The sequence below is a fragment of the Leclercia sp. LTM14 genome (assembly GCF_023736175.1).
GTDB classification, from domain to species: Bacteria; Pseudomonadota; Gammaproteobacteria; order Enterobacterales; family Enterobacteriaceae; genus Enterobacter; species Enterobacter barmai.
The window spans coordinates 173015-230159 of record NZ_JAIKTT010000006.1 but is presented as its reverse complement, the minus strand read 5'-3'; the positions used below and the strand labels follow the sequence as shown (position 1 = coordinate 230159).

Genomic DNA, 57145 nt, shown 5'->3' with positions numbered 1-57145 from the left:
CAACGGCGGCATTCGTCTCGATACGTACCACACCGAATATGACAGCGCCAGCGTCTGCGGCGGCACCGGTCGCGGGGCGGTCGCCTGCCCGGCCGGGACCCCGAAAGGTTCCCCGGTGACTACCGTGGATACGGCCACCTCGGGCAATCTGGTGAACTGGAAAGCCGGGGCGCTTTATCATCTGACCGAGCACGGCAACATCTACGTGAACTACGCCATCTCTCAGCAGCCGCCGGGTGGTAATAACTTCGCCCTGGCGCAGGGTGGCACCGGCAGCAGCGCCAACCGCACCGACTTTAAGCCGCAGAAGGCCAAAACCAGCGAGCTGGGCACCAAGTGGGAAGTGCTGGATAAACGTCTCCTGCTGACCGCGGCGGTGTTCCGCACCGACATCGAAAACGAAGTTGAGCAGAACGATGACGGCACTTACTCGCAGTACGGTAAAAAGCGCGTCGAGGGTTATGAACTGTCGGCAGCGGGTAACATCACCCCGGCCTGGCAGGTGATCGGCGGTTATACCCAGCAGCGCGCCAGCGTGCGCACCGGCAACAACGTGGCGCAGGATGGCACCTCTTCCCTGCCGTATACCCCGGAACACGCCTTCACGCTGTGGAGCCAGTACCAGGCAACGGATGACATCTCCGTTGGCGCAGGTGCCCGCTATATTGGCAGCATGCACCGCGGCTCTGACGGCGCGGTGGGTACCCCGTCGTTTACCGAAGGTTACTGGGTGGCCGATGCCAAACTGGGCTATCGCGTCAACCGCAACCTCGATATGCAGCTCAACGTCTACAACCTGTTTGATGAGGACTATGTCGCCTCCATCAACAAGAGCGGCTACCGCTACCATCCGGGCGAACCGCGTACCTTTATGTTAACGGCGAACATGCACTTCTGATCATTCGTGGGGGGGTGCCCCCCACGTTTCAGTGCACTTCTGTTAGCGCGTGGGGCGTTAGCCCCACGCTACGGAGAATCTTTATGATGTATCACATTCCGGGCGTGCTGAACGCCGATGAGGTAGCGCAGTTCCGCGCCCAGCTGGAGCAAGCCCCGTGGATCGACGGGCGCGCCACGGTGGGCAACCAGGGCGCACAGGTAAAAACAACCAGCAGGTCGACACCCAAAGCCCGCTGTACGCCACCTTGCAGGCCAGCGTGTTGCAGGCGGTGAATCAGCACCCGCTCTTTTTTGCCGCCGCCCTGCCGCGCCAGATCTCCAGCCCGCTGTTTAACCGCTACCAGCAGCAGGAGACCTACGGCTTTCACGTTGACGGTGCCGTGCGTAGCCACCCGCAAATCGGCTGGATGCGGACCGATCTCTCCGCCACCCTCTTTTTAAGCGACCCCGACAGCTACGAGGGCGGCGAGCTCGTGGTGAACGACACCTACGGCCAGCACAGCGTGAAGCTCCCGGCGGGGGATCTGGTGCTCTATCCCTCCAGCAGCCTGCACTGCGTGACCCCGGTGACCGCAGGTGTGCGGGTGGCCTCCTTTATGTGGATCCAGTCGATGATCCGTGACGACAAAAAGCGCGCCATGCTGTTCGACCTCGACCGCAACATCCAGACCCTGCGCGCCCGCCACGGCGAAAGTGACGAAGTGCTCTCCCTGCTGAATCTCTATCACAACCTGCTGCGCGAATGGTCTGAAATCTAGGCACCTGCCTTGATTGTACGTTTTTTGACCCCATAGTTACTGTACAGCGCAATAACCTGTCAGGAGGGGTTTATGGCTTCCGGTTGGGCGAATGATGACGCCGTTAACGAACAGATCAACAGTACCATTGAAGACGCAGTGGCCCGGGCGCGGGGCGAAATTCCGCGAGGCGAGAGCCTGAAATTCTGCGAAGAGTGTGAGGAGCCGATCCCCGAAGCGCGGCGTAAAGCCGTGCCCGGCGTGCGGCTGTGCATCGCCTGTCAGCAGGAGAAAGATTCACATAATGCATCCCACGCAGGATATAATCGCAGAGGATCCAAAGACAGCCAGCTGCGATGACTGGCATGACGGCTGCGGGGCCACGCAAGCGATTACTTGCTTGCGCACGAATTTTAGCCCCTGGTTTGTCGAAACGTGCCCTCATCGCCTCTTCTGTAAAGCGCAACGGCAAGAAACGTAAATCCATTCATTGAATTTATTAATATTCAATAACTTATTTGTCATTCAAATTTTTCGAAGGATGACGTCAATTCTCTTCGATTTTATCTCTCGCAAAAAAGCGTGATACTTATCACATCGACGGAACAACGTCCCCTTAACAGAATAACCTGCGAGATATTAACCATGAAAACCATCAAATATGCTGTTGCTGCTCTTGCCCTGACCACGCTGTCTTTCGGTGCTTTCGCTGCGGAATCTGTGACTGCGGCCCAGGCAAGCGGCATGAACAAAATCGGTGTGGTCAGTGCGGAAGGCGCGACCACCCTGGACGGTCTGGAAGCACGCCTGGCGGCGAAAGCAGAAGCAGCTGGCGCGACTGGTTACACCATTACCTCCGCTAACACTAACAACAAACTGAGCGGCACTGCGGTTATCTACAAATAACCTGACCCTTATCTCTGCCCCGCTCGCCGGTCCGCTGGCGGGCTGCTCCAACCCTCATTGACCCTTTGTTGTTTTTTGGCCCGTCCATCGCTGGACGGGCTTTTTTTATTTAAAAACTCTGGTTAACCCGCGCCAGCCCGGCATCGACCGTCTCCACCTGGCCGCTGGCCAGCAGGCAGCAGGCCATCTGCAGCTTCAGGGAGTGCGGCACCGCTTCGCGCCCGGCAAGGCAACTCTCTATCCAGCGCGCGGTGGTTTCGGCATCTTTCGCCTGCGGCAGAGAGACATTACTGTTCTCTTCCCCACGCTCCAGCACCACCCGGGTACCCGCCGCATCAATCAGCGTTTGCTGCGGGCAGCGCTGCGGGTTGGCATACACTTCGCCTTCCGTGCCGTGCATCAGCAGCCCTCTGCCACCGATATCGGCAAAGAAGGTCGCCACGCGGGTGACATATTCCGGGTGCGAGACGCTGGAAAGGCGCAGCGCGGCATCTTCGGCAAAGGGCGTCGCCAGCTTCGCCAGGGTGTGGGCGCTGTTCCGCACCCCCATGCGCCAGCGCATCGCCAGCTGTTTTTCCAGCGGCGGACAGAGGGTGCTCACCGGAATATAGACCGGGTGATGCCCGTCCAGCTTCGCCTGCGCCTGGCCGCCGTGACGGGTCGGCTCAATGCCCAGCAGGGTGAAGATGGTTTCGCTCAGCACGCGGGTCGGATCTTCGCTCACGCCGTGCACCACCACCGGGAACCCGAGCTTGTGCAGCAGGATCGCCAGCAGCGGCGTCAGGTTGGCCTGCTTGCGCGCGCCGTTGTAGCTGGGGATCACTACCGGCATCGGCTTAGCAACCGGGGGCGTCAGGCGCAGGGTTTGCGCCTGCATGGCTTCATAAAAGCCGCGCATCTCGGCTTCGCCTTCGCCCTTAATGCGCAGCGCGATCAAAATGCCGCCCATCTCCAGGTCCGGCACCTCGCCGTTCAGCATCCGGGTGTAAAGACCCCGGGCGGTATCCTGATCCAGGTCGCGGGCGTGATTTTTGCCTCGCCCAACCTCTTTGATAATTTTGCGATAATCCACGACAACTCTCCTTGCGACATCTTATTAACACTATAGCGTCGATAAGGTGACGGCGGACAGACATTTCTCTTATCGATTTTGCGCCCCCTTTCCCCTCCATCTCAAGCCATCATTCTGTAATTAAAGAAAAAATAATAATACAACCCCAATTCAAATCATTAGTGGCCAGGGCAGTAGTTAATAGCCAACCAAAACTTACGTAAATTAGCGCCAATAAAGTTTCGCCCCTTTATTTATCAATTAATCACAACGGATGTTATTAACACCGGCATTTATTCAGGAATTATTATGCGTAAAATCCTTACCGGCACTTTTATTGCCACTGCGTTATGTTGTTCTGTCTCTGCCTGGGCTGCAAACAGCGGCGAGGGGCAAATTAACTTCACCGGCGAAATCATCGATTCCGCCTGTCAGGTGGTCAACGGCGTCAGCAGCCCGCTGGATGTTTCCCTGGGCAAAGTGTCGCAAACGGCCTTTACCGGCTCGGGCTCCACCACGTCGGCCACCCGTTTCGACATTCAGCTGAAAGACTGCCCGGAAACCATCACCAGCGCCGCCATCACCTTCGGCGGCTCTGCTGACAGCACCAATGCCAACGTACTGGCCGTCACGCCGGGTACCGGCGCGGCGACCGGTGTCGGTATCCAGCTGCTGGACAAAACCGAGAATCCACTGAGCTTATACAGCCCGTCCACCAGCTACACGCTGCAGTCGGGCACTACCACCAACGACCTGGTCTTTGGCGCACGCTATATCCAGACCGGCAGCACCATCACCGCTGGCCCGGCTAATGCCGTCTCCACCTTTACCGTTATGTACAACTAATAAGGCGGCGCCTGGTTATGCGACCGGGCGCCGTTCTTTTTGATTCAGAGTCCCGTCATGCGTAAATCTGTTTTGATCGCCTCCCTGTTATTAATGACAACCGCCGCGCACGCCGGGGTCATTATTGAAGGGACCCGCTTAATTTATCAGGGAGATAAAAAAGAAGCGTCGCTGGGAATTTCTAACCCCGATAACCTCGACTACCTGGTGCAATCCTGGGTAGAGAGCCAGGATCACGCCCGGGAAAAAGCGCCGTTCCTGATCACACCGCCGCTGTTCCGTCTGGATGGCCACCAGGACAATGTCCTGCGCGTGGTGCATACCGGCGGCAATCTGCCCACCGATCGCGAATCGCTCTACTGGCTGAACATCAAATCGATTCCGTCCACCGCGCATCACGAGAACACCAACACCCTGCAAATTGCCATCAAAACGCGCATTAAGCTGATCTACCGCCCGGAGGGGATCGCCGGTAAACCGGACGAGGTGGCGGATAAACTGCGTTGGCATAAACAGGGCAACAATCTCATCGTCAGCAACCCGACGCCGTTTTACATGAATTTCCAGGAGATCACGCTGGGCGGCAAAAAAGTCGACAACATCAGCTGGGTCGCCCCCGACAGCGACGCGCATTTCGCCGTGCCGGGTGGGATCAGCGCTACCCGCGTCAGCTGGAAAATCATCAACGACTATGGCGCGGTGAGCCACGCCTGGTCTGCCAGCCTCCAGTAACTGCCGGAACCGCCATGCCCTGGGACTATACAACCAAAGCGCCACGTAACCATGCCCGCACCCTGCGCATTGCGCTGGGCTGTGCGGCGCTGGGCCTTGGCGTGCAGCAGGTGCTGGCGGAGGACTACTTCAACCCGGCAATGCTTGATATCGACGCCCCCGACCAGGGCAAACCCGACCTCTCGCTGTACGAGTCGGGCCCGGGCATCGCGCCGGGGGAGTATCAGGTGGATGTCTATGTGAATAACAACAAAATCGCCAACAAGAAAATCACCTTTGAGCTGCAAAAATCGGCAAAAGGAGAGAGCATCCTCCAGCCCTGCCTGTCCGTGGAGAACCTCAAAAGCCTGGGTATCCAGAGCGATAAATTCAGCGTCACAAAGGGTGATGACTGTGTCGATCTCTCTGGGTTACCAGACGCCAGCGCCACCTTCCGACCCGGCCAGCAGCAGCTGCTGCTGAGCATCCCGCAGGCGGCCATCATCCCGGTTCCGCACGGGTATGTGCCGCCGGAAGAGATGGACAACGGCATCAACGCGTTTCTGCTGAACTACAGCTACTCCGCCGGGGATACCCACAGCCGGGGGGATGACGGAAGTCATCAGCGCAACGAATACCTGAACCTGCGTCCGGGGGTGAATCTGGGTGCCTGGCGTTTTCGCAACTACACCACCTGGAGCCAGACCCGGGACGATGACTCGACGCAGCACGATTTCTCCTCGGTGTACAGCTATGCCCAGCGCAACATCCTGTCGCTGGGCAGCGTCGTCACCTTCGGGCAAAGCTCGACCCCGTCGGACGTGTTTGACAGCCTGTCGTTCACCGGGGCGCAGATCGCCTCGGATGACGATATGCTGCCGGACAGCATGAAAGGCTTCGCGCCGCGCATTCGTGGCGTGGCGCACAGCAATGCCCAGGTGGTGGTTCGCCAGAACGGGTATGTGATCTATCAGAACTATGTCGCCCCGGGGGCGTTCGAGATTAACGATCTCTACCCCACCGGGGGCAGCGGAGATCTGAACGTCACCGTGAAAGAGACCGACGGCAGCGAGCAGCACTTTGTGGTGCCTTACGCCTCGGTGCCGGTGTTGCAGCGTGAAGGACGATTCAAATACAGCCTGACCGGCGGACGCTATCGCAGCTATGACGACAGCGTGGAGAAAACGCCGTTCCTGCAGGGCACCGGGATCTACGGCCTGCCGTACGATATCACCCTCTATGGCGGCATGCAGACCAGTCAGTATTACGATGCCCTGGCGCTCGGCACCGGGAAAAACATCGGCGACCTCGGGGCGTTTTCGGTGGATGTGACCGCAGCGAAATCGCGCATGCAGGGGGAAAAATCCACCCAGGGCCGCGCCTGGCGGGTGCGTTACAGCAAAGACTTCGCCACCACCGGCACCCACTTTTCGCTGGCCGGTTATCGCTATAACAGCGACGGATACGCCACGATGTCGGATGTGATGAACTCTTACACCAAAGATGACGACTGGACGCCCCCCGACGGGCGCCGCGACCGTCAGGAGGCTACTGTCGATCAGTCGCTGGGCGGTTCGCTGGGCTCGCTGACCCTGAGTCTGGTGAAAGAAAACTACTGGCACAGCGACCAGAGCATGACCTCGCTTAGCGTGGGCTACAACGGCAGCTGGAACGGCATCAGCTACGGCCTCAACTACGGCCTGAGCAAAAATACCCAGGATAACGAGGACGATGATGAGCAGAAAAACGAACAGACCATCGGCCTGAACGTCTCGGTGCCGCTGGATCACTGGCTGAAAAATACCTGGGTGAACTACACCCTCAACAACAGCAAACATGACACTACCCAGAGCGTCGGCCTGAGCGGCACCGCCCTTGCCGGCAACAATCTCAGCTGGGGCGTGCAGCAGGGCCACAGCCACGACTCGGGTTACAGCAGCAACCTGAACACCGATTACAAAGCGACCTACGGCGAGATGACGGCCGGGTATTCCCAGGATAACCAGCAGCACCAGCTCAATGTCGGGGTGCAGGGCAGCGTGATTGCCCATGCTCACGGCGTCACCTTCGGCCAGCCGATGGGCGATACCGTCGCGCTGGTCGAGGCGCCCGGCGCCAGCGGAACTGGGATCGACAACCAGACCGGGGTCAAAACCGACTATCGCGGCTACGCCATCGTGCCCTACGTCACGCCCTACCATCACAACACCGTCACCCTGGATACCGAAAGCCTGCCTTCAGGGGCGGACGTCGGTCAGGCAACGAAAGTGATTACCCCGACCCGGGGGGCGGTGGTGCGCGCCAGCTTTGATACCCGCGTTGGCAGCCGGGTGCTGCTGACCCTCACCCGGTCCGACGGGCATCCGGTGCCGTTTGGCGCCACCGCCGCCCCGGCCCATGAGAATGGCGAGTTTATTGTTGGCGACGGCGGACAGGTCTACCTGACCGGGATGCATGAGCGCGGCACGGTCAACGTCAGCTGGGGCAGAGGCGCCAGCGCCCACTGCTCCGCCCACTATCAGTTGCCGTCCCACTCAAGCGATCCGGTGATCAACGCCACCGCGCAATGCGTCTGAACGGCGAGGAGAGAAGATGAAACCACTGCGATTTAGCGGCGTGCTGGCCCTGTTTGCCGCCCTGTGGCTGTTTATGCCCCAGGCGAAAGCGGCCTGTACCACGGCGGATCTGCCCTGGAACGGTACGCCGGGCACGCTGACGGTGTCTGACACCCTGACCGTCGGTAGCGTCATTCCCGGCTCTGCCCGCTCGCATACGGTGAAAGGCAGTTGCGACGCTGCCGACAGCGGAAAACCCATTACCGCCTGCCATCTCGGTGAAGGGGAAGAGGTGCCGGGCATGCCGGGGGTGTACCGCACCGGCGTGGAGGGGATTGGTATTGAACTGCTGAACAGCGCCGGGCAGCCGGTGCGCGGCCGCGCCGCCCACTGCGACAGCAGAAGTACGCCGCTGGGCTACGTCAGCAATGATGGCTCCGGCAGCTTTAATGTGCCGCTGACCCTGCAACTGGTTAAAACGGCGAACACCAGCAGCCAGCAGACGATGACCATACGCAACGGCATCTGGTCGCTTGGGATCTATCCCGATGAACAGCTGGGGCATCTGAATGCCGTGCGCTATGGCGGTAATCTGGCGCTGAAGGCGACAACCTGCTCGGTGGATCAATCCAGCCTGATCGTTAATCTGGGGGATTTCCCGGTAACCCAGTTCACCCGGGTAGGAAGTTACACCGGCTGGAAAACGTTCAGCCTGAACGCCACCTGTAACGCAGTAGAGACGATGACCGCTCAAATCACCAGCCCCAACGGGGCGACAAACATTGACCCGGGTGACGATGTGCTGAACCTCGTCCCGGGCAGCGACAGCGCCACCGGCGTGGGCGTAAGACTGTTGGTGGGCGGCGCGGGGATGCGCTACGACTACCCGGTCCCGTTTGGCAGCCAGACGGTGCCGGGCCAGCCGTTCAGCCTGCCCTTCCAGGCACAGTATTACCAGCTCAGCGATACGGTGACGGCAGGCAAAGCCAACGTCGTCGCCACCATCGACATTGAATACCGATGAAGAGGACTCCGATGAAATACGTCGCCCTTTTAGTCCTGCTTGCCAGCGCCTGCGCGCAGGCCACCGATGTGTCTCTCAGCATCCAGGGCAATATTTACGACACCGCCTGTCAGTTGGACAGCACCAGCCAGAACAAGGTGGTTGACCTGGGTCAGGCCATCGCCAGTGATTTTAAGGCCATCGGTGATGTCGGAGAGTGGAAGAATTTTGATATTACCCTGTCGAACTGCCCGCCAAACCTGGCGCTGGCGACCATCAGCGTCGACGGGCAGCGTGATCAACACCACCCGTTCAAGTTTGCCAACACCGGTACGGCAACAGGACTGGCGCTGGAGCTGGCAGATCGCACCGACTCCATCATTCTGGCCCCGCAAGCGAGATTTAATGCGGTGATCGACCCGGTCACCCACAGCGCTGATTTTCCGATGGCGGCGCGCTATTACACCTCGCAAACCCCCGTCACCGCCGGACAGTTCACCAGCGTGGTGCTGATTACCTTCACTTACCAGTAGGACCGCGCCTCTTAGCATGGACGCTTTTCTTCCGCCCGGCGGCCAGTTTTGCCGGGCGTTTTTTTACCTCAGGCACTTCTGGCTGCTCGATAGGGAAGACTGGCAGAGCGTTCAACAGCCGCTTGCCGTAGTTTTTGGTCAGCAGACGTTTATCGTAGATCACCACTTCGCCCCAGCAGCTGTGGCTGCGGATCAGACGCCCGACCTGCTGGATCAGGTTGAACGACGCCGCGGGCAGGCTCTGCACCTCAAACGGGAAGCGGTTCAGGCTTTTCAGCCACTCGCCCTCGGTGAGCACCACCGGGCTGTCGATAGGCGGAAAGGCAATCTTGTGAATATGGACCTGGGTCAGGTAATCCCCTTTCAGATCCAGCCCTTCGGCAAAGGACTGGAGCCCCACCAGCACGCTGCGCTCCCCGGCCTCAATGCGCTTGCGGTGTAGCTCCACCAGCCGGTAGCGGGGCTGATCCCCCTGCACCAGCAGGAGCAGGCGCAGGTCGGTAACAAAGGTTAAAAACAGATTCATCGCCCGGGCGCTGGCGAACAGCACCAGCATGCCGGGGTACTTTTTGCTCTCCAGCTGTTCGCGGAAGTAGGCCGCCATCTCGGCCAGGTGCTGCTCTTCGTTGTCGATCAGCGGCTCATACTGCATGCGCGGAATGACGATTTTGCCCTGCTCGCAGTGGTTGAACGGCGAATCAAGCGCCACAAAGCGATCCCCCGCTTTCTCCTTCAGGCCGCTCATCTCCTGCAACCGCGAGAAACTGTTCAGGGAGCGCAGCGTGGCGGAGGTGACCACCACGTGCGGGACGCTGCGCCAGAGCAGCTTTTCCAGCTGATCGCTGACGCGGATCCCCGCGCAGTGGAAGAAGAGGTGCACCTGCCCCTCTCTGACTTCCCGCGTCACCCACTTGGTGACCGGGGCGCCGGAGGCCTGGGCCATCGACGCCAGCCGCCACAGCTTGCTCTGCCCTTCAAACATGCCCAGGGCGCGGTTCATCTGCAGCAGCACCCGGTGGACACGCACCACGTCGTGAGTGCCGGTTTTCTCACTCAGATCGTTTAAAAACAGCTCCGCCAGCCCGCGCAGTTTTTCGATAAGCTGCGCCAGTTCGCGGCAAAGAGACATGATTTCATCCGGCAGTTCACCCATCTCAAAGCGGTGCTCTGCCTCCTGACCGGCAGGAAGATAGAGATTGAGGATGTTATTCAGCGAGGCGATGTGGGTGTAAATCGTTTCGCAGTGCTCGCTGAGGCGCTCCGGGATCGCCAGCGGCGGAATGGTCTTCGGGCGGAACTGATCCATGCAGGTCGCCACCAGCTTGCAGAACAGATCCAGCTGCAGGCGGAACCACGGGGCGGTGATTTCGGCGCTCATCTCCAGCGCATCGCGGGCGACGTCCGGCAGGTGATGGCCTTCATCCAGCACCAGCAGCAGGTTTTTCGGGTCCGGCAGGACGGCTTCGCTCTCCATCGCCGCCATCACCAGGGCGTGGTTGGCGACCACCACTTCGGCCTCCTGGATCTCCCGGCGGGCGACAAAGAACGGGCATTCGCGATAGTAGTGGCAGTTGCGGTTCAGGCAGCTGGCCTTGTCGGTGCTGAGCCTGCGCCACAGATCGTCGCTGATGGCCTGATCGGTGTGATCCCGAAGGCCATCCCATTTGTAACCGTCCAGATCGGTTTTCAGCTTCGCGCACTGCTCCTGCTCGGCCTTGTTGTTGGGGGTCAGCTCGTCATCGAGAAACGCCAGCAGATCCTGCTGGGTGGGTTCGGTGCTGGCCAGCGCCGCTAAGTTGCGCGGGCAGACATAGCGCCCGCGCCCGAAGGCCGCGGTAAAGCGCAGCTCGGGGATAATTTTGCGCAGCAGGGGCAGGTCTTTGCTGTAGATCTGATCCTGCAGGGCGACGTTGGCGGTGCTCACCACCAGCGTCTTTTGCTCTTCCCGGGCAATGGCGATGCCGGGGATCAGGTAGGAGAGGGTTTTACCGACCCCGGTCGGGGCTTCAATTGCCAGATGTCGACCCTCGTCACCGGCGAGTGTTTTTGCCACATCGGCAATCATCTGCCGTTGCGGAGCGCGGGGAATAAAGTCGGGGATCTGCTGTTGCAGCGCCTTATACCAGGCGGCAATTTGCGCTTTCAGCGCGGCGGTTAAAGCCATGATGAACCTGAAATACTGTATAAACAGCCACTATTGTGGCACTTTCTTAAGCGAGCCGCAAAAGAAAAGCCCGGCTTTACGACCGGGCTTCCAGATTACTGCGCGCTGGCAGGTTTGCGCGGACGGCGTCGGCGCTGGCCTTCACCTGCCGGTTTCGCATCACCGTCGCGACGCGGTGGCTTGCTGGCCGCTTTCGGCGCGCCGCCTTCGCTACGGCGTGGCTGCTGACCGCGACCGCCGCCGCCCTGCCCGCGTCCACCGCCCTGACCACGACCGCCCTGGCGTCCGTTCTGGATTGGCTCGGCTTTGATCGACGGGTCCACGTCGTAGCCGTCGAGGGCAATACGCGGGATCTCTTTTTTCAGCAGGCGTTCGATGTCGCGCAGCAGTTTGAGTTCATCGACACAGACCAGCGACAGCGCTTCGCCCGTGGCCGCCGCGCGACCGGTACGGCCGATACGGTGGACGTAATCTTCCGGGACGTTCGGCAGCTCGTAGTTCACCACGTGCGGCAGCTCTTCGATATCCAGGCCGCGGGCGGCGATGTCGGTTGCCACCAGCACACGGATGTCGCCGGATTTAAAGTCGGCCAGCGCGCGGGTACGTGCCCCCTGGCTCTTGTTGCCGTGGATGGCCGCGCTGCGGATCCCGTCTTTGTTCAGCTGTTCTGCGAGGTGGTTCGCACCGTGTTTGGTACGGGTGAAGACCAGCACCTGCTGCCAGTTGCCTTCGCCAATCATCTGGGAAAGCAGCTCGCGCTTGCGCTTTTTGTCCACCATGTGCACATGCTGGGTCACCTGCTCGGAGGCGGTGTTGCGACGCGCCACTTCCACTTCCAGCGGGTTGTGCAGCAGTTTTTCGGCCAGGCCTTTGATCTCATCGGAGAAGGTGGCAGAGAAAAGCAGGTTCTGGCGGCGGGCAGGCAGTTTTGCCAGCACGCGGCGAATATCGTGGATAAAGCCCATGTCGAGCATGCGGTCGGCTTCATCGAGGACCAGGATCTCCACGCTGTCGAGCTTCACGGCGTTCTGGTGTTCGAGGTCGAGCAGACGGCCCGGGGTCGCCACCAGCACGTCCACGCCGCTGCGCAGTTTCATCATCTGCGGGTTGATGCTCACCCCACCGAACACCACCAGCGAGCGGATGTTGAGATAGCGGCTGTACTCACGCACGTTCTCACCCACCTGGGCGGCCAGTTCACGGGTCGGGGTCAGGATGAGGGCGCGCACCGGGCGACGGCCTTTGGCGTGCGGCTCTTTCTGGATCAGGCGTTGCAGCAGCGGCAGGGTGAAGCCGGCGGTTTTACCGGTTCCGGTCTGGGCGCTGGCCATCAGATCGCGACCGGCCAGCACGGCAGGAATGGCCTGCTGCTGAATAGGGGTAGGTTCGCGGTAGCCCTGCTCTTCTACAGCGCGCAGAATTTCCGGGTCCAGGCCAAGGGTATCAAAAGACATAACAACTCCGAACCGCCCCGACCATTTTCAGGTGTAGTTTTCAGGGAGATAGTGACAAATAGAAGGACAAAAACCACGGTGTCGCGAAGCAGCGGAGTGTAGCAGCTTTTGTGACATGGCGCATAAATTATCCCGTCGGAGGCGATTTCCCCAGGCAACAAAACTGGACAAGGTCAAAAAACAGTCATAATATTAATCAATCGATTGATTAATTTTGTGTGCCGCTATGAATCCGATCCCGTCCACCACCAAAGGCGAGCAGGCCAAAAGCCAGTTAATCGCCGCAGCGCTGGCGCAGTTTGGCGAATATGGGCTGCATGCCACCACCCGCGATATCGCCGCCCAGGCCGGGCAGAATATCGCCGCCATTACCTACTATTTTGGATCGAAAGAGGATCTCTACCTCGCCTGCGCCCAGTGGATCGCCGACTTCATTGGCACTCACTTTCGCCCGCACGTCGAGGAGGCCACCGCGCTGCTGGCAGAGCCTTCACCGGATCGCGCCGCCATTCGCGGGCTGATCCTTAACGCCTGCAACAACATGATTCAGCTGCTGACCCATGACGATACGCTGAACCTGAGCAAGTTTATCTCACGGGAGCAGCTCTCCCCTTCTGCCGCCTATCAGCTGGTGCATGCTCAGGTTATCGCCCCGATGCACACCCACCTGACCCGGCTGGTGGCGGCCTATACCGGCCGCGATGCGCAGGATACGCAGACCATTTTGCACACCCATGCCCTGCTGGGGGAAGTGCTCGCCTTTCGTCTCGGGCGGGAGACCATTCTGTTACGCACCGGCTGGACCGAATTTGATGAGGATAAAGCGCTGCAGATTAGTCAGGTCATCACCTGTCATGTGGATTTGATCCTGCAGGGCTTAACGCAAAGGAGCCTGGAGTCATGAAGAAACCTGTCGCCATTATTGTGGCCGTGGTGGTTGTGCTGGCAGCCGGTATCGGCGGCTGGCTGTGGTATCAGAGCCAGCAGGATAAAACGCTGACCCTGTACGGGAACGTCGATATCCGCACCGTGAATATGAGCTTCCGGGTTGGCGGACGGCTGGCGGATCTGAGCGTGGATGAAGGCGATGCCATCACCGCCGGGCAGACGCTCGGCGAGCTGGATAAAGCTCCGTACCAGAACGCTCTGCTGCAGGCCAAAGCGGGCGTAGCCGTGGCCCAGGCGCAGTACGACTTAATGCAGGCGGGCTACCGTGACGAAGAGGTGGCCCAGGCCGCCGCCGCCGTTAAGCAGGCGCAGGCCGCCTATGACTACGCGCAGAACTTCTTCAATCGCCAGCAGGGGCTGTGGAAAAGCCGCACCGTATCGGCCAACGATCTGGAGAACGCCCGCTCCTCGCGGGATCAGGCTCTGGCGACCCTGAAATCTTCTCAGGACAAGCTGCGTCAGTATCGCTCCGGTAACCGCGAGCAGGATATCGCCCAGGCCAAAGCCAGCCTCGAACAGGCTCAGGCCCAGCTGGCACAGGCCGAGCTGGATCTGCACGACACCACGCTGGTCGCCCCGGCCAACGGCACGCTGATGACCCGCGCCGTGGAGCCCGGCAGCATGCTCAACGCAGGCAGCACGGTGCTGACCCTGTCGCTCACCCGCCCGGTGTGGGTGCGGGCCTATGTGAACGAAGCCAGCCTCGGAGAGGCTAAACCGGGGCGCGAGGTGCTGCTCTATACCGACGGTCGCCCGGACAAGCCGTATCGCGGGAAAATCGGCTTTGTCTCCCCCACCGCCGAATTTACGCCAAAAACCGTTGAAACCCCGGACCTGCGCACCGACCTGGTCTATCGCCTGCGCATTGTCGTCACCGATGCCGACGACGCCCTGCGCCAGGGGATGCCGGTGACCGTCAGCTTCGACAACGGGCAAACCCATGAGTGATGCGGTGATCCAGCTTACCGGCCTGGTGAAACGCTTTGCCGGGATGGACAAACCCGCCGTTGCGCCCCTCGACTGCACGCTGCAGAAGGGCTACGTCACCGGGCTGGTGGGCCCGGACGGCGCGGGCAAAACCACCCTGATGCGCATGCTGGCCGGACTGCTGAAGCCCGACGAAGGTAGCGCCAGCGTGCTGGGGCTGGATCCGGTCCAGGACGATCGCGCCCTGCACGCCATGCTGGGCTATATGCCGCAGAAGTTCGGCCTGTATGAAGATCTGACGGTGATGGAGAACCTGACCCTCTACGCCGACCTGCGCAGCGTCACCGGTGAAACGCGGGAGAAAACCTTTCAGCGCCTGCTTGAGTTTACCTCGCTGGGCCCCTTCACCGGGCGGCTGGCAGGCAAGCTCTCCGGCGGCATGAAGCAGAAGCTGGGGCTGGCCTGCACCCTGGTGGGGGAACCGAAGGTGCTGCTGCTGGACGAACCCGGCGTCGGCGTCGACCCCATCTCCCGCCGCGAGCTGTGGCAGATGGTGCACGAGCTGGCGGGCGACGGGATGTTGATCCTCTGGAGCACCTCCTATCTCGACGAAGCGGAGCAGTGCCGGGACGTGCTGCTGATGAACGAAGGGGAGCTGCTCTATCAGGGCGACCCTACCAGACTCACACAGAGCATGACCGGGCGCAGCGTGCTGCTGCACTCCCCTCATGAGAACAACCGACGCCTGCTGCAGCGGGTGCTGAAGCTGCCCCAGGTGAGCGACGGCATGATCCAAGGGAAATCGGTGCGGGTGATCCTCAAAAAAGAGGCCAGCACTGACGATCTGCGCCATAACGCGGATCTGCCGGATCTGGCTATCGAAGAGACCGCCCCGCGCTTCGAAGATGCCTTTATCGATCTGCTCGGCGGCGCAGGCACCGCCGAATCGCCGCTGGGGGCCATTCTGCATACCGTGGAGGGCACGCCCGGCGAGACGGTGATTGAGGCGAAATCCCTGACCAAAAAGTTCGGTGATTTTGCCGCCACCGATGATGTGAACTTTGCGGTGAAACGCGGCGAAATTTTCGGCCTGCTGGGCCCCAACGGCGCGGGCAAATCCACCACCTTTAAAATGATGTGCGGCCTGCTGGTGCCTACTGCCGGTAAAGCGCTGGTGCTGGACATGGATTTGAAGGTCAGCTCCGGCAAGGCGCGCCAGCATCTGGGCTATATGGCGCAAAAATTCTCCCTCTACGGCAACCTGACCGTGGAGCAGAACCTGCGCTTTTTCTCCGGCGTCTACGGGCTGCGCGGGCGGGCGCAGAGTGAAAAAATCAGCCGCATGAGCGAGGCCTTTGGCCTGCGCCAGGTGGCCAGCCAGGCCACCGACGCGCTGCCACTCGGGTTCAAGCAGCGGCTGGCGCTGGCCTGCTCCCTGATGCATGAGCCGGACATTCTGTTTCTCGACGAACCCACCTCCGGCGTCGATCCCCTCACCCGCCGGGAGTTCTGGCTGCATATCAACAGCATGGTGGAAAAAGGGGTCACAGTGATGGTCACCACCCACTTTATGGATGAGGCGGAGTACTGTGACCGGATTGGGCTGGTCTATCGCGGCAAGCTGATTGCCCACGGCACGCCGGACGATCTTAAGGCTCAGGTGGCGGACGAGCAGCAGCCCGACCCCACCATGGAACAGGCGTTTATTACGCTCATCAACGACTGGGATAAGGAGCACGGCCATGTCTGATACCGCCCTCTCCTGGCGTCGGGTCCGCGCCCTGTGCATCAAAGAGACGCGGCAGATCGTCCGCGACCCCAGCAGCTGGCTGATTGCTGTGGTGATCCCCCTGCTGCTGCTGTTTATCTTTGGCTACGGGATTAACCTCGACTCCAGCAAGCTGCGGGTGGGTATTCTGCTGGAGCAGCACAGCGAAGAGGCGCTCGACTTTACCCATACTCTGACCGGCTCGCCCTATATCGACGCCACCATCAGCGACGATCGCCAGCAGTTAACCCAGATGATGCAGGCCGGGCGCATTCGCGGCCTGATTGTCATCCCGGTGGATTTCGCGGCCCGCATGGCGCAGGCGAACGAAACCGCTCCCATCCAGGTAATCACCGACGGCAGCGAGCCCAACACCGCCAACTTTGTGCAGGGCTATACGGAAGGGATCTGGCAGCTGTGGCAGATGCAGCGGGCGGAAGATCGCGGCGAAAAATTCGAGCCATTAATCGACGTCCAGACCCGGTACTGGTTTAACCCGGCGGCCATCAGCCAGCACTTTATTATCCCCGGCGCGGTGACCATTATCATGACGGTGATCGGCGCTATTCTGACCTCGCTGGTGATCGCCCGCGAGTGGGAGCGCGGCACCATGGAGGCGCTGCTCTCCACCGAAGTGACGCGCACCGAGCTGCTGCTATGCAAGCTGATCCCCTATTACTTCCTCGGGATGCTGGCGATGCTGCTCTGCATGCTAGTGTCAGTCTTTATTCTCGGCGTACCTTATCGCGGCTCGCTGCTCATACTGTTCGTCATCACCAGCCTGTTTTTACTCAGCACCCTGGGGATGGGGCTGCTTATCTCCACCATCACCCGCAACCAGTTTAATGCCGCCCAGGTGGCGCTGAACGCCGCGTTTCTGCCGTCGATTATGCTGTCCGGGTTTATTTTCCAGATCGACAGTATGCCGGCGGTGATCCGCGCGGTGACCTACATCATCCCGGCGCGCTATTTCGTCAGCACCCTGCAAAGCCTGTTCCTGGCGGGCAATATCCCGGTGGTGTTGATTGTGAACCTGCTGTTTTTGATAGCGTCAGCGGTGATGTTTATTGGGCTGACGTGGATGAAAACCAAACGGCGGCTGGATTAGCCGTCCTGCATTGGTTGTGCCCGGTGGCGCTGCGCTTACCGGGCCTACGGGGCCTGTTGATTTTGTGGCGTTTTGAGGAGCTATTATGTTTCACCGTTTATGGACATTGATCCGCAAAGAGCTGCAGTCGCTGCTGCGCGAACCGCAGACCCGGGCGATTTTGATTCTGCCGGTGCTGATCCAGGTGCTGCTGTTTCCGTGGGCGGCGACGCTGGAGGTGACGAACGCCACCATCGCCATCTATAACGAAGATAACGGCAAACATTCGGTGGAGCTGACCCAGCGCTTTGCCCGCGCCAAAGCCTTTACCCATGTGCTGCTCCTCAAGAGCCCGCAGGAGATCCAGCCCACCATCGACACGCAAAAGGCGCTGCTGCTGGTGCGCTTCCCGGCCGATTTCTCGCGCAATCTCGACACCCTGCAGACGGCGCCGATGCAGCTGATCCTCGACGGGCGTAACTCCAACAGCGCGCAGATTGCCGCCAACTACCTGCAACAGGTGGTGAAGGATTATCAGCAGGAGCTGATGGAGGGCAAACCGAAACCGAATAACAGCGAGCTGGTAGTGCGCAACTGGTATAACCCGAACCTTGATTACAAATGGTTTGTGGTGCCATCGCTGATCGCCATGATCACCACCATCGGGGTGATGATCGTCACCTCGCTGTCGGTGGCCCGCGAGCGCGAACAGGGCACCTTCGATCAGCTGCTGGTCTCCCCGCTGTCCACCTGGCAAATCTTCGTCGGCAAGGCGGTTCCGGCTCTGATTGTCGCTACCTTCCAGGCAAGCATAGTGCTGGCGATTGGCATCTGGGCCTATCACATTCCCTTTGCCGGATCGCTGCTGCTGTTCTACTTCACGATGGTGATCTACGGGCTGTCGCTGGTGGGGTTTGGGCTGCTGATCTCGGCGCTCTGCTCGACCCAGCAGCAGGCGTTTATCGGGGTGTTCGTCTTTATGATGCCCGCCATTTTGCTCTCGGGCTATGTCTCGCCGGTAGAGAACATGCCGGTGTGGCTGCAGAATTTAACCTGGGTGAACCCGATCCGGCACTTTACCGATATCACCAAGCAGATCTATCTGAAGGATGCGAGTCTGGATATTGTGTGGGGGAGTTTGTGGCCGCTACTGGTGATAGCGGCCGTGACGGGCTCAGTGGCGTACGCGATGTTTAGACGCAATATCGCGTAGCTTTTTGTCTTTCGCTAACAGGGAAACGACCGCCGGTCCTGCGAGGATAGCCAGGCCAGCCAGGGCCAGCAGCAGGTTGTTTTGCAGCACGCGGGAGAGCAGCCACAGCACAATCAGTGCCGCTCCGAAATACCAGGTGGTGGTGAGCTCTTCGAGCACATCCGCCACTTCGCGCCAGCGCTCCTCATGGTGACGCTGTAAAAAGAGCATCAACAGGACGGTCACGCCGTACAGCACGCATAATCCTAAGCCGACCCGCACCAGGGTCCCGCTCATCCAGGCCATTACCAGTACGGCCACGACCAATAAATGCAACATAATCTGCCAGCAACTCAGGCCGGTTGCGACGCGTATGCGTTGTTGCCACTTCATGGCACTCTCCTGAAGGATTTTACTCTGCATGTTCAGACTATCGCACTTTACGGAAAATTCCGTAACACAGCACCTTTTTGTGACGACGACTACACTTTATTTTCATCAGGATAGTGACGCGGGAAGGAGTGTATGGCCCAACAAACCCGGCATTTTTCGCTTAAAGTGTTAACGATCAACATTCATAAAGGATTCGCGGCGTTTAACCGCCGTTTCATTCTGCCCGAACTGCGTGACGCCGTGCGCACCGTCAGCGCGGATATTGTCTGCCTGCAGGAAGTGATGGGCGCGCACGAAGTGCATCCCCTGCATGTGGAAAACTGGCCCGATACCAGCCACTACGAATTTCTCGCTGACACCATGTGGAGCGATTATGCCTACGGGCGCAACGCCGTCTATCCCGAGGGGCATCACGGCAATGCCGTTCTCTCCCGCTACCCGATCGAACACTATGAAAATCATGATGTGTCGGTGGGCGAGAGCGAAAAGCGCGGGCTGCTCTACTGCCGGATTGGCATACCCGAGCTGAACAGGCCGCTGCACGTGGCTTCGGTTCACCTTGGCCTGCGCGAAGCGCATCGCCAGGCGCAGCTGCAGATGATGTCCGAGTGGGTCAACGGCCTGCCCGAAGGGGAGCCGGTGGTGGTGGCGGGCGATTTTAACGACTGGCGCCAGCGCGCCAACCATCCGCTAAAAGCGGAGGCCGGGCTGGAGGAGATCTTCACCCTCGCCCACGGCAGGCCTGCCCGCACCTTCCCGGTGAGGTTCCCGCTGCTGCGTCTGGACAGGATCTATGTCAAAAACGCTCATGCCAGCAGCCCCACCGCGCTGGCCCTGAGCAACTGGCGTCACCTTTCCGACCATGCGCCGTTAAGTGCGGAGATTCATCTATGAAATGTTCATGGCAAAGCGGCAACCGGATAAAGCTGCTGGAGAATGGCGATCAATATTACCCGGCGGTATTTGCCGCCATTGAGCAAGCCCAGAGCCGGGTGCTGCTGGAAACCTTTATCTGGTTTGAAGACAACGTAGGGCGAAAGCTGCATGCGGTTCTTCTGCGCGCCGCCCAGCGCGGGGTGCATATCGAAGTGCTGCTCGACGGCTACGGCTCTCCCGACCTCAGCGACGAGTTCGTCGGGGAACTGACCTCGGCAGGGGTGGTATTCCGCTACTACGATCCGCGCCCGCCACTTTTTGGTATGCGCACCAACGTCTTCCGTCGCATGCACCGTAAAATTGTGGTGGTGGATGAGCAGGTGGCGTTTGTCGGCGGGATTAACTACTCCGCAGAACATATGTCGGACTATGGTCCGGAGGCCAAGCAGGATTATGCCGTCCAGGTCGAAGGGCCGGTGGTGCAGGATATTTTGCAATTTGTCGTGGAAAATCTCCCCGGCAAAGCGGCGGTTCGTCGCTGGTGGAAACGGCGTCACCGCGCGGAAGAGAACACCAAACCGGGCGAAGCCCAGGCGCTGTTTATCTGGCGCGATAACGAAGAGCACCGGGACGATATTGAGCGCCACTATCTGAAGATGCTGGCCAACGCCCGGCGCGAAGTGATCATCGCCAACGCCTACTTCTTCCCGGGCTATCGCCTGCTGCACGCCATGCGCAACGCGGCGCGGCGCGGCGTGCGGGTCAGGCTGATTGTGCAGGGCGAGCCGGATATGCCGATTGTCACGGTGGGCGCGCGTCTGCTCTACAACTATCTGGTGAAAGGTGGCGTCGAGATTTACGAATATCGCCGCCGTCCCCTGCACGGCAAAGTGGCGCTGATGGACGATCACTGGGTGACCGTCGGCTCCAGCAACCTTGATCCCCTCAGCCTGTCGCTGAATCTGGAGGCCAACCTGATCATTCACGATCGCGAATTTAACCAGACCCTGCGCGACAACCTCACCGCCATCATCGCCGAAGACTGCGTGCGGGTGGATGAGTCGATGGTGCCGAAACGCACCTGGTGGAATCTGGGCAAGAGCGTGGTGGTGTTCCACTTCCTGCGCCACTTCCCGGCGCTGGTCGGCTGGTTGCCGGCCCATACGCCGAAGCTGGCGCAGGTGCCGCCGCCGGTACAGCCTGAGATGGAGACGCAGGATCGCGTCGAGGCAGGCAATACGGGGGTAAAACCCTGATGAGCAAAAAACATTCGCGCTGGCATCTGGCAAAGAAGATCCTCACCTGGGTGTTCTTCATTGCCGTTGCGGTGCTGCTGGTGGTTTACGCCAAAAAGGTCGACTGGGCCGAAGTATGGAAGGTTATCCGCGACTACGACCGCCTGTCGCTGATGGGCGCAGTGGCTTTGGTGGTGCTGAGCTTCCTGCTGTATGGCTGTTACGATCTGCTGGGGCGGGTCTACTGCGGGCATAAGCTGGCAAAGCGTCAGGTCATGCTGGTGTCGTTTATCTGCTACGCCTTTAACCTGACCCTGAGTACCTGGGTTGGCGGCATCGGCATGCGCTACCGGCTTTACTCCCGCCTGGGGCTGCCCAGCGGCACCATCACCCGCATTTTCTCCCTGAGTATCACCACCAACTGGCTGGGCTACATCCTGCTGGGCGGGGTGATCTTCACCGCGGGCGTGGTGCAGTTGCCCGATCACTGGTATATCGATCAGTCGACGCTGCGCATTCTCGGCATCGTGCTGCTGCTGGTAATCGCTTTCTACCTGTGGGCCTGCGCCTTCGCTAAGCGGCGTCATATGACCATCAAGGGGCAGAAGCTGGTGCTTCCTTCATGGCGTTTCGCGCTGGCGCAGATGGGGATTTCCGCCGCCAACTGGATGGCGATGGGGGCGATTATCTGGCTGTTGATGGGCGAAGACGTGAACTACTTCTTCGTGCTGGGGGTGCTGCTGGTGAGCAGTATCGCCGGGGTGATTGTTCATATCCCGGCCGGGATCGGCGTGCTGGAAGCGGTGTTTATTGCCCTTTTAGCGGGGGAGCACGTTTCTCACGGCACCATCATCGCCGCCCTGCTGGCCTACCGCATGCTCTATTACTTCCTGCCGCTGGGGCTGGCAACGGTCTGTTATCTGGTGCTGGAGAGCCGGGCGAAGAAATTACGCGCCAAAAACGAGAGAGAGATGGTGAAGTAAGTGCGGGCTATGCCGGGTGGCGCTGCGCTTACCCGGCCTACGGGTTCTGTAGGCCCGGCAAGCAACGCGCCGCCGGGCACCACAATCAACGACGGTTGCCGAAAATACGCAGCAGCATCAGGAACAGGTTGATGAAGTCCAGATAGAGGGTTAACGCTCCAAGAATCGAGTACTTGCGCAGGTTTGAACTGTCGCGCACGTCGATCTGCTCACCGATGTTTTTCAGCTTTTGCGTGTCATACGCCGTCAGGCCGACAAAGACAATCACCCCGATATAGGTCACCGCCCACATCAGCGCTTCACTCTTCAGCCAGAAATTCACCAGCGACGCCAGCACAATCCCAATCAGCGCCATAAACAGCATATTGCCAAACCCGCTCAGGTCGCGTTTGGTGGTGTAGCCGTAAAGACTCATCGCGCCGAACATCCCGCCCGCGACCACAAAAGTGCTGGCAATCGAGGAGTAGGTGTAGACGATGAAGATACTGGAGAGCGTCAGGCCGGTCAGGGCCGAATAGAGCATAAACAGCGTGGTGGCTATCCCTGCGCTGAGCTTATGCACCAGCCCCGAGAGGACAAACACCAGCGCCAGCTGGGCGATAATCAGGCCAAAAAAGGTGATCTTGCTGGAGAAGACAAACATCATCACCGCAGGGGTGTTCGCGGAAAACCATGCGACAAACGCGGTGAGCAGCAAACCGCAGGTCATCCAGCCGTAGACCTGGGCCATGTAGGTTTGCAGCCCGGTACGGCTCTGCTGAACGATGGAATCGGAACGGGGAAATCTGTCCATAACGCACTCCTTTTTAAGTGGACACACAGTTAAAGCCTAACACATCCCGGCAATCCGGCTACCAGCGGCTGGCGGCTTCCTTGTCGCTGTCGCGGGACTCGACCCAGCGATCGCCCTCTGGGGTGGCTTCGCGCTTCCAGAACGGGGCGCGGGTTTTCAGATAATCCATAATGAACTCGCCCGCCGCAAAGGCGCTGCCGCGATGGGCGCTGGTCACGCCGACAAAGACGATCTCTTCGCCCGGCCACATCTCGCCGATGCGGTGGATCACGGTGACGCGGCCGAGCGGCCAGCGCTCGCGCGCCTGGTCGACGATCTCCGCCAGCGCCTTTTCGGTCATGCCGGGATAGTGCTCAAGGGTCAGCGCCTTCACGCTGTCGCCCAGATTGTGGTTGCGCACTTTGCCGGTGAAGGTGACCACCGCCCCGTCTTCGTCACGCTCCGCCAGCCAGCTGTATTCGCTGCCGACATTAAAACGCGCCGGTTCGACAACAATTTTGGTCTCTGCCATCTTAGCCCCCGGTAACCGGTGGAAAGAAGGCCACCTCATCGCCAGGCTTCACCGGATGGGTGAACTCCACCAGCGTCTGGTTTACCGCCGCCAGCAGTTTTTCTGCGTCCAGCGCCAGCGCCCAGCGGTCGCTTTGCGCCGCCAGATGCGCCCGCAGCGCTTCTACGGTATCGACCTGAATATCCAGCGTCAGGCTGTCGGTGTTCACCAGCTCACGCACCTGCGCAAAAAACAGTACTTTAATCATTCTCTTGTGCCCTGAAATCACCCGATTTACCGCCGCTTTTCGCCAGCAGGCGAACCGGGCCGATAACCATATCCTTCTGCACCGCTTTGCACATGTCGTAGATGGTCAGCGCCGCCACGGAGGCCGCGGTTAAGGCTTCCATCTCCACCCCGGTTTTCCCGGTCAGGCGGCACAGCGACTCAATGCGCACGCGGTTATGCTCCTGCTCTGCCCGCAGGTTGACCTCCACTTTGCTGAGCATCAGCGGATGGCACAGCGGGATCAGTTCCCAGGTGCGTTTTGCCGCCTGGATCCCGGCGATGCGCGCGGTGGCGAAGACATCCCCTTTGTGGTGGCTGCCGTCAACGATCATGGCCAGGGTTTCCGGGAGCATGGTGACGAACGCTTCCGCGCGCGCTTCGCGCACGGTCTCGGCCTTGGCGGAGACATCCACCATATGCGCTTCGCCAGCGGCGTTAATGTGGGTCAGTTGCGACATAGCTTACTTCTTCAGATGAGGATGGAAATTACAGGGACGCGTGCGGGCATCCAGCTGCGGGGCGATGATGTTTTCCCAGGCGGTGCGGCACGCTTTGGTTGAACCCGGCATGGCAAAAATCACCGTGTTGTTGGCGATCCCCGCGACGGCGCGCGACTGCAGGGTTGAGGTGCCGATCTCTTCAAAAGAGAGCATGCGGAACACTTCGCCAAAGCCTTCGATTTCGCGATCGAACAGCGGGAGCAGCGCTTCCGGGGCCTGATCGCCCGGGGTAAAACCGGTCCCGCCGGTGATCAGCACTACCTGGACGTCGTCACTGGCTACCCAGCGCGACACTTCCGCGCGAATGGCGTAGCGGTTCTCTTTCACGATCGCCTTGTCGACAATGTGATGCCCCGCCTCGTGGGCCGCATCGCGCAGCCAGTGCCCGGAGGTGTCATCCTCTTCGCCGCGGCGTTCGGAAACGGTAAGAATAGCAATACGCGTCGGGATAAATTCAGCGCTTACCTGACTCATCTTCTGGTTCCTTGTAGCGATTACCCGCCAATATATGACAGGTTCTGGGTGATCCCGGTGTTGCCCTGATGCAGGAAGTGGGTCTGTTTTTTGTGCATCAGCGCGTCAGAAATGCGGCCTTCCAGCGCCGCCTGCTGCGCGTCATCGGCCAGCAGATCGCGCAGATCGACGCCGCCGTCGCCAAACAGGCACAGGTGCAGTTTACCTACCGACGAGACGCGCAGGCGGTTACAGCTGGCGCAGAAGTCTTTTTCATACGGCATGATAAGCCCGATCTCCCCTTCGTAGTCGGGGTGGCAGAAGACCTGCGCCGGGCCGTCGCTGCGCTGGCGAAGCTGGTGGATCCAGCCGCGCTTGAGCAGTTCATCGCGCAGCACCATGCCGGAGATGTGGTGGCGGGAGAAGAGATCGCTGCCCTCACCCGTCTCCATCAGCTCGATAAAGCGCAGTTGAATGCGGCGGGGTTTGATCCACGCCAGGAAGGTGTCCAGCTGATGATGGTTCACATCGCGCATCAGCACGGTGTTGACCTTCACCTTCTCGAAGCCAGCAGCAAATGCCGCATCGATGCCGTCCATCACCTGGTGGAATTTATCCTGGCCGGTGATGGCATGAAACTGACGGGCATCGAGGCTGTCGACGCTGACGTTAATCGCCGTCAGGCCCGCATCGCGCCATTCGGCGACGTCGCGCGCCAGACGATAGCCATTGGTGGTGACCGCTATCTGGCGGATGGCGTCATTTTCACGCACCGCCGCGATGATATCGGTGAAGTCCCGGCGCAGCGAGGGTTCGCCGCCGGTAAGACGGACCTTCTCGGTTCCCATGGCGGCAAACGCGCGCGTGACGCGGCGCACTTCATCCACGGAGAGAAAGCCGTTATTGGTGACGCCGCCGGGTTTGTAGCCATCCGGCAGGCAGTAGGTGCAACGGAAGTTGCACACATCGGTAATCGACAAACGCAGGTAAAAAACTTACGCGCGAATGAATCGGTAAGTTGTGAAGCCATGTACACCTTTCCTGATACGGGAGGCACAGTCATTTCTTCCTGTACCCTGGTGGCGAAACCGCCACGGCCAGGGCACCATATCTGTCGACACAGGTGCCAGGGCTAGAGTGTATGTTTTCAGTAATGAAAACGTGGTTATGCCGATATTAGCTTGTTAAACAGAGTTTCGCTATCGTCGGCTTTCGCTATATAAACTTGTATATAGCGAGCTAATCATGCAATTTCGAATTAGAATACTCAATTATCATATTTTTGCATTGATATACGTCATTTTGAGCCGGTCGCAGCATCGTCATTTAGGAGTAGTTGAGTTACTGTTTACGCGTTGGTCTTATTAAGGAATTTTTATGCGCAATCGCACTTTTGCGGATCTTGACCGGGTGGTCGCTCTCGGCGGAGGCCACGGACTGGGCCGGGTCATGTCCTCGTTGTCGTCGCTTGGCTCCCGCCTGACCGGGATCGTCACCACTACCGATAACGGCGGCTCAACCGGACGCATCCGGCGCTCCGAAGGCGGTATCGCCTGGGGGGATATGCGCAACTGTCTGAATCAGCTTATCACCGAACAGAGCGTGGCTTCGGCGATGTTTGAGTATCGTTTTGGCGGAAATGGCGAACTTTCCGGGCATAACCTCGGAAACCTGATGTTAAAGGCGCTGGATCACCTCAGCGTGCGGCCTCTGGAGGCGATCAATTTAATTCGCAACCTGCTTAAAGTGGATGCGTTTCTTATCCCAATGTCCGAACTTCCGGTCGATCTGATGGCAATCGACTGCAACGACCATGAAGTGTATGGCGAGGTGAATATCGATCAGCTTCCCACGCCGCCAAAAGAGCTGATGCTTTATCCCTCCGTTCCGGCGACCCGCGAAGCGGTGGAGGCAATTGGCGAAGCGGATTTGATCCTTATCGGCCCCGGCAGTTTTTACACCAGCCTGATGCCGCTGCTGCTGATTAAAGAGCTGGCACAGGCAATGCGGCGCACGCCCGCCCCGGTGGTCTATATCGGCAATCTGGGCCGCGAGCTCAGCCCGGCTGCCGCGGGGCTTTCGCTGGCCGACAAGCTGGCGCTGATGGAGCAGTACGTGGGGAAAAAGATTATCGATGCGGTGGTGGTCGGGCCGAAAGAGGATGTCTCAGGTATGGAAGGCCGGGTGGTGGTGCAAGAGCCGCTTGAGGCCAGCGATATTAAGTATCGCCATGACCGGCATCTGCTGCGCGTGGCGCTGGAGAAGGCGGTACAGGCGTTGGGTTGAGTGCGGTTTGTATTGCCCCTCACCCTAACCCTCTCCCCATAGGGGAGAGGGAACGATTACACCTTCTCCCCTGTGGGGTGAGGGGTCGTATTTACGATGCGGCGATGAATAAATCCCGCAGCTGATGCAGTTGGTCGCGGATCTGCGCGGCCTCCTCGAACTCGAGGTTCTGGGCGTGCTGCATCATCTGCCCTTCCAGCTCGTGAATTTTCTGCTGCAGCGCTTTCGGCGTCAGCGCCACGGTATCGGCCTCAACCGGCGAGCGCGACTTGCCGCGGCCCTTGGTTTTGGTCTTAGCGATGTTCTGGCCGAGCTGCAGGATATCCACTACTTTCTTGTTCAGCCCCTGCGGGGTAATGCCGTGCTCTTCGTTGTAGCGCTGCTGTTTCTCGCGACGGCGTTCGGTTTCACTAATCGCTTTGGCCATCGACGGGGTGATCTTATCCCCGTACAGAATCGCTTTGCCGTTGACGTTTCGCGCCGCACGGCCAATGGTCTGGATGAGCGATCGCTCGGAGCGCAGGAAGCCCTCTTTATCGGCGTCCAGAATCGCCACCAGCGACACTTCCGGCATATCCAGCCCTTCACGCAGCAGGTTGATCCCTACCAGCACGTCGAACTCGCCCAGGCGCAGATCGCGGATGATCTCCATACGCTCCACGGTGTCGATATCCGAGTGCAGATAGCGCACCTTCTCGCCGTGCTCTTCGAGGTATTCGGTCAGGTCTTCCGCCATGCGCTTGGTCAGGGTGGTGACCAGCACGCGCTCGTTGATGGCCGCCCTGGCGCGGATCTCAGACAACAGATCGTCCACCTGGGTAGCAACCGGACGCACTTCGATAATCGGATCCAGCAGGCCGGTCGGACGCACCACCTGATCCACCACTTCGTCGCCCGATTTCTCCAGCTCGTAGTTGCCCGGCGTTGCCGACACGTAGATGGTTTGCGGGGCCAGCGCCTCGAACTCTTCAAACTTCATTGGGCGGTTATCCAGCGCCGACGGCAGGCGGAAGCCGTACTCCACCAGCGTCTCTTTACGCGCCCGGTCGCCGCGATACATCCCGCCAATCTGCGGAATGGTGACGTGGGATTCGTCCACCACCAGCAGACCATCCGCCGGCAGGTAATCAAACAGGGTTGGCGGCGCTTCGCCCGGCCCGCGACCGGAGAGATAGCGGGAGTAGTTTTCGATACCGGAGCAGTAGCCCAGCTCGTTCATCATCTCGAGATCGAACTGGGTACGCTGGCTGATACGCTGCTCTTCCAGCAGCTTATTGCTCTCCAGCAGCGTTTTACGGCGATCCGCCAGCTCAACCTTGATGTCCTCCATCGCCTGCACGATGCGCTCGCGCGGGGTGACGTAGTGGGTTTTCGGATAGACGGTGAAGCGCTGAATGGTGGATTCAACATGCCCGGTCAGCGGGTCGAACAGCGACAGCCGCTCCACCTCTTCATCGAAAAGCTCCACGCGCAGCGCAAAGTCGTCCGACTCCGCCGGGAAGATGTCGATCACTTCGCCGCGCACGCGGAAGGTGCCGCGCTGGAACGCCTGATCGTTACGGGTGTACTGCAGCTCGGCCAGGCGGCGCAGGATGGCGCGCTGATCGATGATCATCCCCACGGTCAGGTGCAGCATCATCTTCAGATAGAGATCCGGATCGCCCAGGCCGTAGATCGCCGACACCGAGGCAACCACCACCACGTCACGGCGCTCAAGCAGCGCTTTGGTGGCGGAGAGACGCATCTGCTCGATGTGTTCGTTCACCGAGGCATCTTTTTCGATAAAGGTATCGGAGCTCGGAACGTAGGCTTCCGGCTGGTAATAGTCGTAGTAAGAGACGAAGTACTCCACCGCATTATCGGGGAAGAACTCCTTCATCTCGCCGTAGAGCTGCGCCGCCAGGGTTTTATTAGGTGCCAGCACCATGGTCGGGCGCTGCAGATCGGCGATCACGTTGGCGACGGTGAAGGTTTTACCCGACCCGGTCACCCCCAGCAGCGTCTGGTGCGCAAGCCCATCCTCCAGCCCCTCTTTCAGACGGCGAATCGCTTCAGGCTGATCGCCGGAAGGACGGAAAGCGGAATTCAGTTTGAACGGTTTACTCATGAACGGCGACCTGATGATGGTTGATACGGCAGGTGAGTAATTTTACTCTGGATGGCTATTTTTGCCAGTAAATTATACTGGATATAAAGCCAGTGGCAACCACGTTGTTTTGTGCCACTCAGGTCAGGAATCAAACAAAGCTGAACAAAATTTAGGCTGCGACGGGATAAAATTCCATCAATGCAGGGTTATCCCCAGAACTTTTTAATTTTTAACATTTGTCAAGGCGAGACGCCGGACTTTAGCGCATTACGTTGACAGTTTAATGACAGAGATTGATTTTATTTAACGCTTTGATTCAATTTCAAATTTTCAAAAAGACGCGTTTCGCATCAATTCAGGCGCAGGCCGCGTATTCTCTCGCTTACCTTGTGTTTTCTAACTCTAATGCACATGGTTATCCACAGGAATAGTGGATAACTGCTTCCAGGCCATACGGAGCGTGACTCAGCTAATTCCCGGTTTTTGCCCACAGCGCGACGGTAAAAATTTTTATCGCCCAATTTTGGCGATCTGATGCCGAAAATCAGATAACGAATTGATGAGAGATTGCTCACATTTCGTTCAAATGGTGGCTGCACCAGGCGCACCCTTCGTGGCACCGACGTAGTGCAGGTTCCCTCCCCGCTGAGGCTGCTTTCTGAGTGGATTCCGAAAAAGAGATGTTTAATCGCCTTTTTACGGGCGGTGGCAAGAGTCTTGCAGTGTTTCTGAGGTCATCAACGTCTGTTAAGGAGAAACACCATGTTGAGCCTGCGTGCCGTGAATCAGTATTACGGGGATCGCCACACCCTGTGGAACGTTGATCTCGACCTGCCCCCCGGCGTCTGTACCGGGGTGGTCGGGCTGCCCGGAATGGGGAAAACAACCCTTGTAAGCTGTATCGCTGGCCTGCTGCCCATCGCCAGCGGCTCGATGGTCTGGCATGACGCCGGGGCCTCCCCCTGCGAATTAAGCCCGGGCGCAGGCATTAGCTTTGTCCCGCAGGAACGGCGGATCTTTTCGCAGCTGACGGTAGAGGAGAATCTGCATATCGCGCGGATGGCGAAAGGGAACGAAGGCGGGCCGGTGAGCAGCGATATTTTTGAGTTCTTCCCGGAGCTTTACCCGCTACGCCAGCTGCGGGCGTCAGGGCTTAACGACGACCAACAGTATCAGCTGGCGCTGGCGAACGCGCTGGTGACCCGCCCTCGCCTGCTGATCCTCGACGAGCCCAGCCGCGGCGCCAGCCAGCAGTTTAGCGTCAAGCTGGCGCAGCTGCTGCTCAGGCTTAGCCGCGAGCTGGGATTATCGGTGCTGCTGGCCGAGCAGCACCTGTCGCTGATCCGCCGGGTGGCAGATCGCTTTTGCTTGCTGTATCGCGGGCGCAACGTGGCCCAGGGCCGGGTCAGCGAGCTGGATGCCCCGCTTATCGCCCACTGGATGGGGCCGACGGCGTCAGCGCGTTAAGAGAGAGATAACGCCCGATGTCCGCGGTGTCGGCCTCGTCGCCAAGCCAGGGGATCTCCCCCAGCAGCGGTGCGGGCAGCACGCGTTTAAGCGTCGCCATGTATTCCCCGTGGCGTTTGCCGGGGGCCACTACCACGTTGGCCACCCAGCCCGCAAAATGCAGCCCCGCCTGGCGGATCGCCTGGGCGGTGAGCATCGCGTGGTTGATGCAGCCCAGCTTCACCCCCACCACCAGGATCACCGGCAGCCGCTCGGCAATCGCCCAGTCGGCAAAGGTCTGCTCGTCTGAAAGCGGCGTAAACCAGCCGCCAGCCCCTTCCACCAGCACCCAGTCGGCCTGGCTCTCCAGCGCACGTAGCCCGGCAGTGAGCGCGCTGAATTCGATGGGGCGCTGCTCGTCGGCGCTGATGATATGCGGCGAGGTGGGCTCCGCGAAGGTGTAAGGGTTTACCGCCTGATAGCTGAGCGCCACGCTGCTGTTGTGCTGCAGCGCCAGCGCGTCGCTGTTACGCAGCCCCTCGGGGGTCATCTCGCTCCCCGAGGCGACCGGCTTGTATCCTGCGGTATTGCGGCCCAGCGCCCGCGCCGCCTGCAGCAGTGCGGTGCTGGCCACGGTTTTACCGACCTCGGTGTCGGTGCCGGTAACGAAATAGCGTTCAGTCACGTTCGATAATTCCATGAAAAAGTTGATAAGAGAGCGGGAATTTGCCTTCACGCTGCGGCCACGCCTGCGCCAGCGTCTGCAATTGCCCGCGGGTTAAGGGCTTCCCGGCCCGCCCGGCATGCAGATGGGTGGCGCCGATCCCCTTCAGGGATTGCATGGCGCTGAGGGCATCGTCAAACAGCAGGGTGACGGTCTGGATCGCACAGCGGTGCCGCCAGCCGGACAACGCCCCGGCAACCTGTTCCCCGGTCAGAAAACGGTTGGCGTGCGGCTGCGTGTCCACCGCCAGCCAGGCCTGATTCAGCTCCGGCAGCGAGTCCTTCAGCAGGGTGGTAAAGGCCACCTTGCCCCCGGGTTTCGCCACCCGCCAGAGCTCGGCCAGCGCCTGCGGCAGGCTGGTGCACCACTGCACCGCAAGATGGCTCCAGACGAGGCTAAACTGCCCGTCCGCCAGGGGGATGGCTTCGATATCGGCCTGCAGATAGCAGTCGGCCGCCTGGTTGCGCCGCGCTTCGTCCAGCATCGGGGCGCTGAGATCCATCGCCGTCACCAGGCTTCCGGCGCTGCGCCAGGCCAGGCTGTTGCTGCCCGGCCCGCAACCTGCGTCCAGCACGCTGGCAAAGGTGGTGTCTGCCAGCAGCGCCCGCAGCCCGTCGGCGCTTTGCCGCTGAAGCGCGTCGTGACGGGAGTAGCTCTGCGCCGCCCGGCCAAAAGCAGCGGCAATCGCCTGTTTATTCACTTGCGCCATGCAGCGCCTCCAGTAACGCGGTGATGTCGGACGCTTCATGCGCCGCCGTCAGGGTCAGGCGCAGGCGTGCCGTTCCCGCCGGGACGGTGGGCGGACGGATAGCCGTCACCCAGATCCCCTTATCTCTGAGGGTCTGCGCCAGGTGCAGGGCGCGGTCATTTTCACCCACAATCAGCGGCTGAATGGCGCTTTGGGAAGCGGTGACCTCCACCGGGAGGTCACGCACGCCTGCGCGGAACTGGTGGATATGGGCCGCCAGTCGCTGCCGACGCGCCTCCCCTTCGTCGCTGCGAATAAGGTCAAACGCCGCCCGCAGCACCACCGCCTGGGCAGGCGGCATGCTGGTGCTGTAGATCAGATGCCGGGCAAACTGCAGCAGATAGTTGGCGACAGAATCGCTGCACAGCACCGCCGCGCCGCTCACCCCGACGCCTTTGCCAAAGGTCACCACCAGCAGCTCGGGTTTGATGCCCTGGCTGGCCGCACTGCCCCGCCCTTGCGGGCCTGTGACGCCAATCCCGTGGGCATCGTCCACCAGCAGCCAGCTGCCGTGACGCTGGGCCGCAGCATGGATATCGGCCAGCGGAGCGCTGTCGCCGTCCATACTGAAAATCCCTTCGGTCACCACCAGCTGCTGGCCGTCGCAGGGTTTATCCAGCAGGGAGGCCAGCTGGGCGACATCGTTATGGGCAAAACGGCGAAGCTGCGCCGGGCTGTGGCTGGCCGCCTCCAGCAGGGAGGCATGGCTCAGGCGGTCGGCGACAATACGGTCGGTTTTATCGGTGAGGGCAGCAATCAGCGCCTGATTGGCGGCAAAGCCGGAGATAAACAGCAGCGCGCGGGGATAGCCAAGCCAGTCGGCAAGATGCTCCTCCAGCGCCTGATGCGCGGTGGTATAGCCGCTGACGTGGCCGGAGCCGCCGCTGCCTACCCCGTACTGCTCCGCCCCCTGCTGCCAGGCGCGGATAATGGCCGGGTGCTGGCTCAGGCCGAGATAGTCGTTGCTGGAAAAATTGCAGTAGCGCCGCTGGTCGCGGGTGAGAAAACGGCCTGCGCCGTTCTCCACCGTTGTGCGCACGCGCAGCGCGTCTGCCGCCCGACGGGCGTCGAGGGCGGCATCAATACGTTGTTGCCAGGTCATACCGTCGCCGCGTTGTAGAACTGGTCGGTATCGGCGTTGAAAAGCTGCTGTTCCAGCTGGTGCTGCTGCTCGTTATCGCCTGTAAGAACGGCGGTCTGCTGCGGGTTCAGCCCCAGCTTGCGGAACAGCTGGACGTCTTTGTCCTCTTCCGGGTTCGGCGTGGTCAACAGCTTGCAGCCGTAGAAAATGGAGTTGGCCCCGGCCATAAAGCACATCGCCTGGGTCTGCTCGTTCATCTGCTCGCGACCGGCAGAGAGACGCACGTACGAGGTTGGCATCATCACGCGCGCCACCGCAATGGTGCGGATGAAGTCAAAGGCGTCGACGTCGTCGTTGTCCGCCAGCGGGGTGCCCTTCACCTTCACCAGCATGTTGATCGGCACGCTCTCCGGCGGGGTCGGCAGATTGGCCAGCTGCAGCAGCAGACCGGCACGGTCGGTCACCGTTTCACCCAGGCCCACGATCCCGCCCGAGCAGACCTTAATGCCCGCATCACGCACTTTGTCCAGGGTGTCCAGGCGCTCCTGGTAGGTGCGGGTGGTGATGATATTGCCGTAGAACTCCGGGGAGGTGTCGAGGTTGTGGTTGTAGTAATCCAGCCCCGCCGAGGCCAGGCGCTGCGCCTGGGTGTCGTCCAGGGTGCCGAGCGTCATGCAGGCTTCGAGGCCCATCGCCTTCACGCCCTGCACCATCTGCTCGAGATAGGGCATGTCGCGCTCGTGGGGGTTTTTCCACGCCGCGCCCATGCAGAAACGGGTTGAACCGGCATTTTTCGCCTGGCGGGCAGACTCCAGCACCTGCTCCACCTCCATCAGCCGCTCGGATTCGAGGCCGGTTTTGTAGCGCGCACTTTGCGGGCAGTATTTGCAGTCTTCCGGGCAGGCACCGGTTTTGATCGACAGCAGCGTGCTCACCTGAACCTGCTGCGGATCGAAGTGCTGACGGTGGATCTGCTGCGCTTCAAACAGCAGTTCAAGAAGGGGTTTTTCAAATAAAGCAGTGACTTGCGACATTGTCCAGCGAGTCTGGTGAGCCATGGGGCATCTCCAAAGGGGTTTAGTTCAGGATGGTTTCGGTTTATGCTTGTAAACCTAAATGTTTTCAAAATGGTTTACAAGTCGATTATGACAACGGACGATCTCGCATTCGATCAGCGCCACATCTGGCATCCCTACACCTCCATGACCCAGCCCCTGCCGGTTTATCCGGTGACGGAAGCCCATGGCTGCGAGCTGACCCTGGCCAGCGGCGAGCAGCTGGTAGACGGGATGTCTTCCTGGTGGGCGGCCATTCACGGCTACAACCATCGCCGGCTGAATGCGGCGATGAAGGCGCAGATTGACCGCATGTCGCACGTGATGTTCGGCGGGATCACCCATCCGCCCGCGGTGGACCTCTGTCGTCGACTGGTGGCGATGACCCCCGACGCGCTGGAGTGCGTATTCCTTGCCGATTCAGGCTCGGTGGCGGTGGAAGTGGCGATGAAGATGGCGCTGCAGTACTGGCACGCCAGGGGCGAATCCCGCCAGCGGTTCCTCACCTTCCGCAACGGTTACCACGGCGACACCTTCGGGGCGATGTCGGCCTGCGACCCCGACAACTCGATGCACAGCCTGTGGAAGGGCTATCTGCCGGAAAACCTGTTTGCCCCGGCACCTCAGAGCCGCTTCGACGGCGAGTGGGACGAAATGGATATGGTCGGCTTCGCCCGCCTGATGGCCGCCCATCGCCACGAGATTGCGGCGGTGATCCTCGAGCCCATCGTGCAGGGCGCGGGCGGGATGCGCATGTACCATCCCGAGTGGCTGAAGCGCATTCGCAGGATGTGCGACCGGGAAGGCATTCTGCTGATTGCCGATGAGATCGCTACCGGCTTCGGGCGTACCGGCAAGCTGTTTGCCTGCGAGCACGCGGGCATTACCCCGGACATCCTGTGCCTCGGCAAAGCCCTGACCGGGGGCACCATGACCCTCTCCGCCACCCTCACCACCCGCCAGGTGGCCGAGACCATCAGCAACGGCGAAGCGGGCTGCTTTATGCACGGCCCGACCTTTATGGGTAACCCGCTGGCCTGCGCCGTCGCCAGCGAAAGCCTGGCCCTGCTGGAGAGCGGCGAGTGGCAGACCCAGGTCGCCGCCATCGAAACCCAGCTCAACGAGGAGCTGGCGGCAGCGCGGGAGTCTGAGTATGTGGCCGACGTGCGGGTATTAGGGGCGATTGGCGTCGTCGAAACCACCCATCCGGTGAATATGGCGGCGCTGCAGCGCTTCTTTGTGGCGCGCGGGGTCTGGGTGCGTCCGTTCGGGAAATTGATCTATCTGATGCCGCCGTATGTGATAAGCCGCGCCCAACTCAGCAAGCTGACCCGCGCCGTGGTGGATGCCGTTCAGGAGCCTGCGCACTTTACTGTTTAGTTTATGCGTTACACTTCTGGCAGAGCTTAATACGGAGGAACAGCATGAAACTTATCAGTCAGGATCTGCGCGACGGGGATAAACTCCCCCTGCGCCACGTGTTTAACGGCATGGGTTATGAGGGGGATAATATCTCTCCGCATCTGGCCTGGGACGAGGTGCCGTCGGGCACCAAAAGCTTTGTCGTCACCTGTTATGACCCGGACGCCCCGACCGGCTCCGGCTGGTGGCACTGGGTTGTCGCCAATCTCCCGGCCGACACCCGCGTGCTGCCGCAGGGTTCCGGCTCTTCGCTGGTCGCCCTGCCGGACGGCGCGGTGCAGACCCGCACCGATTTTGGCAAAGCGGGCTACGGCGGCGCGGCACCGCCAAAAGGCGAAACCCACCGCTATATCTTTACGGTGCATGCCCTGAACGTGGAAAAAATCGAGGTGGATGAAGAGGCGAGCGGAGCGATGGTGGGCTTTAACGTCCATTTCCACAGCCTGGGCAGCGCGTCGATTACGGCGATGTATTCGTAAAAATAGCCGGGTGAAACCGTAGGCCCGTGCAAGCGCAGCGCCGCCGGGCATTTGCCGGGTGGCGGCTTCGCCTAACCCGGCCTACGGTTTTGCATAGGTGTTTTTACAGGAATCCCGGCAACAACCCCACCAGGCTCCCTTTGCTCAGCAATTCAATCGCCGCATCAATATCCGGGGCAAAGAAGCGGTCATCATCATAGTGCGCCACCTTCTCCCGCAGAATATGACGCGCCTGCTCCAGCAGCGGGCTGGAGGTGAGGCCATCACGCAGATCGCAACCCTGAGCGGCCGCCAGCCACTCCACCGCCAGCACGCCGCGGGTATTGCCGGTCATCTCCCACAGACGACGACCTGCCGCTGGCGCCATCGAAACATGGTCTTCCTGGTTGGCCGAGGTCGGCAGGCTGTCGACGCTGTGCGGGTGCGACAGCGCCTTGTTCTCGCTCGCCAGCGCGGCGGCGGTCACCTGGGCAATCATAAACCCGGAGTTCACCCCACCGTTGCGCACCAGGAATGGCGGCAGCTGGGACATGTGTTTATCCATCATCAGGGCAATGCGGCGCTCGGAGAGCGCGCCGATCTCGGCAATCGCCAGCGCCAGATTATCTGCCGCCATCGCCACCGGTTCGGCGTGGAAGTTACCGCCAGAGACCACCTCGTTTTGCGCTGCGAAGACCAGCGGGTTATCGGAAACCGCGTTGGATTCCACCAGCAGCACCTCGGCCGCCTGGCGCAGCTGGGTCAGGCAGGCTCCCATCACCTGCGGCTGACAGCGCAGGGAGTACGGATCCTGCACCTTCTCGCAGTTGTGATGCGAATCGGCAATGGCGCTGGTGTCGGTGAGAACGTGGCGGAACAGCGCGGCGGCGTCGATCTGCCCGCGCTGGCCTCGTACCTCGTGGATACGGGCATCGAACGGACGACGGGAGCCAAGCACCGCTTCGGTGGTCAGCGCTCCGCAGACCACCGCCGAGGCAAAGAGATCTTCAGCTTCAAACAGGCCGCGCAGGGCAAAGGCGGTGGAGGCCTGAGTGCCGTTCAGCAGCGCCAGTCCCTCTTTTGCCGCCAGCGTCACCGGGGCCAGCCCCGCTTTTTGCAGGGCGGTTGCGGCCGGTAACCACTCGCCACGGTAGCGGGCTTTACCCTCGCCAAGCAGGGTCAGTGACATGTGCGCCAGCGGGGCTAAATCCCCGGATGCCCCCACCGAACCCTTAGCCGGGATCCACGGATACACACCCGCATTGACCAGCGCAATCAGCGCCTGGATCACGCTCAGGCGGATGCCGGAAAAACCGCGCGCCAGGCTGTTGATTTTCAGCACCATCATCAGACGCACAATGTCGTCGTCCAGCGGCTCGCCGACGCCCGCGGCGTGGGAGAGCACCAGCGAACGCTGCAGGTTTTCCAGATCGTGCGTGGCGATGCGCGTCTGGGCCAGCAGGCCAAAGCCGGTATTGATGCCGTAGGCGGTGCGACCTTCGGCGACAATGGCTTCCACGCAGGCGACGCTGTCGTTAATCGCCTGATGGGCGGCGTCGTCGAGGGTCAGCTGGAGCGGCTGCTGCCAGACCTGGCGAAGTTGCGCCAGGGTCAGAGAGCCGGGCGTCAGTGTTAAGGCATTCATCAGTGCTTTCCTTGATTGGCAGCGATCATCGGCAGGTTCAGCCCCTGCTCTTTCGCACAGGCAATGGCAATGTCATATCCGGCATCCGCATGGCGCATAACGCCGGTTGCCGGGTCGTTGTGCAGGACGCGGGCAATACGCGCCGCGGCTTCATCGGTGCCGTCGCAGACGATGACCATCCCGGCATGCTGGGAGAAGCCCATGCCCACGCCGCCGCCGTGGTGCAGCGAGACCCAGGTCGCGCCGCTGGCGGTATTGAGCAGCGCGTTCAGCAGCGGCCAGTCGGAGACCGCGTCGGAGCCGTCCTGCATCGCTTCGGTTTCGCGGTTCGGGCTGGCGACCGAGCCGGAGTCGAGATGGTCGCGGCCAATGACGATGGGCGCAGAGACTTCTCCGCTGCGGACCATTTCGTTAAAGGCCAGGCCCAGCTTCTGGCGCCACTCCAGCCCTACCCAGCAGATACGCGCCGGCAGGCCCTGGAAGTTAATGCGCTCCCGGGCCATATCCAGCCAGTGATGAAGGTGCTCATCGTCGGCGACGATCTCTTTCACTTTGGCGTCGGTTTTGTAGATGTCTTCCGGGTCGCCAGAGAGCGCTACCCAGCGGAACGGGCCGATGCCGCGGCAGAACAGCGGACGGATGTAGGCCGGGACGAAGCCAGGGAAGTCAAAGGCGTTGGTCACGCCCATCTCTTTCGCCATCTGGCGAATGTTGTTGCCGTAGTCGAACGTCGGCACGCCCTGCTGGCTGAAGGCCAGCATCGCGTTGACGTGGTCGGCCATGGAGCGCTTCGCCGCCAGCACGGTGCCTTCGGGATCCTGCTGCGCTTTCTGCTGATACTCTTCCCAGCTCCAGCCTTTCGGCAGGTAGCCGTGGAGGGGATCGTGAGCGCTGGTCTGGTCGGTAACCAGGTCCGGACGCACGCCGCGCGCCACCAGTTCCGGCACGATATCGGCGGCGTTGCCGCACAGGGCGATAGAGACCGCCCGGCCTTCGTCGGTGTATTTTTTGATCCGCGCCAGGGCGTCATCCAGCGACTCAGCCTGCTCGTCAACGTAACGGGTGCGCAGACGGAAATCGATGCGGCTCTGCTGGCACTCGATGTTCAGGGAGCAGGCACCGGCGAGGGTCGCCGCCAGCGGCTGTGCACCGCCCATGCCGCCTAAGCCTGCCGTCAGTACCCAGCGCCCTTTCAGGGAGCCGTTGTAGTGCTGGCGACCCGCTTCAGCGAAGGTCTCGTAGGTGCCCTGGACAATGCCCTGGCTGCCGATGTAGATCCAGCTCCCGGCGGTCATCTGGCCATACATCGCCAGCCCTTTCGCATCCAGCTCGTTGAAGTGTTCCCAGGTAGCCCAGTGCGGCACCAGGTTGGAGTTGGCGATCAGCACGCGCGGGGCGTTTTTGTGGGTTTTGAATACGCCGACCGGTTTGCCGGATTGCACCAGCAGGGTTTCGTCGTTTTCCAGTTCGGTGAGCGCGGCGACAATGGCGTCGTAACACTCCCAGTTGCGCGCGGCGCGGCCAATACCGCCGTACACCACCAGCTCGTGAGGATTTTCCGCCACCTCAGGATCGAGATTGTTCATTAACATGCGCAGCGGGGCTTCGGTGAGCCAGCTTTTGGCATTCAGCCGGGTGCCACGTGGGGCGCGGATCTCTTGCTGGCGATACTTACCTGACGACATTGTGTGCTCCTCGTTGGGGACAGAATATACACTAAGATATACTTGTATAGACAAGTGCGCACAAGGCCGGTTTTAACAATTACGATACATTTTTATTATATTGCGTCAGCAATCACGCTTTTCGGCCTATGACATGAAATGGCCCTGCAGCCGGTAGCGGTTGCCGGGGAACAGCAGCCGGGCATGGGAGACGATGTGCGACGTTGACCAGGTCCGACGGTGGATCAGCAGGCAGGGATCGTGCTCTTTGATGCGCAGCAGCTCGCACTCCTTCGGCGTGGCGCGCACCGCCTCAACGATGTGCTCCCCTTCGGTCAGCGGGGCGATCAGCGACAGATAAGCATGAGGCGTGGTGGTGGTGTAATCCTGCTGCAGATACTCCGGCACCAGGGCAGCGTTAACGCTGCGATCCTCAATCTGCACCGGGATGTCGTTTTCGTAATGCAGCATCAGGGAGTGAAAAATGCGCGTCCCCTCTTTGACGTTAAGCGCCGTGGCCTGGGCGGCGCTGGCCTGCGTCTCCTCGAGGAACAGCACCTCGCACCGGTGCTGATGGTGGCGGGAGGCAATTTCGTCGGCAATGCTGCGAATTTCAAACAGCGCCGACTGCCCCTTAGGCTCGGCCACGAAGGTCCCAACACCCTGCAGGCGCACCAGCAGCCCCTCGTCGGTCAGCTCCCGCAGCGCGCGGTTAATGGTCATCCGGCTAAAGCCGAACTGGGCAACCAGCTCGGCCTCGGACGGGATGCGATCGTGCGGACGCCATACGCCGGTGGCGATCTGATGACTGATCGCCTGTTTTACCTTTTCATAGAAAGGGGCTGGCGCACTGGCCTGCTGCGGAGCGCGAGAGAACATAGCAATTCCTTAAGCCGTCATAAAAAGTCGAGTATATACACGCTTTAAGCCCACCAGTGAGCGATTTGCCACGCCAGCCGTGCGGCGAGCTTCGCTCCCTGGCCGTCGCGATCGAAGCCAGGGCTGAACTCCACCAGATCCGCCGCCTGCAGTTTGCCGCTGCGGCAGATCTTTTCAATGACCGGGAGCAGATCCCGGGCCGGAACCCCCAGCGCGGCAGGGGCCGACACGGCGGGCATTTCCCCGGCAGGCATGACGTCGAGATCGATAGTCAGATAAACCCGGTCCGCCTGTTCAAGGAGCGGTGTGAGAGCGGTCAGCGCCTGCTGCTGAAAATCGAGATCTTCCACCAGGGTGACGTTAAGGCGCGCAGCCTCATCCCACAGCGCCAGGGTATTCGCCGCCCGGCTGACGCCCAGGCAGGCATAGTGAAACTCACGCTGCTGTTCCGCACAGTACAGGGCCAGCTGGCGGAACGGGGTGCCAGAGGTGGCCTGGCTGGCATGACGCAGATCGAGATGGGCGTCGAGATTGATAATCACCACCCGCTCGCCGGGAAACGCATCCAGCACCCCGCGCCCGTGCGCCCAGGCGGTTTCGTGTCCGCCGCCCAACACCAGGGTGCGCATGCCCGACTGCTGGCAGGCGGTGACCGTCTCGCTCAGCGCCTGCTGGGCGGTCTCCAGCGCGTCGCCATCAACGCCGATAGTGCCCATGTCGATCAATCGCTCGTGCCCCTGATGGCTCGCCATATTCGCCAGGGCGCGGCGCAGGACATCCGGCGCCTGCGCGGCACCGGGGCGGCCCTGATTGCGTCTGACCCCTTCGTCGCAGGCGAAGCCCAGCAACGCAATGTCTTCCCCGGACGGATGCTGCGTATCGCTTTGCCTGACGGTCTGAAACAGGCGCAGCGCGTTGCTGGCCTCGCTGCTGTCGTCGCGCCCCTGCCAGACGTCAGGTGAAACCGGCTGCCAAAGACTCATGCTGTTTTTCCTCTGAATACGCGCTGATAAAGCGGGTTACGTCCCGGCTCATAAACCATCTCCACCGGGTTTTTCGCATCCCAGATCGCCAGGTCGGCGACAAACCCGGCCTTGAGCTGGCCGTGGGTTTCGCCGCGGCCCAGCGCTTTCGCGGCGTGGCGCGTTACCCCTGCCCACGCCTCTTCCGGGGTTAAGCCAAACTGGACGCAGGCCATGTTCATCGCCAGATGCAGGCTGGCAAACGGACTGGTCCCGGGGTTGTAATCCGTGGCAACCGCCATCGGCACGCCCCGCTCCCGCAGCAGCGCAACCGGCGGGCGCTGGCGCTCCTGTAAAAAGTAAAAGGCGCCGGGGAGTAATACCGCTACGGTGCCGCTCTGCGCCATCGCGTCGACGCCGGCCTCATCGAGGTATTCAATATGATCGGCTGACAGCCCGTGATAACGGCTGACCAGCGCGGTGCCGCCGAGGTTAGAGAGCTGTTCCACATGGCCTTTAATGGGGATCCCCCGCATCTGTGCCGCCTGAAACACCCGTTCGCTCTGCTCTGGCGTAAACCCGACGTTCTCGCAGAACACATCCACGGCTTCGAATAGCCCTTTTTCCCACAGCGCGGGCAGCGTGTGCCGACAAACATGGTCGACCCAGGCATCTGGATCCTGGCGATACTCCTTCGGCACGGCGTGCGCCGCCAGCAGCGTCGGGCTGATCTCCACGGGATTGGTTCGGGCAAGGTGTTGGGCCACGCGCAGCATCTTCTCTTCGGCTTCGTCGTTGAGGCCGTAACCCGACTTAATTTCAACGGTGGTGACCCCTTCGCGCATCAGCCGGTTTAAGCGCTGCTGCGCCAGCTGTTTGAGGTGCTCAACTGAGCTCTCCCGGGTGGCGGTCACCGTGGCGTTAATCCCGCCGCCCTGGGCGCTGATGGTCTGATAGGAGACGCCGTTCAGCCGCTGCTCCCACTCGGCGGCGCGATCGCCGCCAAACACCAGGTGCGTGTGGCAGTCGATCAGCCCCGGCGTGACCAGCCGCCCCTCTAAATCGACGGCGTTGGGCAGATCCAGGGGCAAATCAGATTCGGGGACAATCGCCAGAATGGTCTCTGCACGCACGATTAACGCCCTGTTCTCCAGCAGGCCATAAGGCGTGCCGTGGTCAGGATCCTGGGTCGCGAGGCGCAGGTTACGCCAGATTAGATCGTCGGGATGAAGTTGCAGCATCGGGCTTCCACTTGTCATGGGTTGTATAGACATTTATTTTCATTCCTGCCGCCCTGTCAATCGCCTTTACGGAAATTGTTATTTATTTGTGACAACTTTCCCGCTAAGCATGGGAATAAAAAGTAACTTTTCTGCCTTTTAATCTTCCCGTTTCGCTCAACTTAGTATAAAAAAGCAGGCTATTTCGGTTATCCCCCTATTGATATGCTTTGCAGGAGCTTCCCTTGAACATTTCCAGGATTTCTCGTCTGGCGCTGGCACTCGCATTTGGCGTGACGCTGTCAGCGTGCAGCTCTACCCCGCCGGATCAGCTGCCATCAGAGCAGGCCGCGCCGGGCACGGCTTCCCGTCCGATCCTCTCTGCTGATGAAGCGAAAAACTTCCAGCAGGCGCGCTACTTTACGGCCATGGATCCGAACGCAGCGCCGTGGAGTCCTTATGCCATCCGCCTGCCTGCGCAGCCCAACTTTGTGGTTGGCCCGGCGGGAACCCAGGGCGTTACCCATACCACCATTCAGGCGGCAGTTGATGCAGCCATTGCTAAGCACAGCAGCTCCCGCCAGTACATCGCCATTTTACCGGGCGAGTACGAAGGTACCGTGTATGTGCCTGCCGCACCGGGCAGCGTGACGCTGTACGGTACGGGTGAGAAGCCAATTGATGTCAAAATTGGTCTGGCAATCGACTCTGAGATGGACACCACGACCTGGCGTCATCTGGTCAATCCGGGTGGTAAATACATGCCGGGTAAACCCGCCTGGTATATGTTCGACCGTTGCCAGAGCAAGCACAGCGCCACTGTTGGCCTGATGTGTTCCGCGGTCTTCTGGTCGCAGAACAACGGCCTGCAGCTGCAGAACCTGACCATCGAAAACAATCTGGGCGACAGCGTCGATGCCGGTAACCACCAGGCGGTGGCTCTGCGCAGCGATGGCGATCAGGTGCAAATCGACAAGGTGAATATCCTGGGTCGCCAGAACACCTTCTTCGTCACCAACAGCGGCGTTGAGAACACCCTGAAAAATAACCGCATCACCCGTACGCTGGTGACCAACAGCTACATCGAAGGGGATGTGGATATTGTCTCCGGTCGCGGTGCCGTAGTGTTTGATAACACCGATTTCCGCGTCATGAATACCCGTACCCAGCAGGAAGGCTACGTCTTCGCGCCGGCGACACAGTCCAACCTGTTCTACGGCTTCCTGGCGGTAAACAGCCGCTTTACCGCAATGGGCGATGGCGTAGCGCAGTTGGGCCGTTCGCTGGATGTCGATTCAGGCACTAACGGTCAGGTGGTGATCCGCGACAGCGTGATCAACGAAGGCTTCAACATGGCAAAACCCTGGGGCAACGCCGCCATCTCTCAGCGTCCGTATGCGGGTAACACCGGTGCGGTAGATGATAAAGGCAACGTGCAGCGTAACCTCAACGACGCTAACTTCAACCGCATGTGGGAATACAACAACCGCGGTGTGGGCAGCAAGGTGATTGCAGAGCCGAAGCAGTAATCTGATTAGCAAAAAGGGGGAGCAACTCCCCCTTGATGCTGCGGCTGAACGCGTCAGGCACCGGTTTTAAGATACGCATCCAGCAGTTGCAGAACTGCAACCATGAGTTGCAGGAACAGAATCATCCATCCCATACTGCTCATACGCCACTCCTTTGGTCAGGAGCACTTCCACTGACTTACCTTTCCGCTGCCTGTCGCCAGTGGTTGTTGGTGTTTCCGATATGCTCCACAGTTAAGGTACTGACGGCACCACCCGCCAGCCAGGACTTTAAGAAACCTGATTTGCGGAACTGCTCATATCGAACCAACGGCGGTATTGTAGTCTTCGGGAACTGTATATAAAAACAGTTTTATGGAGATTAAGATTTCATTTAGATTTCAGCAAAATTTAATATATTTCAATTAAATAACATTAATGCTGCAAGTGTATGCTCTCAAGCCGACGTTAGTTGATTTTACATAGGGTCGGGCCGGAATTAAGATACAGAGGTTGGTGTTTCCGATGTGCTCACCCGGCTACCACCGGGCATAAAAAAACCTCGCATCTGCGAGGTTTTTATTTCATCCGTCTTAGTAAGCGTTAACGACCACCCACATTGGCCCCTGGCCGACGGCGTAACGTCCCTTCTCTTCCAGCAGTCCCTGCTCGCCCTGAATTTCATACAGCGCGATATGGTGCGATTTCTGCCCTGCCGCAATCAGGAACTTACCGCTGTGATCGACATTAAAGCCGCGCGGCTGCGTTTCGGTCGGCTGGAAGCCTTCGATAGCCAGCACACTGCCATCTTCAGAAACGCTAAAGATGGTGATCAGGCTGGAGGTACGATCGCAGGTATAGAGGTGACGTCCGTCAGGGGTGATGTGAATGTCTGCGCCCCAGCGGGTATCGGTGAAATCTGCCGGCATCATATCCAGGGTCTGCACACACTCAATCTTACCGTGCGGATCGCTCAGCGCCCAGACGTCTACCGAGCAGTTCAGCTCATTCACCACGTAGGCGTACTTCTGATTCGGATGGAAGGCCATGTGACGCGGGCCCGCACCTTCAACGGTGGTCACTTCCGCCGGGTTTTGCGCGGTCAGTTTGCCGTCATCGCCCAGGGTAAACAGGCAGATGCGATCCTGCTTCAGCGCCGGTACCCACAGGGTATGGTTATCCGGAGAGATGTTGGCCGAGTGGCAACCTTCCAGCCCTTCAACCACCTCAAGGGTCTCAGCAGGAATACCGTCGTCAAGGCGGGTCACGCTGACGCAACCGGCATTGTAGGAGCCGCTAAAGATAAAGCGTCCCTGCAGATCGGTAGAGATATGCGTCGGACTGCCCGGCAGCGCGGCTTCGGCAGTGTACGTCAGGGCGCCATCTTCAGGAGAGATACGGTACGCGAGTACGCGGAACTCCGGACGAACACCCACATACAGGAAACGTTTATCCGGGCTGATCACCATCGGCTGAACCTGGCCGGGAACATCGACAACCTGAACCAGGGTGAGCGTACCTTCGGGATTCAGACGCCAGACATGGATCTGCTGGCTTTCAGGACTGGCGGTATAAACGGTTTGTTTCATGAATGCTCCTTTCCTCACTGCGCGTAAAAGTAATGTACCAGGATAGTCTTTTTTAACGGTGAATGCTGAATTTTAACCAGGAATTTTGCAGCGATAGTTGCGCGGTGTACCATCTGCACATCCCTGACTTTCAACATTAACCCGGAATATCAAATGACCTCGCGTGTGATTGCACTGGATTTAGACGGTACGCTGTTAACCCCACAAAAAACCCTGCTTCCCTCTTCGCTTGAAGCACTGAAACGTGCCCAGGAGGTGGGATACCAGCTCCTCATCGTAACGGGTCGTCATCACGTTGCTATTCATCCTTTTTATCAGGCACTGGCGCTGGATACACCTGCAATTTGTTGTAATGGAACCTATTTGTATGATTATCAAGCAAAAAAGGTTCTGCAAGCCGATCCGCTGCCGGTCCCGCAGGCGCTGCAACTGATTGACCTGCTCGATGAACACGCCATTCACGGCCTGATGTATGTCGACAACGCGATGGTTTATGAGCGCCCTACCGGCCACGTCATCCGCACCAGCAACTGGGCGCAGTCGCTGCCGGAAGCCCAGCGTCCGGTATTCACCCAGGTGCCTTCGCTGGCGCAGGCGGCCCGGGAAGTTGAGGCTATCTGGAAATTTGCCCTGACCGACGAGGACACCGTAAAACTGAACGACTTTGCAAAGCATGTCGAGCAGACCCTGGGGCTGGAGTGCGAATGGTCCTGGCACGATCAGGTGGATATTGCCCGCAAAGGCAACAGCAAGGGCAAACGCCTCACGCAGTATGTGGAATCCATCGGCGGGTCAATGAAGGACGTTATTGCATTTGGCGATAACTACAACGACATCAGCATGCTGGAAGCGGCAGGCACCGGGGTGGCGATGGGTAATGCCGACGACGCCGTCAAAGCGCGCGCCAACGTGGTGATCGGTGATAACACCACGAACAGCATCGCCGAATTCATCTATACCCATCTGCTGTGATCAGGTGGTGATCGACACGCTCTTAATCTGCGCGTAGAGCCAGAGGCCAGGTTTGATCCCCAGTTCATCCCTGGCCCACGGGCTGATGCGGGCCCACAGCGTGCGGCTGCCAATTTCCAGCTGCACCTCCACCTGACCGTTATCGTCGAAGCACTGGGCCACTTTCGCCCGCAGGATATTACGGATACTGCTCTGCAACGGCGGCTGCAGCACCAGCGAGACATCGGATGCCTGAATGCGAATGCGCAGACTGGTCTGGAGCGGTTTATCCAGCTTGTTGACCCAGACATGCTGATCGCCAATGGCCAGCGCGGTCATGGCGTAGTGCGGATGGTGCTCCAGCACGCTCACCTTCAGAATGCTGCTCTGCTGCTCCTGCGGCAGCCACGGATGCATTACGCTGCTGCCCCACACCTCTTCCAGATTACCAAACGCCTTCACGCTGCCGTTTTCCAGCACCAGCACCTTATCGGCCAGATGCAGGATCTCATCCAGCGAATGGCTGACGTAGAGCATTGGAATATTGATTTCGCGCGCCAGACGCTGCAGGTACGGCAGCAGCTCGCGCTTGCGGGGAATGTCGAGGGAGGCCAGCGGCTCGTCCAGCAGCAGCAGTTCCGGGGCCGTGAGTAACGCCCGGCCTATCGCCACGCGCTGTTTTTCCCCGCCCGAGAGCGACGACGGCAGCCGGTCAAGCAGGTGTTCAATACCCAGCAGGGCCACCAGCTTATCAAACTGTCCGGCCATGCTTTTTGCCATGCCATAACGCAGGTTGCCCAGCACTTTGTAGTGCGGGAAGAGCCGCGCATCCTGGAAGACGTAGCCAATCCGGCGCTTTTCCGGCGCCAGATATATGCGTTTTTCAACGTCGTTCAGCACCCGGTCGTTAAGTACGATCCGCCCTGACTGGGGCCGGGTCAGGCCGCTAATCGCATTGATCAGCGAGGTTTTGCCCGCGCCGGAGACGCCAAAAATAGCGGTAATGCCGCTGGCAGGCAGGGTTTCGTTGAGGGTCAGACAGTGTTCGCCCAGCCTCTGGGTAAAAGTGAGTTCCAGCATGATTATTTCCCCATCCGTTCGCGGCTAAGACGAGCCAGCCATTCCGACACCAGCAGCGAGACCAGCGCCAGCACGATGGAGATAATGCACAGACGCGCAGCGGCACCTTCGCCACCCGGAGTCTGGATCAGAGTGTACATGGCCGACGGGATGGTGCGGGTTTCGCCCGGAATATTGGAAACAAAGGTAATGGTAGCGCCGAACTCGCCCAGCGAGCGGGCAAACGCCAGCACGGTGCCGACAATAATGCCCGGCAGCGTCAGGGGAAGCGTGATGGTGAAAAAGACGCGCCAGCGCCCGGCCCCCAGCGTGCGGGCCGCCTGCTCGAGTTTAAGATCGACCCCTTCCAGCGCCAGGCGGATCGCCCGCACCATCAGCGGGAACGACATCACCGCCGCCGCCAGCACCGCGCCGCGCCAGCTGAAGGCAAAGCTCAGGCCAAACCACTCATAGAGCCGCTCGCCGATAAACCCGCGTCGCCCCATGGCAATCAGCAGTAAATAACCGACCACCACCGGCGGCAGCACCAGCGGCAGGTGCAAAATACTGTCGAGGAGCGCTTTGCCTGGAAACTTACAGCGAACCAGTAACCAGGCGAAGAAGATCCCAAAGGGCAAACTAAATGCAACCGCGAGGGAAGAGACTTTCAGGCTCAGCAGCACGGCCTGCCATTCGGGATCGGTCAATATCATTCGTGAGTCGTAAATCCGTAACGTTTAAAGATGGCAGACGCCTGCGGCCCTTTCAGGTAATCGTAAAAGGCGCTGACGGTTGCGTTTTTATGTCCATCAATGATGGCCACAGGATATTCCACTTTCTTATGCGAGTCTTCAGGGAAGGTACCCACGACCTTCACGCCTTTACCGGCAACGGCATCAGAGCCGTAAACAATTCCCAGCGGCGCTTCATTGCGCTCAACCAGCGCCAGCGCGCCGCGCACATCTTCTGCCGGTGCCAGTTTTGGCGACAGCGTCTCCCAGGCCCCCAGCTTCTGCAGCGCTTCTTTAGCATAAATGCCCGCCGGAACGTGATCGGGGTCGCCCACCGCCAGACGCCCCTCTTTCAGCAGGCTGGTCCAGTTGGTCTCTTTGCTGATGGTGATGTCGCCCTGCGCGCTGGATTTTGGCGCTACCACCACCAGGCTGTTGCCCAGCAGGGTTTCACGGCTGGCCGTATCAATCGCTTTCTTCTCTGCCGCATAATCCATCCACTTCTGATCGGCAGAGATAAACAGGTCGGCAGGGGCACCCGCTTCAATCTGACGTGCCAGCGTAGAGGAAGAGGCAAAAGACGACACGACGTCGACGTTTTTCTCCTTTTTATACGCTTTGGCAATATCCTGCATCGCGTTGGTCAAAGACGCTGCCGCAAATACCGTGATTTTGCCTTCATCTGCCAGCGCATGCCCGGTCAGGGAGAGGGTCAGTGTTGCCCCGGCAATAAAGCGTAAGCCTGTACGTGTCATCGTTAACTCCTTTGAGTGTCGTTATATAAATTGAAATATAACGATAACCGTAGGGTTTTCCCAGCGTTAAATCCTACCGATCAGGGAGTAAATCAATTTTGCACCGAAAATAATATCGGCGAGGAAGGGGGAAACTTGAGAGCAAAACGCCCGGCGGAACCGGGCGTTTTTAAAGAAAATTAATGCTGCTTTTTCGGCTGTTTTCTGTGGCCGATATTGGAAAAGATGTTAAACACCTCACCCAGGCCGTAGATGGCACCGAGGATGATAGCCATCACCACTGGGACCATGATCACGGCGAATACCAGACTTTTCAGCAACTCTAACATGGCTTTCTCCAGACAATGTGAATGCCTTATTCTAACCGGAAAAGCGAGAATTACATCCCCTTTTGTGCGGTACAGTTTGCGCATGTAACGAATTACGTCACAATATCCCTTTTGCCAGGACATTGTTATGCAGGCCGAAATTCTCCTCACCCTACGCCTTTCGCAAAAGCTGTTCGCCGATCCCCGCCGCATTGCCCTGCTCAAACAGATTGAGCAAACCGGCTCCATCAGCCAGGGGGCAAAGAATGCCGGTATCAGCTATAAAAGCGCGTGGGATGCCATCAACGAGATGAACACCCTGAGCGAACAGACCCTGGTCGATCGTGCCACCGGCGGCAAAGGCGGCGGCGGTGCGATCCTGACGCGCTACGGGCAACGCCTGATCCAGCTCTATGATCTGCTGGCGCAGATCCAGCAGAAAGCCTTCGATGTCTTAAGCGACGACGACGCCCTGCCGCTGGACAGCCTGCTCGGCGCCATCTCGCGTTTCTCTCTGCAAACCAGCGCCCGTAACCAGTGGTTTGGCACGGTCACCGCCCGGGATAACGACCAGGTGCAGCAGCATGTGGACATCCTGCTCGCCGACGGCACTACCCGCCTGAAAGTGGCAATCACCGCCCAGAGCGGCAAACGTCTGGGGCTTGACGAGGGCAAAGAAGTGCTGGTCCTGCTGAAAGCGCCCTGGGTGAACATTACTCTGGATCCTGAGGCCGCGAAACAGGCGGATAACCAGCTACAGGGTGTTATCAACCATATCGATCGCGGCGACGAGCAGTGTGAAGTGCTGATGACCCTGCCGGACGGCCAGACCCTCTGCGCCACCGTGCCGCTGGCCGAGAGTCGGGATTTAGAAGAAGGTGCTGAGGCGACCGCATATTTTAATGCCGACCGGGTGATTATCGCCACGTTGTGCTAAGCGCATTGACATTCGTGCCGACACTGAGTTATCCCTGATGCATATTGCTGCAAAAAACGGGATAAATCATGTCATCATTGCAAATTTCGCAAGGCACGTTTCGTCTTAGCGACACGCGTACGCTTACCCTCACTGATTTTACGTTGAATGCCGGTGAAAGCTGGGCGTTTGTGGGCAGTAACGGCAGCGGCAAATCGGCCCTCGCCCGGGCATTGGCCGGGGAACTGACGCTGCTGAAAGGCGAACGCCAGAGCGCGTTCACCCGCGTGACCCGCCTCTCCTTCGAGCAGCTGCAGAAACTGGTCAGCGACGAGTGGCAGCGTAACAACACCGATATGCTCAGCCCCGATGAAGAGGATACCGGCCGAACGGCCGCCGAAATCATCCAGGATGAGGTGAAAGATGATGCCCGCTGCCACCAGCTGGCGGAACAGTTCGCCATCACCCACCTGCTGGACCGTCGCTTTAAATACCTCTCCACCGGCGAAACCCGCAAAACGCTGCTGTGCCAGGCGCTGATGGCCGAGCCTGACCTGCTGATCCTCGATGAACCTTTTGACGGCCTCGACGTGAAGTCCCGGGGGCAGCTGGCGGATCTGCTGGCCTCGCTCAATCAGCAGGGATATACCCTGGTGCTGGTGCTCAACCGTTTTGACGAAATCCCCGATTTTGTCCAGAATGCCGGCGTGCTGGCCGACTGCACCCTGACGGCGTCTGGTGAAAAAGCCGCCCTGCTGAACCAGGCCCTGATTGCCCAGCTGGCGCACAGTGAAAAACTCAACGGCGTCACCCTGCCCGAACCGGATGCCCCGTCGGCGCGCCACGGTTTACCCGAAGGTGAAGCGCGGATTGTGCTTAATGACGGCGTGGTGTCGTATAACGATCGTCCGATCCTCAACCATTTAAGCTGGACGGTGAATCCCGGCGAACACTGGCAGATTGTCGGCCCCAACGGTGCGGGTAAATCCACCCTGCTGAGCCTCATTACCGGGGATCACCCGCAGGGTTACAGCAACGATTTAACCCTCTTTGGCCGCCGTCGCGGCAGCGGCGAAACCATCTGGGATATTAAAAAACATATCGGTTATGTCAGCAGCAGCCTGCATCTCGACTACCGCGTGAGCACCACGGTACGCAACGTGATCCTCTCCGGCTATTTCGACTCTATCGGTATTTACCAGGCGGTGTCTGACCGGCAGCACAAGCTGGCGCAGCAGTGGCTGGATATTCTCGGAATGGATAACCGGGTGGCTGACGCGCCGTTCAGCAGTCTTTCGTGGGGCCAGCAGCGGCTGGCGCTGATTGTGCGTGCGCTGGTGAAACACCCGACGCTGCTGATCCTTGACGAGCCGTTGCAGGGGCTGGATCCGCTGAACCGCCAATTGATTCGCCGCTTTGTTGATGTCCTTATCAGTGAAGGTGAAACGCAGCTGCTGTTCGTCTCTCACCATGCGGAAGACGCCCCCGCCTGTATCACCCATCGACTGGAGTTTGTCGCCGAGGGCGACAACTATCGTTACCAGACTGGACCTGTCTGATAGCGTGCCGGGGGCCATGCCCCCGCTCTTTTTCGGACAACCCGCAACACCCCTCACCTGCCTCTTTGATTTACAATCTTTTTTTAGCGCAACAGTGGCAGCGTGACGGGCAGTGTAAACGATTCCACTATTTTATCCCATGTCACAGTTTACTGCTCTCTGTTATGCTAGGATTATCTCATACCATAAGCCTAATGGAGCGAAATATGCGAGTTCTGGTAACAGGTGGTAGCGGTTACATAGGAAGTCATACCTGTGTGCAACTGCTGCAAAATGGCCACGACGTCATCATCCTTGATAACCTGTGCAACAGTAAACGCAGCGTGCTGCCGGTCATGGAACGCCTGGCCGGTAAACAGCCTGCCTTTGTCGAAGGCGATATTCGTAACGAAGCGCTGATGACCGAGATCCTCCACGATCACGCCATTGATACGGTGATCCACTTTGCCGGGCTAAAAGCCGTGGGCGAATCCGTGGCGAAGCCGCTGGAATACTACGATAACAACGTCAACGGCACGCTGCGTCTGGTCTCCGCCATGCGCGCGGCGGGCGTCAAAAACCTGATCTTCAGCTCCTCCGCCACCGTTTATGGCGACCAGCCGCAAATCCCATACGCCGAAAGCTTCCCGACCGGCACCCCGCAAAGCCCGTATGGCAAAAGCAAGCTGATGGTGGAACAGATCCTGGCCGACCTGCAAAAAGCCCAGCCGGAGTGGAGCATCGCCCTGCTGCGTTATTTCAATCCGGTTGGCGCGCATCCGTCAGGCGATATGGGTGAAGATCCGCAGGGTATTCCGAACAACCTGATGCCGTATATCGCCCAGGTGGCGGTAGGTCGTCGTGACTCACTGGCGGTGTTCGGCAACGACTACCCTACCCCGGACGGCACCGGCGTTCGCGACTACATTCACGTGATGGATCTTGCCGACGGCCACGTCGCCGCCATGCAGCAGCTGGCGGATAAACCGGGCGTCCATATCTACAACCTCGGCGCAGGCGTCGGCAGCAGCGTGCTGGATGTGGTCAACGCCTTCAGCGCGGCCTGCGGCAAGCCTGTGAGCTATCACTTCGCCCCGCGTCGCGACGGCGATCTGCCGGCCTACTGGGCTGATGCATCTAAGGCTGATAAAGAGCTTAACTGGCGTGTTACCCGCACGCTTGACGAAATGGCACAGGATACCTGGCGCTGGCAGTCTCGCCACCCGCAGGGTTATCCGGACTAAGGATCTGTCATGACCCAATTTAACCCCGTCGATCACCCGCATCGTCGCTTCAATCCGTTAACCGGGCAGTGGATCCTGGTCTCCCCGCATCGCGCCAAGCGCCCCTGGCAGGGGGCGCAGGAGACGCCGTCCCAGGAGACGCTGCCTCAGCACGACCCGGACTGCTTCCTCTGTCCGGGCAACACCCGCGTCACGGGCGATATTAATCCTGACTACAAAGGCACCTTCGTCTTTACCAACGACTTCGCCGCCCTGATGACCGATACGCCGGACGCCCCGCAGAGCGACGACCCGCTGCTGCGCTGCGAAAGCGCGCGCGGCACCAGCCGGGTGATCTGCTTCTCGCCGGATCACAGCAAAACCCTGCCGGAGTTGAGCGTAGAAGCCCTGACCGAGGTGGTAAAAACCTGGCAGGAGCAGACCGCCGAGCTGGGACAGCGCTATCCGTGGGTACAGGTCTTTGAGAATAAAGGCGCGGCGATGGGCTGCTCCAACCCGCATCCTCACGGTCAGGTGTGGGCCAACAGCTTCATGCCGAACGAAGTGGAGCGGGAAGATCGCCTGCAAAAAAGCTATTTCGCCGAGCAGCAGTCGCCGATGCTGCTGGACTATGTCCAGCGCGAGCTGGCTGATGGCAGCCGCACCGTGGTGGAGACCGAACACTGGTTGGCGGTGGTGCCCTACTGGGCAGCCTGGCCGTTCGAGACCCTGCTGCTGCCGAAAGCGCACGTTCTGCGCATCACCGATCTGAGCGAAGCCCAGCGCAGCGATCTGGCGCTGGCGCTGAAAAAGCTGACCAGCCGCTATGACAATCTGTTCCAGTGCTCCTTCCCCTACTCCATGGGCTGGCACGGCGCGCCGTTTAACGGCGAAGAGAATCAGCACTGGCAGCTGCACGCCCACTTCTATCCGCCGCTGCTGCGTTCCGCCACCGTGCGTAAGTTTATGGTCGGCTACGAAATGCTGGCAGAAACCCAGCGTGACCTGACGGCTGAACAGGCCGCAGAGCGTCTGCGTGCAGTGAGTGATGTCCATTTTCGCGAATCCGGAGAATAACAATGAGTCTGAAAGATAAAACCCACGCCCTGTTTGCTGAAAAATTTGGTTATTCCGCCACTCACGCCATTCAGGCGCCAGGCCGCGTTAACCTGATCGGCGAACACACCGATTACAACGACGGTTTTGTCCTTCCCTGCGCCATTGATTACCAGACGGTGATCAGCTGCGCGAAACGCGACGACCGCAAGGTGCGCGTGATGGCCGCCGACTACGACAACCAGATCGACGAATTCTCCCTCGATGCGCCGATTGTTGAGCATGACAGCCAGCAGTGGTCTAACTACGTTCGCGGCGTGGTGAAGCATCTGCAAAAGCGCAACAAAAACTTCGGCGGTGCGGATCTGGTGATCAGCGGCAACGTTCCCCAGGGTGCGGGTCTGAGTTCGTCCGCGTCGCTGGAAGTGGCCGTCGGCACCGTCTTCCAGCAGCTGTATCATCTGCCGCTGGACGGCGCGCAGATCGCCCTTAACGGCCAGGAAGCAGAGAACCAGTTCGTCGGCTGTAACTGCGGGATCATGGATCAGCTGATTTCGGCGCTGGGCAAAAAAGGCCACGCGCTGCTGATCGACTGCCGCTCGCTGGGCACCAAAGCGGTCACCCTGCCGAAAGGCGTGGCGGTGATCATTATCAACAGTAACTTCAAACGCACCCTGGTCGGCAGCGAGTACAACACCCGCCGCGAGCAGTGCGAAACCGGGGCGCGTTTCTTCCAGCAGTCCGCCCTGCGCGATGTCTCGCTGACCGAGTTCAATAAAGTGGCGCACGAACTGGATCCGGTGGTGGCAAAACGCGTTCGTCACGTCCTGACCGAAAACGCCCGCACCGTCGAAGCGGCGTCGGCGCTGGAGAAAGGCGATCTGCTGCGGATGGGTGAGCTGATGGCGCAGTCGCACGCCTCCATGCGCGATGACTTCGAAATCACCGTGCCGCAGATCGACACCCTGGTGGAGATTGTGAAAGCGGCTATTGGCGAGCAGGGCGGCGTGCGTATGACCGGCGGCGGCTTCGGCGGCTGCGTGGTGGCGCTGGTGCCAGAAGAGCTGGTGCCGGTGGTTCAGCAAGCCGTTGAACAACAGTATGAAGCCAAAACCGGTATCAAAGAGACCTTCTACGTCTGCAATGCCTCACAAGGAGCTGGCCAGTGCTAAACGAAACCCCTGTTCTTGCCCCTGACGGCCTGCCGTATCGCCTGATCACCCTGCGCAACGAGGCAGGGATGGTCGTTACCCTGATGGACTGGGGCGCGACGCTGCTCTCCGCCCGTGTTCCGATGACCGACGGCAGCGTGCGTGAAACCCTGCTCGGCTGCGCGTCGCCTGAGCAGTACGTTGAGCAAACGGCCTTCCTTGGCGCCTCAGTGGGCCGATATGCCAACCGTATCGCTAAAAGCCGCTTTGAGCTGGACGGCGTACGCTTTGACCTGCTGCCAAGCCAGGGCGAAAACCAGCTGCACGGCGGCCCGGACGGATTTGATAAACGTCGCTGGCGCATCCTGCAGCAGAACGATGGCGAAGCGCTGCTGGCCCTCGACTCGCCGGACGGCGATCAGGGTTTTCCGGGCAACTGCGCGGCGACCGTGCATTACCGCTTAACGGCTGATAACCGTATCGCCATTGAGTACCGCGCCACCGTCGATAAGCCCTGCCCGGTCAACCTGACCAACCACGCGTATTTCAACCTCGACGGTAACTGCAGCGACGTGCGCCAGCACCGCCTGCAACTGCTGGCGCAAAGCTATCTGCCTGTGGATGAGATGGGGATCCCGCACGAGGGGTTAAAAGCGGTTGCCGGAACCAGCTTTGATTTCCGCACCACCAAAGCCATCGCTCAGGACTTCCTGGCGGATGACGATCAGCGCAAAGTGAACGGTTACGATCATGCTTTCCTGCTGGATACCCAGGGCGACCTGAGCAAGCCTGCGGCACAGCTCTGGTCTGCCGATGAAAAGCTGCAGATGACGGTCTACACCACCGCCCCTGCCCTGCAATTCTATTCCGGCAATTTCCTCGAGGGCACTCCGGCGCGCGAAGACGGGGAATACCGCGTCTGGCAAGGTCTGGCGCTGGAAAGCGAGTTTTTACCCGACAGCCCGAACCATGCGGAATGGCCGCAGCCCGACTGCGTGCTGCGCCCGGGCGAAGAGTATGTCAGCGTCACGGAATATCACTTTATTGCACGATAAAACGGAGCCCTCCTGCAGGAGGGCTTTTTTTTACCCATCTTGCTGAAAATAGCGCCAGTCGCCGACAAAATCACAACCCCTCATTCACAAGCATCTTACACTCCGACGCTATTTTCGCTATGGTTAGGGTTAAGCGTTGCCCGCGGGATAACTGCGGCAATATAATGAGAATTGTTATCATTCAAATAATGCTTGTTCTGGAGGAGTATAATATGGCTGTAACTAAGCTGGTTCTGGTACGTCATGGCGAAAGCCAGTGGAACAACGAAAACCGTTTTACCGGTTGGTATGATGTTGACCTGTCCGAGAAAGGCGTTGGCGAAGCGAAAGCAGCAGGCAAACTGCTGAAAGAGGAAGGCTTCAGCTTCGATTTTGCTTACACCTCCGTGCTGAAACGTGCCATCCACACTCTGTGGAACGTGCTGGACGAACTGGATCAGGCCTGGCTGCCGGTTGAGAAATCCTGGAAACTGAACGAGCGTCACTACGGTGCGCTGCAGGGTCTGAACAAAGCCGAAACCGCAGAAAAATACGGTGACGAGCAGGTTAAACAGTGGCGTCGCGGTTTTGCTATCACTCCACCAGAGCTGACCAAAGATGACGAGCGTTTCCCGGGCCACGATCCGCGTTATGCATCCCTGACCGACGCTGAGCTGCCAACCACCGAAAGCCTGGCGCTGACCATCGATCGCGTTGTGCCTTACTGGAACGAAACCATTCTGCCACGCCTGAAAAGCGGTGAGCGCGTGATCATCGCTGCTCACGGTAACTCCCTGCGTGCGCTGGTGAAATACCTGGACAACATGGGCGAAGACGAGATCCTCGAACTGAAC

54 protein-coding genes, 2 pseudogenes and 1 riboswitch (2 of these 57 cut by a window edge) are annotated in these 57145 nt (G+C 59.7%); of the genes and pseudogenes, 30 read left to right on the top strand and 26 right to left on the bottom strand.

All coding sequences use genetic code 11. The features are described from left to right. The 4 genes and pseudogenes from K5I40_RS14620 to ybiJ form a co-directional block, all read left to right on the top strand. Positions 1-898 carry the final stretch of a catecholate siderophore receptor Fiu gene (locus tag K5I40_RS14620; protein WP_223074839.1) on the top strand. It extends 1385 nt beyond the left edge of the window, so 898 of the gene's 2283 nt are visible here — the last part of the coding sequence; its start codon lies beyond the left edge, outside the window; the stop codon is at positions 896-898. A gap of 83 nt (positions 899-981) precedes the next feature. After that, positions 982-1658 (top strand): annotated as a pseudogene (ybiX, locus tag K5I40_RS14615) (PKHD-type hydroxylase YbiX). A gap of 72 nt (positions 1659-1730) precedes the next feature. Continuing rightward, complete coding sequence (locus K5I40_RS14610) at positions 1731-1997, top strand: DksA/TraR family C4-type zinc finger protein (RefSeq protein ID WP_039029401.1); 267 nt, start codon at positions 1731-1733, stop codon at positions 1995-1997. A gap of 285 nt (positions 1998-2282) precedes the next feature. Further along, on the top strand, positions 2283-2543 hold the full coding sequence (gene ybiJ / locus K5I40_RS14605; protein ID WP_039029400.1) for a DUF1471 family protein YbiJ: 261 nt from the start codon (positions 2283-2285) through the stop codon (positions 2541-2543). 109 nt (positions 2544-2652) lie between these two features. On the opposite strand, the gene ybiB is transcribed toward ybiJ, so the two are convergent. Further along, positions 2653-3615: a DNA-binding protein YbiB gene (ybiB, locus tag K5I40_RS14600; protein ID WP_223074841.1), complete on the bottom strand. Its 963-nt coding sequence runs from the start codon at positions 3613-3615 to the stop codon at positions 2653-2655. A gap of 288 nt (positions 3616-3903) precedes the next feature. On the opposite strand from ybiB, the gene K5I40_RS14595 reads away from it, so the two are divergent. From K5I40_RS14595 to K5I40_RS14575, 5 genes are read left to right on the top strand one after another with little or no spacing between them, the layout of a single operon-like run. Then, a complete protein-coding gene (locus K5I40_RS14595; protein ID WP_223074842.1) occupies positions 3904-4440 on the top strand; it encodes a fimbrial protein in 537 nt (178 codons plus the stop codon). Between the two features lie 57 nt (positions 4441-4497). Then, positions 4498-5172, top strand: coding sequence for a molecular chaperone (locus K5I40_RS14590; RefSeq protein WP_139564596.1), 675 nt, complete (start codon positions 4498-4500; stop codon positions 5170-5172). A gap of 14 nt (positions 5173-5186) precedes the next feature. Further along, a complete protein-coding gene (locus tag K5I40_RS14585) occupies positions 5187-7727 on the top strand; it encodes a fimbria/pilus outer membrane usher protein (RefSeq protein WP_223074843.1) in 2541 nt (846 codons plus the stop codon). 16 nt (positions 7728-7743) lie between these two features. Then, the gene (locus K5I40_RS14580; RefSeq protein WP_223074844.1) at positions 7744-8730 is read left to right on the top strand and encodes a fimbrial protein; all 987 of its coding nucleotides are present in this window, start codon (positions 7744-7746) and stop codon (positions 8728-8730) included. An 11-nt stretch (positions 8731-8741) separates the two neighbouring features. Further along, positions 8742-9242: a fimbrial protein gene (locus K5I40_RS14575; protein ID WP_039029395.1), complete on the top strand. Its 501-nt coding sequence runs from the start codon at positions 8742-8744 to the stop codon at positions 9240-9242. Here K5I40_RS14575 and dinG read toward each other — a convergent pair. After that, complete coding sequence (dinG, locus tag K5I40_RS14570) at positions 9229-11406, bottom strand: ATP-dependent DNA helicase DinG (protein WP_039029394.1); 2178 nt, start codon at positions 11404-11406, stop codon at positions 9229-9231. The two genes, K5I40_RS14575 and dinG, sit on opposite strands and share 14 nt — an antisense overlap. 95 nt (positions 11407-11501) lie before the next feature. Next, positions 11502-12860 carry an ATP-dependent RNA helicase RhlE gene (gene rhlE / locus K5I40_RS14565; RefSeq protein ID WP_039029393.1) on the bottom strand — a complete coding sequence of 453 codons (1359 nt, stop codon included), beginning with the start codon at positions 12858-12860 and terminating at the stop codon, positions 11502-11504. Between the two features lie 226 nt (positions 12861-13086). Here rhlE and cecR point away from each other — a divergent pair, with 226 nt between their 5' ends. The 5 genes from cecR (at position 13087) to K5I40_RS14540 (ending at position 18803) form a co-directional block, all read left to right on the top strand. Continuing rightward, positions 13087-13764 (top strand): transcriptional regulator CecR, encoded by a 678-nt coding sequence (cecR, locus tag K5I40_RS14560; RefSeq protein ID WP_223074845.1) that lies wholly within the window; start codon positions 13087-13089, stop codon positions 13762-13764. Then, positions 13761-14756 carry a secretion protein HlyD gene (gene hlyD / locus K5I40_RS14555; RefSeq protein WP_039029391.1) on the top strand — a complete coding sequence of 332 codons (996 nt, stop codon included), beginning with the start codon at positions 13761-13763 and terminating at the stop codon, positions 14754-14756. The genes cecR and hlyD overlap by 4 nt, the downstream gene beginning before the upstream one ends. Then, positions 14749-16485, top strand: a complete 1737-nt coding sequence (locus tag K5I40_RS14550) for an ATP-binding cassette domain-containing protein (protein ID WP_223074846.1) — start codon at positions 14749-14751, stop codon at positions 16483-16485. The genes hlyD and K5I40_RS14550 overlap by 8 nt, the downstream gene beginning before the upstream one ends. Beyond that, entirely contained in the window at positions 16478-17611 is a 1134-nt protein-coding gene (locus K5I40_RS14545; protein WP_223074847.1) for an ABC transporter permease, read from the top strand. The genes K5I40_RS14550 and K5I40_RS14545 overlap by 8 nt, the downstream gene beginning before the upstream one ends. A gap of 85 nt (positions 17612-17696) precedes the next feature. Beyond that, a complete protein-coding gene (locus K5I40_RS14540; protein ID WP_138369542.1) occupies positions 17697-18803 on the top strand; it encodes an ABC transporter permease in 1107 nt (368 codons plus the stop codon). On the opposite strand, the gene K5I40_RS14535 is transcribed toward K5I40_RS14540, so the two are convergent. After that, the gene (locus K5I40_RS14535) at positions 18765-19175 is read right to left on the bottom strand and encodes a YbhQ family protein (RefSeq protein WP_138369543.1); all 411 of its coding nucleotides are present in this window, start codon (positions 19173-19175) and stop codon (positions 18765-18767) included. The genes K5I40_RS14540 and K5I40_RS14535 overlap by 39 nt on opposite strands. A 132-nt stretch (positions 19176-19307) precedes the next feature. Here K5I40_RS14535 and K5I40_RS14530 point away from each other — a divergent pair, with 132 nt between their 5' ends. Genes K5I40_RS14530 through K5I40_RS14520 form a run of 3 tightly spaced genes read left to right on the top strand, consistent with a single transcriptional unit; the run spans position 19308 to position 22269 of the window. Beyond that, positions 19308-20069: an endonuclease/exonuclease/phosphatase family protein gene (locus tag K5I40_RS14530; protein ID WP_039029386.1), complete on the top strand. Its 762-nt coding sequence runs from the start codon at positions 19308-19310 to the stop codon at positions 20067-20069. Then, complete coding sequence (gene clsB / locus K5I40_RS14525; RefSeq protein WP_039029385.1) at positions 20066-21307, top strand: cardiolipin synthase ClsB; 1242 nt, start codon at positions 20066-20068, stop codon at positions 21305-21307. The genes K5I40_RS14530 and clsB overlap by 4 nt, the downstream gene beginning before the upstream one ends. Further along, positions 21307-22269, top strand: a complete 963-nt coding sequence (locus K5I40_RS14520) for a YbhN family protein (protein WP_039029384.1) — start codon at positions 21307-21309, stop codon at positions 22267-22269. Before clsB ends, K5I40_RS14520 begins: the two co-directional genes overlap by 1 nt. Positions 22270-22354: 85 nt before the next feature. On the opposite strand, the gene K5I40_RS14515 is transcribed toward K5I40_RS14520, so the two are convergent. From K5I40_RS14515 to moaA, 6 genes and pseudogenes are all read right to left on the bottom strand, one after another. Next, positions 22355-23062: a Bax inhibitor-1/YccA family protein gene (locus K5I40_RS14515; protein WP_223074848.1), complete on the bottom strand. Its 708-nt coding sequence runs from the start codon at positions 23060-23062 to the stop codon at positions 22355-22357. Positions 23063-23120: 58 nt separating this feature from the next. Then, a complete protein-coding gene (gene moaE, locus K5I40_RS14510; protein WP_039029382.1) occupies positions 23121-23573 on the bottom strand; it encodes a molybdopterin synthase catalytic subunit MoaE in 453 nt (150 codons plus the stop codon). A 1-nt stretch (position 23574) separates the two neighbouring features. Then, positions 23575-23820: a molybdopterin synthase sulfur carrier subunit gene (gene moaD, locus K5I40_RS14505; protein ID WP_039029381.1), complete on the bottom strand. Its 246-nt coding sequence runs from the start codon at positions 23818-23820 to the stop codon at positions 23575-23577. Next, entirely contained in the window at positions 23813-24298 is a 486-nt protein-coding gene (gene moaC, locus K5I40_RS14500) for a cyclic pyranopterin monophosphate synthase MoaC (RefSeq protein ID WP_039029380.1), read from the bottom strand. Before moaC ends, moaD begins: the two co-directional genes overlap by 8 nt. Before the next feature lie 3 nt (positions 24299-24301). Then, positions 24302-24814 (bottom strand): molybdenum cofactor biosynthesis protein B, encoded by a 513-nt coding sequence (gene moaB, locus K5I40_RS14495; RefSeq protein WP_039029379.1) that lies wholly within the window; start codon positions 24812-24814, stop codon positions 24302-24304. A 20-nt stretch (positions 24815-24834) separates the two neighbouring features. After that, a pseudogene (moaA, locus tag K5I40_RS14490) lies at positions 24835-25823 on the bottom strand (GTP 3',8-cyclase MoaA). Beyond that, positions 25811-25945, bottom strand: a riboswitch (molybdenum cofactor riboswitch). It overlaps the preceding pseudogene by 13 nt. A gap of 225 nt (positions 25946-26170) precedes the next feature. Between moaA and yvcK the strand changes: the two are divergent. Continuing rightward, positions 26171-27079: a uridine diphosphate-N-acetylglucosamine-binding protein YvcK gene (gene yvcK, locus K5I40_RS14485; protein WP_039029377.1), complete on the top strand. Its 909-nt coding sequence runs from the start codon at positions 26171-26173 to the stop codon at positions 27077-27079. A 91-nt stretch (positions 27080-27170) separates the two neighbouring features. Here the strand turns inward: yvcK and uvrB are convergent, their stop codons facing one another. Further along, positions 27171-29186, bottom strand: coding sequence for an excinuclease ABC subunit UvrB (gene uvrB / locus K5I40_RS14480; RefSeq protein ID WP_138369548.1), 2016 nt, complete (start codon positions 29184-29186; stop codon positions 27171-27173). Positions 29187-29930: 744 nt separating this feature from the next. Between uvrB and K5I40_RS14475 the strand changes: the two genes are divergently transcribed. Beyond that, positions 29931-30635: an ABC transporter ATP-binding protein gene (locus K5I40_RS14475; RefSeq protein WP_039029375.1), complete on the top strand. Its 705-nt coding sequence runs from the start codon at positions 29931-29933 to the stop codon at positions 30633-30635. Here the strand turns inward: K5I40_RS14475 and bioD are convergent. The 4 genes from bioD to bioB are packed head-to-tail and all read right to left on the bottom strand — an operon-like array spanning position 30595 to position 34225. After that, positions 30595-31299 (bottom strand): dethiobiotin synthase, encoded by a 705-nt coding sequence (gene bioD / locus K5I40_RS14470; RefSeq protein ID WP_171029939.1) that lies wholly within the window; start codon positions 31297-31299, stop codon positions 30595-30597. The two genes, K5I40_RS14475 and bioD, sit on opposite strands and share 41 nt — an antisense overlap. Further along, positions 31292-32047, bottom strand: a complete 756-nt coding sequence (gene bioC, locus K5I40_RS14465) for a malonyl-ACP O-methyltransferase BioC (protein ID WP_223074850.1) — start codon at positions 32045-32047, stop codon at positions 31292-31294. The genes bioD and bioC overlap by 8 nt, the downstream gene beginning before the upstream one ends. After that, on the bottom strand, positions 32031-33188 hold the full coding sequence (bioF, locus tag K5I40_RS14460) for an 8-amino-7-oxononanoate synthase (protein ID WP_223074851.1): 1158 nt from the start codon (positions 33186-33188) through the stop codon (positions 32031-32033). The genes bioC and bioF overlap by 17 nt, the downstream gene beginning before the upstream one ends. Then, positions 33185-34225: a biotin synthase BioB gene (gene bioB, locus K5I40_RS14455; protein ID WP_223074852.1), complete on the bottom strand. Its 1041-nt coding sequence runs from the start codon at positions 34223-34225 to the stop codon at positions 33185-33187. Before bioB ends, bioF begins: the two co-directional genes overlap by 4 nt. Positions 34226-34294: 69 nt before the next feature. Here bioB and bioA point away from each other — a divergent pair, with 69 nt between their 5' ends. After that, positions 34295-35602: an adenosylmethionine--8-amino-7-oxononanoate transaminase gene (bioA, locus tag K5I40_RS14450; protein WP_223074925.1), complete on the top strand. Its 1308-nt coding sequence runs from the start codon at positions 34295-34297 to the stop codon at positions 35600-35602. A gap of 44 nt (positions 35603-35646) precedes the next feature. After that, positions 35647-36123, top strand: a complete 477-nt coding sequence (locus tag K5I40_RS14445; RefSeq protein ID WP_039029370.1) for a kinase inhibitor — start codon at positions 35647-35649, stop codon at positions 36121-36123. 103 nt (positions 36124-36226) lie between these two features. On the opposite strand, the gene hutH is transcribed toward K5I40_RS14445, so the two are convergent. From hutH to hutI, 5 genes are all read right to left on the bottom strand, one after another. Beyond that, a complete protein-coding gene (hutH, locus tag K5I40_RS14440) occupies positions 36227-37747 on the bottom strand; it encodes a histidine ammonia-lyase (protein ID WP_223074853.1) in 1521 nt (506 codons plus the stop codon). Beyond that, positions 37747-39432 (bottom strand): urocanate hydratase, encoded by a 1686-nt coding sequence (hutU, locus tag K5I40_RS14435; RefSeq protein WP_223074854.1) that lies wholly within the window; start codon positions 39430-39432, stop codon positions 37747-37749. Before hutU ends, hutH begins: the two co-directional genes overlap by 1 nt. 126 nt (positions 39433-39558) lie before the next feature. After that, a complete protein-coding gene (locus tag K5I40_RS14430; protein ID WP_138369555.1) occupies positions 39559-40290 on the bottom strand; it encodes a histidine utilization repressor in 732 nt (243 codons plus the stop codon). 44 nt (positions 40291-40334) lie between these two features. Next, positions 40335-41273 (bottom strand): formimidoylglutamase, encoded by a 939-nt coding sequence (gene hutG / locus K5I40_RS14425; protein WP_138369556.1) that lies wholly within the window; start codon positions 41271-41273, stop codon positions 40335-40337. Next, positions 41270-42493 (bottom strand): imidazolonepropionase, encoded by a 1224-nt coding sequence (gene hutI, locus K5I40_RS14420; protein WP_223074926.1) that lies wholly within the window; start codon positions 42491-42493, stop codon positions 41270-41272. The genes hutG and hutI overlap by 4 nt, the downstream gene beginning before the upstream one ends. Before the next feature lie 224 nt (positions 42494-42717). Between hutI and K5I40_RS14415 the strand changes: the two genes are divergently transcribed. Next, positions 42718-44001: a putative acyl-CoA thioester hydrolase gene (locus K5I40_RS14415; RefSeq protein ID WP_138369557.1), complete on the top strand. Its 1284-nt coding sequence runs from the start codon at positions 42718-42720 to the stop codon at positions 43999-44001. Positions 44002-44054: 53 nt separating this feature from the next. Here the strand turns inward: K5I40_RS14415 and tisB are convergent, their stop codons facing one another. Both tisB and pgl read right to left on the bottom strand, forming a co-directional pair. After that, entirely contained in the window at positions 44055-44144 is a 90-nt protein-coding gene (gene tisB, locus K5I40_RS14410; protein WP_072036641.1) for a type I toxin-antitoxin system toxin TisB, read from the bottom strand. A 429-nt stretch (positions 44145-44573) separates the two neighbouring features. Beyond that, a complete protein-coding gene (pgl, locus tag K5I40_RS14405; protein ID WP_039029363.1) occupies positions 44574-45569 on the bottom strand; it encodes a 6-phosphogluconolactonase in 996 nt (331 codons plus the stop codon). Positions 45570-45722: 153 nt separating this feature from the next. On the opposite strand from pgl, the gene K5I40_RS14400 reads away from it, so the two are divergent. Continuing rightward, positions 45723-46541 carry a pyridoxal phosphatase gene (locus K5I40_RS14400; protein ID WP_039029362.1) on the top strand — a complete coding sequence of 273 codons (819 nt, stop codon included), beginning with the start codon at positions 45723-45725 and terminating at the stop codon, positions 46539-46541. Here K5I40_RS14400 and modC read toward each other — a convergent pair whose 3' ends face one another. The 4 genes from modC to K5I40_RS14380 all read right to left on the bottom strand — a co-directional run bounded on the left by modC (position 46542) and on the right by K5I40_RS14380 (position 49394). Beyond that, entirely contained in the window at positions 46542-47600 is a 1059-nt protein-coding gene (gene modC / locus K5I40_RS14395) for a molybdenum ABC transporter ATP-binding protein ModC (RefSeq protein ID WP_223074855.1), read from the bottom strand. Positions 47601-47602: 2 nt separating this feature from the next. After that, positions 47603-48292, bottom strand: a complete 690-nt coding sequence (modB, locus tag K5I40_RS14390) for a molybdate ABC transporter permease subunit (RefSeq protein WP_138369561.1) — start codon at positions 48290-48292, stop codon at positions 47603-47605. Next, positions 48289-49065, bottom strand: coding sequence for a molybdate ABC transporter substrate-binding protein (gene modA, locus K5I40_RS14385; protein ID WP_223074856.1), 777 nt, complete (start codon positions 49063-49065; stop codon positions 48289-48291). The genes modB and modA overlap by 4 nt, the downstream gene beginning before the upstream one ends. 179 nt (positions 49066-49244) lie before the next feature. Beyond that, positions 49245-49394, bottom strand: a complete 150-nt coding sequence (locus K5I40_RS14380; protein WP_039029358.1) for an AcrZ family multidrug efflux pump-associated protein — start codon at positions 49392-49394, stop codon at positions 49245-49247. Positions 49395-49521: 127 nt separating this feature from the next. On the opposite strand from K5I40_RS14380, the gene modE reads away from it, so the two are divergent. From modE to gpmA, 7 genes are all read left to right on the top strand, one after another. Then, a complete protein-coding gene (gene modE, locus K5I40_RS14375; RefSeq protein ID WP_223074857.1) occupies positions 49522-50310 on the top strand; it encodes a molybdenum-dependent transcriptional regulator in 789 nt (262 codons plus the stop codon). A gap of 68 nt (positions 50311-50378) precedes the next feature. Further along, positions 50379-51848, top strand: coding sequence for a molybdate ABC transporter ATP-binding protein ModF (modF, locus tag K5I40_RS14370; RefSeq protein WP_223074858.1), 1470 nt, complete (start codon positions 50379-50381; stop codon positions 51846-51848). Positions 51849-52054: 206 nt separating this feature from the next. Then, positions 52055-53071: a UDP-glucose 4-epimerase GalE gene (gene galE, locus K5I40_RS14365; protein WP_072036640.1), complete on the top strand. Its 1017-nt coding sequence runs from the start codon at positions 52055-52057 to the stop codon at positions 53069-53071. A gap of 9 nt (positions 53072-53080) precedes the next feature. Further along, on the top strand, positions 53081-54127 hold the full coding sequence (gene galT, locus K5I40_RS14360; RefSeq protein ID WP_139564575.1) for a galactose-1-phosphate uridylyltransferase: 1047 nt from the start codon (positions 53081-53083) through the stop codon (positions 54125-54127). 2 nt (positions 54128-54129) lie between these two features. Then, positions 54130-55278: a galactokinase gene (gene galK / locus K5I40_RS14355; protein WP_039029353.1), complete on the top strand. Its 1149-nt coding sequence runs from the start codon at positions 54130-54132 to the stop codon at positions 55276-55278. Further along, entirely contained in the window at positions 55272-56312 is a 1041-nt protein-coding gene (galM, locus tag K5I40_RS14350; RefSeq protein WP_223074859.1) for a galactose-1-epimerase, read from the top strand. Before galK ends, galM begins: the two co-directional genes overlap by 7 nt. A 212-nt stretch (positions 56313-56524) precedes the next feature. Continuing rightward, positions 56525-57145 carry the 5' portion of a 2,3-diphosphoglycerate-dependent phosphoglycerate mutase gene (gene gpmA / locus K5I40_RS14345; protein WP_039029351.1) on the top strand. Its footprint extends 132 nt past the window's final position, so 621 of the gene's 753 nt are visible here — the first part of the coding sequence; it begins with the start codon at positions 56525-56527; its stop codon lies off the right edge, out of view.

Coding starts and splice junctions, on each gene's coding strand:
- K5I40_RS14610 (WP_039029401.1), top strand. CDS start 1,731: ATGGCTTCCGGTTGGGCGAATGATGACGCCGTTAACGAACAGATCAAC.
- ybiJ (WP_039029400.1), top strand. CDS start 2,283: ATGAAAACCATCAAATATGCTGTTGCTGCTCTTGCCCTGACCACGCTG.
- K5I40_RS14595 (WP_223074842.1), top strand. CDS start 3,904: ATGCGTAAAATCCTTACCGGCACTTTTATTGCCACTGCGTTATGTTGT.
- K5I40_RS14590 (WP_139564596.1), top strand. CDS start 4,498: ATGCGTAAATCTGTTTTGATCGCCTCCCTGTTATTAATGACAACCGCC.
- K5I40_RS14585 (WP_223074843.1), top strand. CDS start 5,187: ATGCCCTGGGACTATACAACCAAAGCGCCACGTAACCATGCCCGCACC.
- K5I40_RS14580 (WP_223074844.1), top strand. CDS start 7,744: ATGAAACCACTGCGATTTAGCGGCGTGCTGGCCCTGTTTGCCGCCCTG.
- K5I40_RS14575 (WP_039029395.1), top strand. CDS start 8,742: ATGAAATACGTCGCCCTTTTAGTCCTGCTTGCCAGCGCCTGCGCGCAG.
- dinG (WP_039029394.1), bottom strand. CDS start 11,406: ATGGCTTTAACCGCCGCGCTGAAAGCGCAAATTGCCGCCTGGTATAAG.
- rhlE (WP_039029393.1), bottom strand. CDS start 12,860: ATGTCTTTTGATACCCTTGGCCTGGACCCGGAAATTCTGCGCGCTGTA.
- cecR (WP_223074845.1), top strand. CDS start 13,087: ATGAATCCGATCCCGTCCACCACCAAAGGCGAGCAGGCCAAAAGCCAG.
- hlyD (WP_039029391.1), top strand. CDS start 13,761: ATGAAGAAACCTGTCGCCATTATTGTGGCCGTGGTGGTTGTGCTGGCA.
- K5I40_RS14550 (WP_223074846.1), top strand. CDS start 14,749: ATGAGTGATGCGGTGATCCAGCTTACCGGCCTGGTGAAACGCTTTGCC.
- K5I40_RS14545 (WP_223074847.1), top strand. CDS start 16,478: ATGTCTGATACCGCCCTCTCCTGGCGTCGGGTCCGCGCCCTGTGCATC.
- K5I40_RS14540 (WP_138369542.1), top strand. CDS start 17,697: ATGTTTCACCGTTTATGGACATTGATCCGCAAAGAGCTGCAGTCGCTG.
- K5I40_RS14535 (WP_138369543.1), bottom strand. CDS start 19,175: ATGAAGTGGCAACAACGCATACGCGTCGCAACCGGCCTGAGTTGCTGG.
- K5I40_RS14530 (WP_039029386.1), top strand. CDS start 19,308: ATGGCCCAACAAACCCGGCATTTTTCGCTTAAAGTGTTAACGATCAAC.
- clsB (WP_039029385.1), top strand. CDS start 20,066: ATGAAATGTTCATGGCAAAGCGGCAACCGGATAAAGCTGCTGGAGAAT.
- K5I40_RS14520 (WP_039029384.1), top strand. CDS start 21,307: ATGAGCAAAAAACATTCGCGCTGGCATCTGGCAAAGAAGATCCTCACC.
- K5I40_RS14515 (WP_223074848.1), bottom strand. CDS start 23,062: ATGGACAGATTTCCCCGTTCCGATTCCATCGTTCAGCAGAGCCGTACC.
- moaE (WP_039029382.1), bottom strand. CDS start 23,573: ATGGCAGAGACCAAAATTGTTGTCGAACCGGCGCGTTTTAATGTCGGC.
- moaD (WP_039029381.1), bottom strand. CDS start 23,820: ATGATTAAAGTACTGTTTTTTGCGCAGGTGCGTGAGCTGGTGAACACC.
- moaC (WP_039029380.1), bottom strand. CDS start 24,298: ATGTCGCAACTGACCCACATTAACGCCGCTGGCGAAGCGCATATGGTG.
- moaB (WP_039029379.1), bottom strand. CDS start 24,814: ATGAGTCAGGTAAGCGCTGAATTTATCCCGACGCGTATTGCTATTCTT.
- yvcK (WP_039029377.1), top strand. CDS start 26,171: ATGCGCAATCGCACTTTTGCGGATCTTGACCGGGTGGTCGCTCTCGGC.
- uvrB (WP_138369548.1), bottom strand. CDS start 29,186: ATGAGTAAACCGTTCAAACTGAATTCCGCTTTCCGTCCTTCCGGCGAT.
- K5I40_RS14475 (WP_039029375.1), top strand. CDS start 29,931: ATGTTGAGCCTGCGTGCCGTGAATCAGTATTACGGGGATCGCCACACC.
- bioC (WP_223074850.1), bottom strand. CDS start 32,047: ATGGCGCAAGTGAATAAACAGGCGATTGCCGCTGCTTTTGGCCGGGCG.
- bioF (WP_223074851.1), bottom strand. CDS start 33,188: ATGACCTGGCAACAACGTATTGATGCCGCCCTCGACGCCCGTCGGGCG.
- bioB (WP_223074852.1), bottom strand. CDS start 34,225: ATGGCTCACCAGACTCGCTGGACAATGTCGCAAGTCACTGCTTTATTT.
- bioA (WP_223074925.1), top strand. CDS start 34,295: ATGGTTTACAAGTCGATTATGACAACGGACGATCTCGCATTCGATCAG.
- K5I40_RS14445 (WP_039029370.1), top strand. CDS start 35,647: ATGAAACTTATCAGTCAGGATCTGCGCGACGGGGATAAACTCCCCCTG.
- hutH (WP_223074853.1), bottom strand. CDS start 37,747: ATGAATGCCTTAACACTGACGCCCGGCTCTCTGACCCTGGCGCAACTT.
- hutU (WP_223074854.1), bottom strand. CDS start 39,432: ATGTCGTCAGGTAAGTATCGCCAGCAAGAGATCCGCGCCCCACGTGGC.
- K5I40_RS14430 (WP_138369555.1), bottom strand. CDS start 40,290: ATGTTCTCTCGCGCTCCGCAGCAGGCCAGTGCGCCAGCCCCTTTCTAT.
- hutG (WP_138369556.1), bottom strand. CDS start 41,273: ATGAGTCTTTGGCAGCCGGTTTCACCTGACGTCTGGCAGGGGCGCGAC.
- hutI (WP_223074926.1), bottom strand. CDS start 42,493: ATGCTGCAACTTCATCCCGACGATCTAATCTGGCGTAACCTGCGCCTC.
- tisB (WP_072036641.1), bottom strand. CDS start 44,144: ATGAGCAGTATGGGATGGATGATTCTGTTCCTGCAACTCATGGTTGCA.
- pgl (WP_039029363.1), bottom strand. CDS start 45,569: ATGAAACAAACCGTTTATACCGCCAGTCCTGAAAGCCAGCAGATCCAT.
- K5I40_RS14400 (WP_039029362.1), top strand. CDS start 45,723: ATGACCTCGCGTGTGATTGCACTGGATTTAGACGGTACGCTGTTAACC.
- modC (WP_223074855.1), bottom strand. CDS start 47,600: ATGCTGGAACTCACTTTTACCCAGAGGCTGGGCGAACACTGTCTGACC.
- modB (WP_138369561.1), bottom strand. CDS start 48,292: ATGATATTGACCGATCCCGAATGGCAGGCCGTGCTGCTGAGCCTGAAA.
- modA (WP_223074856.1), bottom strand. CDS start 49,065: ATGACACGTACAGGCTTACGCTTTATTGCCGGGGCAACACTGACCCTC.
- K5I40_RS14380 (WP_039029358.1), bottom strand. CDS start 49,394: ATGTTAGAGTTGCTGAAAAGTCTGGTATTCGCCGTGATCATGGTCCCA.
- modE (WP_223074857.1), top strand. CDS start 49,522: ATGCAGGCCGAAATTCTCCTCACCCTACGCCTTTCGCAAAAGCTGTTC.
- modF (WP_223074858.1), top strand. CDS start 50,379: ATGTCATCATTGCAAATTTCGCAAGGCACGTTTCGTCTTAGCGACACG.
- galE (WP_072036640.1), top strand. CDS start 52,055: ATGCGAGTTCTGGTAACAGGTGGTAGCGGTTACATAGGAAGTCATACC.
- galT (WP_139564575.1), top strand. CDS start 53,081: ATGACCCAATTTAACCCCGTCGATCACCCGCATCGTCGCTTCAATCCG.
- galK (WP_039029353.1), top strand. CDS start 54,130: ATGAGTCTGAAAGATAAAACCCACGCCCTGTTTGCTGAAAAATTTGGT.